We start from the raw sequence: 55,797 nt of genomic DNA on the forward strand, positions 1-55,797 counted from the left end.
CGCCCTAGTCGCCGAAGAAGGACTCTGGATCCGCTCCGGATGGGCAGGCAGGCCATGAAACACGCCCGGGTCATACACACTTTTTTGCCTATAAGCCATAAGCCACAATTCGGCTGCCGGGGCGGCGTTAAATGAAAGAACCCCGCGCTTCCGAGAAGGCGGGGATCTAGTGGTGGCTCCGACCGGCGTCGATCCGGTGACCTTTCGATTTTCAGTCGAACGCTCTACCAACTGAGCTACAGAGCCTGGGAACATCTGACGATGATCACCGTTGACTTTCTAAATCACTCTAGAAAACCAGAGCGACCCTGACGGGACTCGAACCCGCGACCTCCGCCGTGACAGGGCGGCGCGCTAACCAACTGCGCTACAGGGCCTTGCTTTTTTGCCAGCATTCATCTTACCAGTCTTTTGGAGCGGCTTTGACCACGTCCGGCTGACTGGAAATCAGCTTACTGAGTACCCCCAACGGGATTCGAACCCGTGCCGCCGCCGTGAAAGGGCGGTGTCCTAGGCCGCTAGACGATGGGGGCCTTAGGACCACTTCGGATTGTCACCCGCTGTGGACTCATAAAACTATAGAGCCTAGATCCGGATTTTCCAAAACGGGTTTTTGGCACGGGTAGAGTCGATACGTGCCGATGGAAATGTCCCTGCCGGATTTCGAGGACGCGGTCAACGACGCGATCGATCAGATTCCGGACAAGATCGCCCGCGAGATGAGCAACGTGGGCATCTTTGTCGAGGAGGAATACACCCCGCAGCCGTGGGAGGACCCCGAGACGGAACTGCTCGGCCTCTACGAAGGCACACCCCTGACGGAGCGAGACCAATGGTGGGACGCCGGCTCGCTTCCGGACCGGATCACCGTGTTCCGCGGACCGATCCTGCGGATGTGCGAGAGCCGCGACGAAGTCATCCACGAGGTCCTGGTCACCGTGATCCACGAGGTGGCACACCACTTCGGCATCGCGGACGAGCGACTGCACGAATTGGGGTGGGGCTGACCATGGGTCACGGCCACGGACACAGTCACGGTCTGCCCGCTTCCGGCACCGCGACCGCCAAGCACCGCAAGAAGCTCATCTGGGTGGTCGCCATTACCCTTTCCGTGGTGGTCATCCAGGTTATCGGCGCCTTCATCTCCGGCTCCCTGGCACTGCTGGCCGACGCCGGCCACATGCTTTCCGACGCGGCAGGTGTCTCGATTGCCCTGATGGCCGCGTGGATTGCCACGCGTCCGCCCTCGGACAAACGTACTTACGGCTACCAGCGTGCCGAGGTCCTGGCGGCACTGGCCAATGCCGTGGTGCTCATCGTCATTGCGGTCATCATTTTCCTGGAGGCCCTGCGCAGGTTCGGGCAGACGCCGGAGATCCATACCGGCGCGATGCTCCTGACTGCCGTGCTCGGCGCCGTCGCAAATCTCGTCTGCCTGCTGATCCTCCAGGGCGGACACAAGGAAAGCCTCAACGTCCGCGGCGCCTACCTGGAGGTGCTCGGGGATCTGCTGGGCTCGGTCGCGGTGATTGTCGCCGCCGTCGTTATCGCCGTGTCCGGCTTCGTCCAGGCCGACACATTCGCGTCCATCCTGATTGCGGTGATGATCCTGCCGCGGGCCTGGAGCCTGCTGCGCGACGTCGTCAATGTGCTGCTCGAGGCGACGCCCAAGAACGTGGACGTGGCCAGCATCCGCGAGCACATCATGAGCGCCGACGGCGTGGTGGACGTCCACGATATCCACATCTGGACCATTACGTCCGGCGTCCCGGTGTTCTCGGCACACGTGGTGGTGGCCGACGAGACCCTTCACGCCGAGGGGATCGACCGCGTGCTGGACCGGCTTTCCGGGTGCCTGGGCAGCCATTTCGATACCGAACACTGCACTTTCCAGATCGAGCCGGTTTCCCACGCCGATCACGAAACCCGCCACCACGACTGACGTTCCTGCCACCCCATCCACTGCGAATCTCCCCGCCAGAGTCACACCCGTTTCTGCGACACGCCCTGCTTAAATAAGGTAGAACTACACTGTTGTTACTAGTGTTTCTACTGGGACTAATGTTGCCAAAGTGACTAGGGATGCATATTCTCAAGGAGTTGTGAATGCAGCCCGGTCTCCCGTTCGGCCTTCTTTATCGGCCCGAGACCGCCTCGATCCCATGATCGGCCGTTCCTGAACGTATGCATTCACTGCGCACTTGCAGCTAGGGGACCGCAACACATGGGGATGTCACAAGGGCGCTTTGCCTGTTCAAAACGTACGACGCCGGTGCGCACCATTTCGCTGGCGGCTGCCACTGTCGCTTTGCTCGCCACAGCCGGCCTGTCTCCGGCCGTCGCGGCACCCACCGGGGAGCTGCCGCAGGTTTCGGTGTCCGCAGTGCAGATTCCCGCTAGTCCCGCTCTGTCCGACAAAGACATTGACGCGGCCAAGGGGGACGCCGAGGCGACGAAGGCGCTCGTCGAACGGATCGAAGAGCAGCTGCGCGCGGCCAGCGGGGAGCTGGAAAGCGCCCGCTACGAGACGATGCAGTCGCAGAACAACTACAGCACCGCCCTGCTCATCCAGCAGGACCGCACGGCCGAACTGGAAGACGCGCGCGGCAAGGCAAAGCAGGCCGGTGAATACTTCGAAGCGGTCCAGGACCAGGTTGGCCAGCTGGCGGGAGAGCTGTACCGCAATGGCGGCGTCAACCCTGGTTTGAGCTCCCTGCTGGCCAGCGCCGATGCGGACGAAGTGCTCTACAAGGCCTCCACCCTGAACGCGCTGTCCGACAACCGGTTCCAAACCCTGACCTCTGCCCAGCAAGCAGCCCAGCTGTGGGCGGCCTGGGAACTCCACGTTTCGGAAGCCGAAGGAGCCGCCCAGGACGCGGCGGCCGCGGCCAAGGGCGCGGAGTCCAACGCCAAAGCCGCCAGCGCGGCCCACGAACAGCTCGTCAGCAAGCAGGAGGAACAACGCCAGGTCCTGCTAGACCATCTGGCCGAACTCCGCGGCACCAGCGTGGCCGAGGAGAACCAGCGGGTCGCCGCACTGGAAGAAGCCGAGCAACAGCGCCAGTTCGAGGCTCTGGTGACCGAGTCGGAACGCCAGGCAGCCGCGCAGCCAGCAGCAGCCGGCAACCTACCGGCTTCCGGCAATTCCGGAGGCCCGGCGCAGACACCTGCGATGGTCCTTCCGGCCGCGGACGGCATCACCCCGGCTCCGGCTCCTCCAGCTCCGGCCGCCCCCAGCGCCCCGTCGGCGCCTTCCGCACCGGTGGCTCCCCCGGCCCCACCTGCTGCCGCTCCGGCACCCGCACCGGACCGCGCACCGCAACCTGCACCCGAGCCCGAACGCGCACCGGAGCCAGCCCCCGCACCGCCGCCGGCACCCGCCCCGGCGCCCAAGCCTTCGCCGAAACCCGCTCCGCCGAAGCAGGAGCCGGCTCCCGCGCCCGCACCGAATTACTCGATGGCGCAGACCGCGATCAACTACGCGACCGCCAAGGCGTCAAACAAGAAGTCCTTTTACGAATGGGCCGGAAACGGGCCGTGGGGTTTCGACTGCTCCGGCCTGACACAGCAGGCCTTCGGCACGGCGGGCAAATGGATTCCGCGCACGGCCACGGCACAGTATGACCAGGCACCACACAAGGTTTCGCTGGGCAATCTGCAGCCCGGAGACCTGGTGTTCTGGGGCACCGAAGGAAACTTCTGGCATGTGGCGCTCTACATCGGCGGCGGCCAGGTGGTCCACGCCATGAACCCGAACGACGGCTTGCGAGTCACGCCCATCGGCTACATGTACGGCAAACTGCATGGGTATGGAGCGCGCTGGACCTAACCCGGGAGGCTAGGGGCAGGGCAGGATCACTCCTCCGGCATCGGGCCGAATTTCTTGCGGTCGTCGAGCCGCGGATCATGGGCGTCCGGGACCACCATGACGGGGCCCTTGGCATGATGCAGGACTCCCTGGCTGGTGGAACCGAGCAGCATGCCGGCAAATCCGCCGCGTCCGCGCGTACCCATGACCAACAGTTCTGCCGTCCGCGTGGCTTCGATAAGCAGCTCCACGGGAGAGCCGTCCTGGACCTCGCCGCTGATCTGCAGGCCGGGAAAGTGGCTGCGCAGCCAGGCGACGCCGGCGTCCAGCTGTGACCTGAGGTCCGCGTACAGCGCTTCCCGGTCCAGCGGCGCGGGTACCCAGGCCAGCGAACCTGTGAAGGGCGGCAGTGCGCAGATGACACGCAGCGGCCGGCCCCACCGCGCGGCCTGCTCGGCAGCGACGAGCGTGGCCATGCGTGCCTGCTCCGAGCCGTCGACGCCGACCAGGACAACCTTTTCCACGTCGTCGGGCTTGACCGGGGCGTCCTTGGTCTTGGGCAGTTCGAAGTCCACCCCTTCGAGCCGCGGAGCGCAGGCCAGCGGAATGGTCACCGAGGGGCAATGTGCGTGCGCCGGGACGGCACTGCTGACCGAGCCCAGCAGCCTGCCCATGAAGCCGCCGCGTCCACGCGTACCGACAACTACCAGCTCCGCCTCTTCGGACAATTCCAGAAGCACCCCGGCGGCGTCCCCGGTTTCCACCGTGGCATGGACCTCGACGCCGTAGCCGTCCAGCTTCTCCACGGCCTGCTGGAGCACGGCTTCTGCGCCCTCGCGGATCACCGCATCGTCCAAGGTGGCGTAGCCGGCATCCATGCTCGAAGCGGCGAAGACGGGAACGGTATAGGCGGTGATGACATGCAGCGGGGTCCGGCGTTTTTGTGCCTCCTGGGCTGCCCATACCAGTGCACAATGGCTCTGGTCCGAACCGTCCACACCAACCACGATTCCGCGGGGCGTTCCGCCGTGGTTGGCATTACCGGGTGTTGCGTTTGTCATTGCTCCCGCCTCCCTCGAAGGGGCAACTGCTCCGTTGCCATCTACTCTCAGCTTACTCCCAGAGAAGCCTCTTCTCAGGGAGGGCAAATTTGGATAGGCTTCGAGAAATCGCTGTCGAGCTCTCCCTCGGCCTGTGACCTGTGCCCGATGCGGATCCCGCCGCCGTGGCACTCTCTATCCGTTCGAGGAGGCTGTACGGTGAGTGCTGTGTGCCCTGCAGACGTACCGATCGAGTCCACCACCACCGTCGTCATTGGTGCCGGCCTGCCCGGCCTCGCCGTGGCCAGTGAACTGAGCAGGCACGGTGTCGCCTCCATTGTGCTGGAGGGCATGGGCTCGGCCGGCAAGCGCCGGAGTGTCATGACGGACTCGGTCTCGCTGACGGAACGCTCGGAACTGCTGCGGCTGCTCCGCGGCTATGCCACCAGCCACTGCCTGGACGTCCGTTCCAGCACGATGGCCAGCAAACTGAGCCGGGACCCGCAGCAGAAGTGGGTCATCCACACGGAGCAGGGCATCCTGCAGGCGGAGTCGGTGGTGCTGACGGACTGCCCGCAGAACCAGGTCCGCCGGTTCCTGCGCGGCCTCGGTCTCAGCCTCGGCAAGGACCTCCGGACATCGTTGAAGTCCCTGGGCCTCTACCTGGTGGGCGTGGCCGATCTGCTCACGCCCAGCACCCGGGAGATTGTCCGGCAGGCCAAGCTGGTCGGCGATGCCATTGCCGGCGGCCGCATGCTTACCGCCTGAGCTACTCGCCGCCCTTGCCGAGACGGCGCTTAGCCGTCACGCCGATGACGACGCCAAGCACCACAAGCACGGCGACCATGCCGAGGACGCTCCACGGAACGGTCTGGCCGGCTACCGTGAGGCCCGCCGGCTCGTCGGCCGGATTTTCCTGCGTCTCGATCGGCTCGGGCGTGCCCGCGCCGGCGCTGGCGCCAGCACTGGCACCTTCTGTGCCCTCTGCGCCGGATTCCACCATAAAGGTGAAGTTCCCTTCAATCGGATGGGCGTCGGATGACACCACCCGCCACACCACCGAGTATTCGCCCGCAGGCGCATCGGCCTTGATCGGCTGGCTGACTTCGGTATCCGTGATCTGCACCTCGCCGTCGGCCCAGTTGGTGCCCGACGAATCTTGGATCTGCACTACGGAACCCAGCGCCACGGGGACGTTGCTGAAGGTCAGTGTCAGCTCCTCGGGCATGGTCTCCACCGTCGCACCGTCTTCCGGGGTGTGCGAGAGAAGTTCATCATGGGCTTGCGCCCCGGCGGCGGGGAACAGTACGAAGGCGGCGGCCATCAGCACAGCCGTGACTAACCTAACGGCTGCGGAGGCACTCAGGAGAAGCTTTTTCACTCCTCCAGCCTACGTCGAGGGTTAGGATTCATGGGAAACGCGCCATCCCAACACTTCTGCGGAGGACCTCTCCATGCCCCGACAGGGAAATGTACAGACCAAACAGGGCTTCCTGGCCAAGGTGGACACCTATTTTGAGATCACCAAAAGAGGCTCCAACTACTCGCGTGAAATCCGCGGTGGTCTAGCTACCTTTTTTGCCATGAGCTACATTGTGGTGCTCAATCCGCTGATTCTCAGCGGCGCAGACTCGAACGGCGATGAACTCGGTGGTGCCCGCGTGGCTGCCGTCACCGCGTTGGTGGCCGGCGTGCTGACCATCGTCATGGGAGCCTGGGCGAAGTATCCGTTCGCCCTCGCCACCGGTCTGGGTGTCAACGCGTTCATTGCCGTCACCGTGGCCAGCAATCCCGGCCTCACGTGGCCCGATGTCATGGGCCTGGTGGTGCTCTCCGGTGTCACCATGCTGATCCTGGTGCTGACCGGCTTCAGAACGGCCGTCTTCAGGGCTGTTCCCGCGAGCCTGAAAACAGCCATCGTGGTGGGCATCGGCATGTTCATTGCGCTGATCGGCCTGGTCAACGCCGGCTTCGTCCGCCGCGTCCCCGACGTTGCCGGCACGACCGTACCGGTGGGGCTGGGCTTCGACGGCAAGCTCATGGGCTGGCCCACCCTGGTCTTTATTTTCGGCCTGGTCCTGACCATGGCCCTGGTGGTGCGCAAGGTCAGAGGCGCCATCCTGATCGGCATCGTGGCCGCCACCGTCTTCGCCCTAATCGTGGAGGCCGTAGCCCACCCCGGTTCCCAGGGCGCCGGGGTACCCACCGGCTGGTCGCTGGTCACGCCGAGCCTGCCGGACTGGAGCGCCCCGGACCTGAGCCTGATCGGCCAGGTCAACGTCTTCGGCGCGTTCAGCGAACTCGGCGTCACGGCCGCCAGCCTCCTGGCCTTCGCCATCCTGCTCAGTATCTTCTTCGACGCGATGGGCACCATGGTGGGCCTGGCCAACGAGGCCGGCCTGACCGACAAGGAAGGCAACATCCCGCACGTGGACCGGGTGCTGCTGGTCGATGCGGCCGGCGCCATCGCCGGCGGTGGAGCCTCGGTCTCCTCCAACCAGATCTACGTTGAATCCGGCGCCGGGATCGGGGAAGGCGCCCGGACCGGACTGGCAAGCATCGTCACCGGCCTGCTCTTCGTCGTCGCAATGTTCTTCACGCCGCTGATCTACCTGGTGCCGTTCGAGGCGGTGGCCCCGGCACTCGTCGTCGTTGGTTTCATGATGGTGTCGCAGGTGGGCCGGATCGACTGGTCGGACTGGGGCGTGGCCCTTCCATCCTTCCTGACCTTCACCCTGATGCCGTTCACCTACTCGATTGCCAACGGCCTGGGCGCCGGTTTCATCGCCTACGTCATCATCCGCGCCGTGCAGGGCCGCACCAAGGACGTGCATCCGCTCATGTGGGCGGTTGCCGCGGCGTTTGTGATCTTTTTCGGGATCGGGCCGATCGAGCAGCTCCTGGGCATGGCCTGACGGATTAAAACCGAGATGCCGGGTGCTGGGCCTAACTTGGGGGGATTAGGCTTCAGCTCCCGGCATCCGGCACCGGATCAGGTCCGGTTAAGCAGACAGGGTGCTCCAGCCACCATCCATAGTGTCGAAGCCGATTTTGTCCCCGGTCTGCCTCCGAAGAGTTCACCGCAAGCGGATCCCTCCCGGGCCTTTACGGTCTCCCACGACCGTTCATTTCCTAATGTAATACAGAACCTGCTGACAAGTCACAACAATCGGTGAAACGATCCTAATTAGATGCCGGATCTTGCAGAACGGCAACCCCGATGGAAAACTTCGCCACTTCCCCACGACCCCAGAGCTGGGCCGGAACTGCGCCGCCCAGCAGGGCCCGCACGAGTTGCGGGTCGTCACCGAACGGAATATCGCTGCCGGCGATGATGACGTTGCCATAGCGCCGCCCTTTAAGCATAGGCGGGTCCGCGATGATCAAGGTATGTTCGAAGACGCTTGAGATAGTGGCGGCCTCGGCGCGGGCGAGGAGCAGTTGCGGGGTGTCCCCGCAGTTGACCAGATAGATTCCGCCCGGTGCCAGCACCCGGCGGGCGGCTTGGGTGAACTCCAGCGTGACCAGGCTGTCCGGGGTCTGGCTGCCGGCAAAGACGTCCCGGATGATCAGGTCCCGGCTGTTTTCGGACAGCGACTCGGTGACCTCGCGGGCTTCGCCGACCCGGATGCGCACCAGCGGCGCCTTGGGGATATCGAACCATTGCCGGACCAGCTCGGCCAGTTTGGCATCGATTTCGACGACGACCTGCCGCGCGTCCGGGTAGCGCGACGCGAGGTAACGCGCCATCGAGCAGGCCCCGCCGCCCAGATGCAGCGCCCGCAGGGAACCCGTTGCCGGCCAGTGCGACTCGATCAGCGCCGCCATCCAGCGCATGTACTCGAAGTCCAGCCGCTCGGGCTCGCCGATCACTACATGCGATGACTGGACCCCGTTGATTTTCAGCAGCCAGGCGTCCGTGCCGTCGGCGTCCCGGACCAGTTCGGCCACGCCGGAGGAAATCTCGTACCGGCCTTCGGCGGGCCCGGCAGTAGCAGCGGTCGGCTCGGGGTTCCGGCCGCGCTTGCGCCGTCCCATCAGCCGTTCCGGTCGGCGAAATCAGGCGCAGTCATACCGTTGATCGTAAGACGTCCGCCGCCCGGCCGGAAACCGCCTACTTCACAACCGCGAAGGCGAAGCCGTCCCAGCCCTTGGAGCCGATGGTCTGCACGGCCGTGGCATCCAGCCGGTCATCGCTGCCCAGCAGCGCCAACGCATCGCGCGTGCCACGGATGGCCGCCGCCTCCGCATCATCCCCGCCCGCCCCGGCCTGGTCCGCATCCAGTACGCTGCCGCCGCGGACTACGTTGTCCACCACGATCAGGCTGCCGGAGCGGGTCAGCTTCAGCGCCCAGTTGACGTAGTTGGCGTTGTTTTCCTTGTCGGCGTCGATGAAAACCAGGTCAAAGGGGCCCACGCCTTCAGCCTCGAGCTGCGGCAGCGTGTCCAGTGCGGCGCCCACCCGGATGCTGACCTTGGCACTGACGCCGGCCCGATCCAGATTCTCCCGCGCTACCTCGGCATGGCGCGCCTCGTACTCGCAGGTGACCACTTCGCCGTCGTCCGGTAATCCGCGCGCCAGCCACGTGGTGCTGTAGCCGCCCAGGGTGCCGATTTCCAGCACCTTCCTGGCACCGGTCAACCGGGCCAGCAGCATCAGCAGCTTTCCCTGCGGCGCGGCCACTTCGATGTGCGGCATTCCGGCGGCCGCGGTGGCGTCACGGGCCGCGGCCAGCGCCTCGTCTTCGCCGACCAGCGTGGCGGTGAGGTAGTCCTCCACCTCCACCCAGCGCTCTCCCGAGCCGGCGTTCATGTTCGGTCCTGTTCGCTGATGGCTGCTTCCAGCCGTTCCACCTTGCCGGTCAGTTCCCCGTAGTAGCCGGGCCGGATGTCCGCTTTCAGGACCAGCGACACCCGCTCGCCGAACTGTCCGACGGCTTCCGTGGCCCGCTTGATGACGTCGAAGACCTCGTCCCACTCACCCTCGATGGTGGTGAACATGGCGTCCGTCTTATTGGGCAGGCCCGATTCGCGGACAATTTTCACGGCGGCAGCGACGGCCCCGTGGACCGAAGCATCGTGTGGTGCGGGCCCTGTGGCAGGCGCCCCGGATGGAGAAACAGAGAAGGCTACAAGCATGAGCCCAGTCTTCCACAGCCACCTGCGGCGCAACAGGCTTTGCCCGGCGGTAGTCCGCGGCGGCCGGCTTTGGCAGGATGGGGGTGGACCACTCTTCCCCGGGAGGCACGTTTTATGCTGATCCTCGTCATCAACTCCGGCTCCTCGTCGCTGAAGTACCAGGTGCGCGAGGTCCCCGCGGAGGACAACGCGGTCCTGACCGACGGCAGCATTGGGCAGATCGGCGACGGCGAAGTCCGCGACCACGCCGACGCCCTTGAGGCCATGGCCAAGGAGCTGGACCGGCAGCTCGGCTCCCGCGAGATTGACGTGGTGGGCCACCGGGTGGTGCACGGCGGCGAGGACTATGATCGCCCCGTGCTGATTTCGCCCGAGGTGCTGGAGACGATCGAGCGCCTCAGCCCGCTAGCGCCGCTGCACAACCCGGCGAACGCCGAAGGCATCCGGGCGATCGGCAAGAAGTGGCCGGACATTCCGCAGGTGGCCGTTTTCGACACTGCCTTCCACCGCACGCTGCCCGAACACGCCTGGCGCTATGCCCTGCCCGATGAGCTGTACCGCGAACATGGAATCCGGCGCTACGGCTTCCACGGCAGCAGCTTTGAATACGTCACCGGAGAGGCGGCCAGGCTGCTCGGCATCCCGCCCGGTTCCTTCAACGCCGTGATTGCGCATGTGGGCAACGGCGCCTCGGCCACCGCCATCTCCGGCGGCCGAAGCGTGGACACCTCGATGGGGCTGACCCCGCTAGAGGGTCTGGTCATGGGCACCCGGCCGGGCGATCTCGATCCCGGGCTGGTGCTCTTCCTGCAGCAGACCGGCCGGACCCCGGACGACCTGCAGGAGCTGTTCAACCACGAATCCGGGCTGAAGGCCCTGGCCGGGGAGAGCGATATGCGCCGGATCGTCGAAGCCGCAAACAACGACGACGCCAGGGCGGCACTGGCGCTGGAGGTCGCGAGCTACCGGTTGGCCAAGTACGTCGGCGCGTACCATGTTGCCTGCGGCGGCGCCCAGGCCCTGGTCTTCACCGCCGGAGTTGGTGAGCACTCCGCCGCGTTCCGCGCCCTCGCCGTCGACCGCCTCGGCGTGCTGGGCATCACGCTGGACAGCGCGGCCAACTCGGCGGCCGACGATCCGCAGGAGGCGTGCGTCATCAGCGGCGCCGGATCCGCCATTCCCGTCCTGGTGGTTCCCACGGACGAAGAAAAGGTCATCGCCGAGGCGGCTGCCGCCGTCGTTAGTCAGCGCACGTAGCCAACGCCGTCCTTAATCAGCGCAGCGCGTTCGTCCCGGCTGCGCTCCTTGTCAGCCCTTGAGGTGCGCCCGCTCCTTGGTCGAATTTTCGATATCCGACGCCGTGGCTTCGATCAGCTGATGCGCCAGGTCCGACAGGGCCCGTGCAGCGGCCAGCTCATCGCCGATCTTGGGGACGTCGGAGTCGATCGGATTGAGCCGGGCCAACCCGATTCCCCGGTGATCTCCTCCGCCGTCCGCCTTCAACTTGGCCTCGGCCCGCGTTTTCCCTTCGTACTCGTCGATGACGATCTCCACCGACCAGCGCTTTTCCTCCATGGTCACCGCCTCCTCTTAACACCCCCACCTTCCGACGCCATGGCAACTGCGTCAAGGGTCCGTGGGCACAGAGTTTGCCGGTCTTGCCTAGCCCCAGCCGGCGAGGCGGAGCAGGGCCGCCGCAGCGGCGCCGGCGATGACGACGACGAGGAACGGCGCGCGCAGCACCAGGGCTACCGCGGCGGCCAGCAGTGCGCCGAACCGCGCATCGAAGGTCAGCTGCTGCCCCGAGGAGAAGGCGTTGACCACCGTCAGCGAGGCCAACAGGCCGATGGTCAGCGTGGCAGCAACGCGGGACATCCGCTCGTTCTTCATCCACTTCGCCGGCACCAGATAGCCCACGAGTTTGGTGGCGTAGCTGACCACGCAGGCGACGAGAATCCAGAACCACAGGCTCATTCGGGCCTCCTCTGGTGCGAGCCGTTCTTGCCCCGGCCGCGGCTGGCCGTGGCGTCTTCGGGCAGCACCATGTGATGGCAGTCGTGCTCGGAATACGGCTCGTCGTAGGGTTCGATGTCCGGGGCCATGCCGGTGGGAACGCGATTATGCGCGAACCAGCCGATGGCCCCGGCGACGCCCGCGGCGACCAGGATGGGAACGCCGCTCGGCAGGAAGGGGACCGCCAGCAGCGTTGCCAAACCGCAGACGACGGCGATGGCGGCCGGCTCCTTGCCCTTGAGCCGGGGCCACAGCAGTGCCAGGAACGCCGCCACGGCTGCCCCGTCCAGTCCCCACTGCTTCGGATCGCCCAAGGCGTTACCGGCGAGCGCGCCCACGGCGGTGAACAGGTTCCACAGGATGAAGATGCCCACCCCGGCGGTCCAGAAGCCGCGGCGCTGCTCGCCCGGGTCGGTCTGCCCGGACGCAGTGGCGGTCGACTCGTCAATAGTGACCTGGGCGGCCAGCAGTTTGCGCCAGTTCGGCGGCGACAGCAGGGCGTTCATCTGCATGCCGTAGATCCCGTTGCGGATGCCGAGCAGCGCCGAAGCGCTCATCGCCGCAATGCCGGTGCCGCCGCCGCTGATAACGCCAATGAAGGCGAACTGGGAGCCGCCGCTGAAGAGCAGGAAACTCAGGGCCATGGTCTGCCAGAAGTCCAGACCTGACGCCACGGACAGGGCGCCGAACGAGATCCCGTAGAGCCCGGTGGCGATGGCGATGGAAAGCCCCACCTTCACCGCGGGGGACTGCAATAACTTCACCCCACCAGACTAGTCCTCCACAGGAACTACAGAGCTTCCTGTGCGTGGCCGTTGATGGCGTCAGCGGCCCGGATGAGGGCCAGATGCGAGAAGGCCTGCGGATAGTTGCCCGCCATGCGCTTGTTCACCGGGTCGTACTCTTCGGCCATCAGCCCCAGTTCGTTGGCGTAGCCCACCAGCTGGTCCATCAGCTCGCGGGCGTCTTCGATCCGGCCGGACCGGGCGTACTGCTCCACCAGCCAGAAGGAACAGGCCAGGAACGGGTGCTCGCCCGGCTCCAGGCCATCTAAGCCGGCTTCCGTCCGGTACCGCAGGATCAAGCCGAACTCATCAACTAGCTCCTGCTCGAGGCGGGCCACAGTACCCAGCATCAGGTCGTCGTCGTACTTCACGAATCCCACCTGCGGGATCACCAGCAGGGAAGCGTCCACCTCGGTGCTCCCGTAGGTCTGGACGAACGAATTGATCTCCCTATTGAACCCCTGCTCCATGATCTCCTCGCGGAGTTCGTCACGCAGATCCGCCCAGTGCTCCGCCTCGCCGTCCAGCCCGTGGTCGCGCACGGCGCGCACCCCGCGGTCGAAGGCAGCCCACATCATCACACGCGAGTGGGTGAAATACTTCTGCTTGCCGCGCATCTCCCAAATGCCGTGGTCCTTGTTGTCGAAATGCTTCTCGATGTAGTGCAGCAGAGCCTTCTGCAAGGGCCAGGAGAAATGGTCCTCCTGACCGCCCATGTTGCGCAGTTTCTCGAGCACCACCATGACCTCGCCGATCACGTCCGCCTGGTACTGCCCGACGGCGCCATTGCCGATCCGCACCGGCTTCGAGTCCGCGTAGCCGGGGAACTGGTCCAGCTCCCGCTCGGCCAGATGTCGCTCACCGGCCAGGCCGTACATGATCTGGAGGTCCTCCGGGTCGCCGGCGACGGCGCGCAGCAGCCAGTTGCGCCATTCCAGCGCCTCTTTTTCATAGCCGTGGGTCATCATGGATTCCAGCGTCAGGGCGGCGTCCCTGAGCCAGACGTACCGGTAGTCCCAGTTGCGTTCCCCGCCGAAATGCTCGGGCAGCGACGTGGTGGGCGCGGCGACGATCCCGCCGGTCGTCTCGTGGGTCATCGCGCGCAGCACCAGCAGCGAGCGCTTGACCATCTCGTGGTATTCCCCTTGCGGAGGGAAGCGCGAGGACCAGTCCCGCCAGTACATCAGGGTGTCTTCCAGTGCCTGGTCCACGTCGATCATGGGCGGAACCGGGCGGTGCGATTGAAACCAGCACAGTTCAAAGTCAACGGTTTCGCCGGCCTTAACCACGAATTGGCCGCGGTGCCGGCGGTCCTTGGCGTGGGGCAGGTTGGACCCGTGCAGGACCACAGCGTCCGGGCCGGCGATGCCGACAATGGATTCCTCGTCGGCGTCCTCGTTTCTGACCCGGCTGACCCACGGCACCACAACACCGTAGCCGAATCGCACCACGATCTCCTGGCTGATGGTCACGGTGCCGCTGACGCCTTCTACCCGGCGGACCAGGGAGGCCCGGCGGTCGCCTACGGGCATGAACTCGGTAATGGTGGCGTCGCCGGTGTCCGTCCTCCAGCGGGTGCGGAGCACAAAGCTGGAGTCGATGTAACTGCGTTCGACGACGACGGGGGCTCCGGCACGCTTCTTGCGTTCTGCTTCATTCTGCTCGTCCGCGCCGGTGGGTTTGCCTTCCTCGCCATGAACGGATCCTTCCCGCCGGGCGTGATCTCCGCGCGGGTCTTTGGCTTGTCCGCGGACCTCGCCGCCGCGGTGCACAGCCTCCGTGGTAGCGCCACCCTCCACAGTCAGATCCTGTCCTTGGTCCTGGTCAGAGACTACTGCCGTGGCGCTCCCGCCGGCAGCGGCCTTGCCCTCCGTGGCCCCGTCCCGGTCCCGGGCTTTCGCGTCGGCGCCGCTCGCGGCGGCATCGGGGTCGATCTGCTGGCCTGCGTCGCCGGTACCCTCGGCGGGCCCGGCACCTTGACCGGCCGTTTCCCCTGCCGGCCCTGTGCCCAGCGGGACATCGGTTTGCTCACGGCTACCATCCGGAGCCAGCAGCCAGCGGCCGTGCTCTTCAGTGCCCAGCAGGGCACCGAACGTCGAATCTGAATCAAAGCGTGGGAAGCAGAGCCAGTCCATGCTGCCGTTCCGGGAGACCAGTGCCCCCGTGTGCAGATCCGATATGAGCGCGTAGTCCTCAATTGGAGATGCCATTTCTCCACTCAACCACAGGCAGGAGCAGGTGTGCCACGGTCCGCGTTATTCTGCGGCGGCTATTCGCACAGCTCAGGCACCGGCCTCCAGCTGTTCCAGCAGTTGCCGCACCTGCACGGGCCGGTTGGTGGTGATTTCGTGGATCCCCAGCTCGTGGCAAAGCCGGACGTCGTCCGGCTCATTGACGGTCCAGACCCTGAAGCGCAGGCCCGCCGCGAGCCAGCGCTCGATCAGAGGCCGGTGCGACCTGATGTAGTCAATGCCCGGTCCGGCCATCCCTACGGCACGTTGTTCGATCAGCGCCTCGCCTTCGGACAGGGCCCGGCGCAGCAGCGCCACCACGGCGCCCACTGTCAGGGAGCCCATGAAGAGGGAACTCTTGATCTCTTCGGCCTCAATGTTGTCCAGCAGTTGGCACAAGTGGTCCGTGGGCACATGGTCTTCCAGATGTTTGGCTGTGTCGGGATGGAAGCTCATGAACGAGAGCTTGAGGTTGCCCAGCCTCGACGTCTCCGGATCCCACCCCTCGGCCATCAGGTACTTCAGCAGTTCGTCCTCGAGGGTCTGGCCGAACGGGCTGGGGTGCTTGAGCTCGATCGCCAGGTCGAGCGGACGGCCGGCCTCGCGCATGAGGTCGATCAGCGCGTCCAGCGTGAGCAACTGGTCCGCCACGCCGCCGTACTCAGGCGGAATCGGCACGCCGCGCCACGACGAGAAGTCCAGCCGCAGCAGCTCTTCCAGCGTATGGTCGGCAACGTGGCCGGTTCCGGTGGACGTGCGGTCCAGGTCAAAGTCGTGGAAGCAGATGAGCTTCAGATCCGCGGTCAGGTGGATGTCGCACTCAAGCCCATCGGCGCCGTCGGCAATCGCCTGCAGGTAGGCGGCCCGGGTGTTTTCCGCGTACTGTTCGCTGGAACCGCGGTGGGCGAAGATCTTATGCTTCATGGTTTTCACCGTACGTGAATTTGCCGACCGCAACCCGCTTTCACCACGACGGACTGGTTAACTTAGCTTGACGGGTCCCAGAACTTTTTGCCGCGGAGGCCAGATGAGCACACAGCTGATGTACGACGACGGCCGCAGCGTTATCGGGGATGCCGAACGCGCCGCCGGGCTAACGAAAATGAAACGCCTGGCCACCGGAATGCTGGTGCTCATGGCGGTGATCTTCATCGTGGCGTTCGCCCTGCAGGAGCAGTATCCCTGGCTGCAGTATGTCCGTGCCGCTGCCGAAGGCGGCATGGTGGGTGCACTCGCGGACTGGTTCGCGGTCACGGCGCTGTTCAAGCACCCGATGGGCCTGAAGATCCCGCACACGGCGATCATCCCGCGCAAGAAGGACCAGATCGGTGCCAGCCTGGGCTCCTTTGTGGAGGAGAACTTCCTCTCCGAAGAGGTGGTCAAAACCAAGATCGCCTCGCTGGGGGTCTCCGCGAAAACCGGCGCCTGGCTGGCCCGGCCCGAAAATGCGGACCGGGTAGCCCGGGAAGGTGCCACCGCCATCCGCGCCGCCATGCTGGTGCTCAACGACGAGGATGTCCAGGACGTCATCGAGTCGATGGCGCGGCGGCACCTGCTGGATCCGGAATGGGGCCCGCCGCTGGGCAAGCTGGCCAAACGGCTGCTCGACGACGGCCACCACCTCAAACTGGTGGAGCTGCTGCTGGACCGTGCAGCAGACTGGGTGCTGGACAACCAGGAAACGGTGGCCCGGCTGGTGGCGGACCGCTCCCCCACCTGGGTTCCCTCCTTTGTGGACTCGCTGATGGGCGACAAGGTCCACCTCGAGCTGTACAAGTTCATTGCCGCCGTGCAGGCGGACCCGGAGCACCAGGTCCGGCAGCAGCTGGACGTCTACCTCCAGTCGCTGGCCCAGGATCTGCAGACCGACCCGGACATGATCGCCCGGGTGGAGAACCTCAAGAAGAACGCGCTGGGCGATCCGGAAGTACGCCAGCTGGCAGTCCGGACGTGGGACACCCTCAAGCGCGCCCTGCTGGAGGCAGTCGAGGATCCGCAGAGCGAGCTCAGCCGCAAGTTCACCACAGCCGTCCGCGACTTCGGCAACCGGCTGGCCTCGGACACGGAACTCGCCGCCAAGGTGGACGGCTGGATCGAGGAGGCCGCCGGTTACCTCGTCAGGACCTACCGGTCCCAGATCGCGTCCGTCATCACCGAAACCGTGGAGCGGTGGGACGCCGAGGAAACCTCCCGCAAGATCGAACTGCAGGTCGGCAGGGACCTGCAGTTCATCCGGATCAATGGCACGGTAGTCGGATCCCTGGCCGGCCTGGTCATCTTCGCCATCGCCCACGCCGTCTTCGGGTAGCTCCGCAACGCGGCCTACTCAGACGTCATCCGGCTCGGCTCCGCGGTGCTGCCCGGTCTGCGGGTCCGTCTCGGCCGGCAGATCCGGCCCCGGCGACGCCGCAAGATCCTCCGGCCGAGGCGACTGGGAGGACTCAGGTCCGGCATGCGTCGTGGAAAACGGCGTGGCACCCACCGCCGTGCCTGCAACTACACCGCCGGATGCGCCTGTAGCGCCAGCACCCGCGCCAAGCTCCTTGCGCCTGCCCGGAATCAGGTTCCTGCGGGGAATCAGGTGCTTGCGCTGGGCCAGCTCCTCCACCAGGGACATCGGCAGGGTCAGCGGCGGCTCGCCGAAGGCCTCGCGGGTGGATTCGATGACGCGGCGGCCCATCATGTGGTTGCCGGCACCGCCCACCACGGCCCCGATACCGAACGGCACAGCACGGCCGAGCAGGGCAGTACCCTGCTTGGCCAGGAACTTCTTCAGGAAGCGCCGGCGCATGCTGTCCATGATGGTGCCCATCATGCCCGCAGGCATGCTGGTCCCGATAACGTTGCCCCACGCCTGGCCCGGCTTGTTCCGCCCGTTGGTCTGGCCGGCCAGTTCGCGGATCAGGGCGCTGCCTTCCTCGCCCATCAGGATGGCCATGACCATGGTGCGGGACCGTTCCGGGTTGTCCGTGTGGATCCCGTGCAGCTCGGCGATGGACTGCGCATAGAGCGCGGTCGCCTCCAGGAACCCTACGGTCGCGGCCGCGGAAAGTCCCAGGGCGGCGATGGTGCCCACGCCCGGGATCAATGCGGATCCGCCCACGGCCGCCCCACCACCGGTGATGGCGGAAAGGTAGTACTTCTCCAGCTTCGCGGACAGCTCGGCCGGCGAGGCCTCCGGGTACTTGCTCCGCAACCGGTTCAGGTTGGCCAATACCAGCGGGCGCTGGACATCCAGGGCCTTCATGATTCCGTTGGCGACAGCCGGTTTGGGGTTGCCCTTCTCGTCAAAAGCCGCACCGGCAGCCATCTTGACCGCCGGGTTGAATTTCCTGTTCTTCGCCACGAAGTCCTCCTTGAGGTAGCGGACATGGCCTTCGCCTTAACACTAGATCACCGGCTCCGCAGCACGCCGGGAACCGGTAATTTTCCCCGGCGCGGCAACAAGATCAGTATGCTGAGGAAAGCACCGCAGTATTCCTCTATCGACGCCCGCGGCCATCGGCAGGCTGGCGTCAGGAACAAGGAGTAGTTGGTTATGAGAATCGGATCTTCGATTGCCCTGATCGCCATCGGCGCCATCCTCGCGTTCGCCGTGGCCGACGTCGTCGACTTTATCGACCTGACGCTGGTCGGTTGGATCCTGATGGGCGTGGGCGTGCTGGGCCTGATCATCTCGGTGGTCATGGCCGGCACCAGCAGGCGCCGCGTGACCGAGAGCCGGCAGCTGCACGACCCGCACACCGGGGAGACCGTCCGCCGCGACGACACCCGGGACAACGGCCTCTAGCCTAGGTAGGTCTTCAGGAAAATTCCGACGTCGCGGATCTCCTCCGGCCCGATGTTGTGCCCCATCCCGGGATACGTGCGCGCCGTGAGCCGGGTGTGGGCCTCCAGCCAGTCCGCCGCGTAGTCCACCGCATCCTGATGGATCACTACGTCCGCGGCGTCCCGCCCCCAGAAGAACGGCAGCGTGCCGTCCAGGTCATCCGTCAGGGTCAGCAGTTCGTTCTCCAACACAAAACCTGAAAGCCCGACGGCGGCACGAAAGGCTGTGGGCCGCAGCCGGATCAGCGTGGTCGCCATGGCCATGCCCTGGGAGAAGCCCAGCAGGCTGGTGCCGGTGAACTTGCCGGACGCGAGCACCGGGTCCAACCAGGCGAACACCTTGTTGGCCGAGCTGACGACGTCGGCAAAGTCCGAGGCGAGGAACGCATCCAGCAGGAACCAGCCGTAGTTGGCCCCGACGTCGAAATGGCCGCGCAGCGCCACCCCGGTCACATTCGCCGGCAGCGCCTCGAACAGCGGCAGCACCCGCTCCTCGGAGGAGCCGTAGCCGTGGATCATGACCAGCAGCTCGGTGCCGGCGCGCTCGTCCTCGGGGCGGGACCATACGGCAGTCGTCATGGACTACTTCTACCACCCGTCCGCTCAGCGCGGCTTCTTGCTGCCCAGCGCGACCAGTGAGAACACAATCCCCACCCCGCTGATCCCGGTAGCGATGAACGACGCCGCCGGATGCCCGCCCGTGAGTACGGCCGCGGCGAGGGACAGCGGCAGCCACAGCACCGCCCAGCCGAGCACACCGAACAGCGGTGCATAGCGTTCCCCCCGGGCCGTCCAACGGTAGGCGAAGATACCGAAGACCAGGGACAGCAGACCGCCGCCAAGCATCACAATGGCACCAAACCCGCCTAGCCCCGGGTCCCCGAAGGACCCCACCAGCAGCGCGGTCAGGACGTCAACGCCAATTACCACCACGCCCAGTCCGGCCGCCAGGAGCAGCACGTTGCCGGCCTGGAGGAGCATCAACCTGCGGACATCTGCCCTCATGGCACCCACTGTATAAGAGCTCCCCCTAAGGCTCCCGGGAACTCCCGGAGGCCCGCTTTTCTGTTTTTATGTTGGTTTTCATTGACAATCAGAAATAAACACAGATAAAGTCATCAAAACAAAGATCAACGTGACACCAATCACTCCCCCTCCCGGTTCAGCTTCTCGAAGGAGAAAACATGTTTGCCGCCGAACGCCACCGCAAGATCGGTGAGCTTGTGGCCGCCAAAAACCGGGCCACTGTGGGTGAACTAGCGGACCGCTTCGACATCACCAAGGAAACCGTCCGGCGTGATCTCGCCACCCTCGAACAGCAGGGCTTGCTTCGCCGAGTCCACGGCGGCGCTGTCGCTGCCGGCCGAGCCAGCACCAGCGAACAGAGCCTGGGCAGCCGCCAGCTCCAGCGGCACGAGGAGAAGCAGCGGATTGCCCGCAAGGCCCTGGAGCTCATCCCCTCCGGCCCGGCCTCGCTGGTGATCGACGCCGGCACCACCACGGAGCAGCTGGCCGAACTGCTGGCCTCCGAGTCCAACGGGCGGCACGAGGACCTGCTGGTCATCACGCACGCGGTCCCCATCGCTTTCCGGATCTCTACCGGCTCCAAGCTCCAGCTGGAAATGATCGGCGGGCGGGTCCGCGGCCTGACCAGTGCGGGCATCGGTGCGCGGACGCTGGAACAGTTCGCCACCCTGCGCCCGGACATCGCGTTCATCGGAGCCAACGGCATCGATGCCTGCTTCGGCCTCAGCACCCCGGATGCCTTGGAGGCCGCCGTGAAAACGGCAATAGTCCGCTGTGCCCGCCGCGTGGTCGCGCTGGTGGATTCGTCCAAACTCGAGGAGGAAACCTTGGTCCGCTTCGCCGGCCTTGAAGAGATCGACACCCTGATTACCGACGCCGCACCCCCGGCCGCACTGGCCGAGGCGCTCGAGGCCGCGGATGTCGAGGTGGTAGTGGCATGATCATCACCCTCACGGCCAACCCCAGCCTGGACCGCACCGTCGAACTGTCCGGCTCCCTGATCCGCGGCAGCGTGCAACGCGCGGTGGCCGCCTCCCAGCAGGCGGCCGGCAAGGGCGTCAATGTGTCCCGCACCCTGGCCGCTTCCGGCGTCGCCAATCTGGCCATTCTCCCCGGCGACCCCGAGGATCCCGTGATCACCGGGCTGCGGCAGGACGGCCTGGTGTACGTGGGCCTGCCCATCGGCCAGGCCCTGCGCAGCAACATCACGCTGACCGAGCCGGACGGCACCACCACCAAGATCAACGAACCCGGCCCGCACCTGGACAGCAGCCGGCAGGAAGAACTCGCCGAGGCCGTGCTGGCAAAGTGCGACGGCGCCGCCTGGTTGGTGCTCGCCGGTTCCCTGCCGCCGGGCGTACCAGCCGATTTCTACGCCCGGCTCACCGTCCGCGTTCGCGAAAAACTCGGCCCGGCTGCCCCACGGATCGCCGTGGATTCGTCCGGCGAACCGCTGCGCCAGGCCTTCGCCGCCGGCCCGGCCGCCGTGCCGGATCTGGTCAAGCCCAACGCGGAGGAGCTGGCCGAACTGGCCGGCGTCCACAGCGAGGCCGCGCTGGAGGCAGACCCGGAACTCACCGCGCAGACCGCCGCGCTCCTGCTGGATAAGGGCGCCGAGGCGGTGCTGGCCACGCTGGGTTCCAAGGGCGCCGTCCTCGTCACCCGGGAGGGCGCCTGGTACGCAACGCATCCGCCGGTCAGCGCGCGCAGCACCGTAGGCGCCGGGGATTCCTCCCTGGCCGGCTACCTGCTGGCGCACAGTTCGGGCGCGGCCGCCGCGGATTGCCTCCGCCAGGCCGTGGCCCACGGTGCCGCCGCGGCAGCGCTGCCCGGCACCACCTTGCCCGCCCTGTCGCAGACGACGCCGGACGCCGTCGTTATTAGTTCGCTTTCCGTTCCCGCCCCCTGACTTCGTTCCATCCCGCAAGCCCAATTTCCCGTCAGTTCCACGCCCACAAGGAAGACGCCATGTCCCACCTCATCACCGAAGAACTTGTCACCTTGGATAAGAATCTCGGCACCACCAGCCAGGATGTGATCCGGCAATTGACCCAAGTGGTGCTCGACAGCGGCCGCGCCAGCGGATTCGACGGCCTCTACGCCGACGCCGTCGCCCGTGAACAGAAGACCGCCACCGGCGTGCCCGGCGGCATTGCCATCCCGCACTGCCGCTCCTCCGCCGTGCTCGAACCCACGCTCGCGATGGCGCGGCTGGCTCCCGCCGTGGACTTCGGCGCCAAGGACGGCCCGGCCGACCTCGTCTTCTTCATCGCCGCGCCCGAGGGAGCCGACAAGGAGCACCTGAAACTCCTCTCCAAGCTGGCCCGTTCCCTGATCAAGAAGGACTTCACCGCCAGCCTGCGGGCCGCCGAGTCGCCCTCGGACATCGTGGCACTGGTCAACGGCGCGCTCTTCCCGGACGAAAGCGCCCCTGCTGCCGCGGGTGCCCCGGCCGGGGCAGGCACGGCTGCCGCGGCAGGTGCCGGTGCAGCCGCCGGTACCGCCACTGTGACCGAGCAGCACGGCCGGCACGCCGCTGCTGCCGCAGCCGATCCCAACCGCCCCAAGTCCCTGGTTGCCGTGACGGCCTGCCCCACCGGCATCGCCCACACCTACATGGCGGCCGATTCCCTGGTCGCCGCGGGCAAGGAAGCCGGCATCGAGGTGCAGGTCGAGACCCAGGGCTCGGCCGGCGCGACCCCGCTGGATCCTGCCGTCATCGACAGGGCCGACGCCGTGATCTTCGCCGTCGACGTCGATGTGCGCGAGAAGGAGCGCTTCGCGGGCAAGCCGGTCATCCAGTCCCCCGTCAAGAGGGCCATCGACGAACCCGACGTGATGCTGCGCGAGGCACTCGCCGCCGCGGACGACCCGAACGCCCGGCGCGTCAGCGGCACGGCCGACGTGGCCTCGCACCAGACCGGCCAGGCCGGCGAAAGCATCGGCGCCAAGCTCAAGCGCGCCCTGCTGACCGGCGTCAGCTACATGATTCCGTTTGTCGCCGGCGGCGGCCTGCTCATTGCGCTGGGCTTCCTGCTCGGCGGCTACGCGATCACCGATATCGCGGACACCGTGGTGCTGGAGAACAATTTCGGCAACCTGCCCGACGGCGGACTGCTCACCTATCTGGGCGCCGTCGCCTTCAAGATCGGCGCGCTCTCCATGGCCTTCCTGGTCCCCGCGCTGGCCGGCTACATTGCCTATGCCATTGCGGACCGGCCGGGTATCGCCCCGGGCTTCACCGCCGGCGCGGTTGCCGGTTTCATGGGTGCCGGCTTCCTGGGCGGCCTGGTCGGCGGCCTGCTGGCCGGCTGGATCGCGCACTTGATCGGACAATGGTCCGTCCCGCGCTGGCTGCGCGGCCTGATGCCCGTGGTGATCATCCCGCTGCTGGCCTCCATTGTGGCCTCGGGCCTGATGTTCCTGGTGCTCGGCGGCCCGATCGCCGGCCTGACCACTGCGCTGAACGGCTGGCTCTCCGGCCTGACCGGTGTTTCCGCCGCCGCCCTGGGCATCATCCTGGGCCTGATGATGTGCTTCGACCTTGGCGGACCGGTCAACAAGGTTGCCTACGCCTTCGCCGTCGCCGGCCTCGGTGCAGGCAGCGCCGACAACCAGGCTCCGTGGATGATCATGGCCACCGTGATGGCGGCCGGCATGGTGCCGCCGCTGGCGATGGCCCTGGCCACGGTACTGGACCGCAAGCGCTTCTCGCTGGCCGAACGCGAAAACGGCAAGGCCGCCTGGCTGCTGGGTGCGGCGTTCATCTCCGAGGGCGCCATTCCGTTCGCCGCGGCCGATCCGTTGCGCGTCATCCCCGCCAGCATGCTCGGCGGAGCGGTGACCGGCGCCCTGACCATGGCCACCGGTGTGACCTCGCAGGCGCCGCACGGAGGCATCTTCGTCTTCTTTGCGATGGGCAATGTGGTTATGTTTGTGGTAGCCGTGGTGGTGGGAGCTATCGTCTCGGCCCTGGCCGTCCTGGCCCTGAAACGCTACGCAACGAAGAAGACCGCTCCGGCAGAAACTGTCGCGGCCTAGGCCGCGACAGCCTACGCTGACAGACAAGCCATCGAGTAGTTGAGCAAGGGGTACGCAATGACCAGCATTACCGGAGTAGGCGTCAGCCCGGGGCGAGTGATCGGGCCGGTACTGCAGATGCCGCCGGCCGTCGCCGAGCCGGCACCCGGTGCAGGGCTGCCGGCCGGCGCCACCGCCGAGGGAGAGGCCGACCGGCTGCGTGCCGCGGCGAAGACGGTCCAGGCCGCGCTGAAGGACCGCGCCGCCGGTGCACGCAAGGAGGCGGCCGAGGTCCTCCAAGCCACCGCGCTGATGGCCGCGGATCCGATGCTGCTCAAGTCCGCGGTCAAGCTGCTGGAGGCCGGCCGCGGCACCGAACGCGCCATCTGGGAAGCCGCGGAGCAGGTCGCCGAACAGCTCAAGTCCCTCGGCGGCTACATGGCCGAACGCGCCACCGACGTGCTCGATGTCCGCGCCCGGATCGTGGCCGAGCTGCGCGGCGTACCGGCCCCGGGCATCCCCGCCTCGGACGTGCCGTTCGTGCTGGCCGCGGAGGATCTGGCGCCGGCGGACACCGCCACGCTGGACCCGGCGATGGTGCTGGCGCTGGTCACCTCCGGCGGCGGACCGCAGTCCCACACCGCCATCATCGCCCGCTCGCTCGGGCTGCCCGCCGTCGTCGCCGCCACCGGCGCCACCGAACTGGCGCCGGGAACGGAAGTCTTCGTGGACGGCGCCGCGGGCATCGTCACGCCGTCCCCCGGGGAGGCGGAGCGCGGCCTCGCCGCGGCCTACGCCTCCCGCGAACCGTTGCAGCCCTTCGACGGCACGGGTACGACGGCGGATGGCCATCTGGTCCCGCTGCTCTCCAATGTCGGCGGCGGAGCCGATGCAGTGGCGGCCGCCGCGTTAGGTGCCGAGGGCGTGGGCCTGCTGCGCACCGAATTCTGCTTCCTTAACCGCGATTCCGAACCCGCCGTCGACGAACAGGTGGCCGCGTACAAGGCCGTCTTCGACGCCTTCCCGGCCAAGAAAGTGGTGGTCCGGACGCTGGATGCCGGTGCCGACAAGCCGCTGCCGTTCCTGACCGACAGCACCGAACCCAACCCTGCGCTCGGCGTGCGCGGCTACCGGACGGACCTGGCCACCCCCGGCGTGCTGGAGCGCCAGCTGCAGGCCATCGCCACGGCGGCCGGCCAGAGCGAGGCCGAGGTCTGGGTGATGGCGCCGATGATCGCCACCGCCGAGGAGGCCGGCCGTTTCGCCGGACTCTGCCAGGCCGCGGGGCTGGAAACACCCGGCGTCATGGTGGAGGTTCCCTCCGCCGCGGTGACCGCCGGCTCGGTCCTCAAGCGCGTGGACTTCGCCTCGATCGGCACCAACGACCTGACGCAGTACACCATGGCGGCGGACCGGCAGCTCGGCCCGCTGGCGGCGCTGAACGATCCCTGGCAGCCCGCCGTCCTGCACCTGGTTAAGGCCACGGTGGACGGCGCGGCGAGCCTGCAGGAAGCACCCAAACCGGTGGGAGTCTGCGGCGAGGCGGCCGCGGACCCGGCCCTCGCCGTCGTCCTTGTTGGCCTGGGCATCAACTCGCTGTCCATGAGCGCCCGCTCGCTGGCCGCCGTGGCCGCGGTCCTCAAATCCGTTCCGCTGGAGCGGGCCCAGCAGCTGGCTGCGCTGGCGCTGGGATCCGACACCGCTGCCGAAGCCCGCGCCGCCGTGCGCGCCGAACTGCCCTTGCTCGAAACCCTCGGACTCTAAGCACGTCCCGTCACAAAGGAGAAATCATGCCCGAACGTATCGCAACCGTAGCCAGCCGCGTTGGCTTGCACGCCCGCCCCGCCGCCATTTTCGCCGAGGCCGCCGGCGACCAGCCGGTGGAAGTGACCATCGCGCTGGAAGGCGCCCCCGCCGACGAGGCCATGGACGCCTCCAGCATCCTGTCCCTGATGAGCCTGGGCGCCGAACACGGCTCAAAGGTAGTGCTGCGGGCCGAGGGCGACGGCGCCGATGCGGCCCTCGATGCCCTGGTGCAGGTGCTCGAAACAGACCACGACGCCGAATAGCGCCCACCGCTGGCAGCGTCGCCGCGGCCGGTCCACCGGTCCCGGCAACGGCACAGGCTCCGGTCCAGTCCTGCGACTGAACCGGAGCCTGCGGTGTTAGCGGCCAGCGGCGGGACCCGCTGCTACCAGCGGACCTTCTTCTCCGCCGGCCCGCGCCTGTTGCTGGCATGCGTGGGCTTGTGGCTGTTGCCGATGCTGTGCCAGCCGGGCAGATCCCCCGGGCTCTTGGCACCCTTGGCGTCCGCGAGCCGCTTCTGCTGCTCTTTGCTCAGTTTCTCGGCGGCAGCGGGGGCAAGATGCACGTTGAGTTCGGCCTTGGCCGCGTCAGGGTTGTTGTCGATGGTGGTCATGGTTCCTCCGTTTCTTACGATGTACGCCTGAGAGGGTGCGCCAGAAGCCGGAAGGAAGCCCGGCAAAACGGGTCTTTTCATCAAGAGTTAGGGGAAAAGAACTCGGAGGCACAACCTCAACAAGCAGGATTTTCTTTTGGGCAGCTTTGGAGCCGGCCGGTACAGCGGAGACCGTCTCTACTCGAAAATCAGTGTTCCCATGCGTGCAAGCCTAACAGCGCGGCCTAAGTTCGGGTAGATTTTTCTGCAACAGATTTGGGGGACGCCATGACGCAGTTCGATGACCGGTACGACCCGATCTACCAGCGGGGGCACCGGATACCGGCCGACGGCCGGCCGCAGGACCTTTCCGCAGAGACCACGGACCGGGCAGCGGGTAACGGGTCCAGGGCGGCTAGCGCTGGCATTGAGCGAACTGAGGCCGGATTTGCGGCAGCAGCGGCGCCCCGTCCCACCCCGGCGGCCCATCCCGCTTCCACCGACCTGACCGGCGCGGCGGGCATCTCCGAGGTCGTTCCGCCCGAGCTGGCCGGGCGGGAAGAAGGGCAGGATGCCGCTCCGGCCCCGCGGTCGAAGTTCAATCCGTTCCTGCTGGCCCTCTGGCTGCTGGGGGCGGGCGCCATTGCCTTGGGATTCTGGGCCGCGCTAGGACCGGTAACGACCATGAACGATCCGTTCGGCGTCAACTCGGGCTTCGGCCCACCAGAGTGGATATACCTCCTCAGCATGCTCTCGCCGGGGCTCATTGCCGGCGGGCTGACTGCCTTCGCCGCCGCACTCGTCCTACACAGCCTGGCTTGGCAGCGCCGCAGGGGTTAGCACACGCGCCTGGCCGCCCGGCTCAAGCTGGACCTCTCGGAAGCTTCAGATCCACCCAGACCAGCCTGTGGTCGCTGGTCTGAAACGGAAATTCGCCGGTCAGGTCTGCTCCCGGCTCCCCCAGCTCGGGCCAGAAGACCCCGGCTCCGCTGACGGTGAGGTTCTTCGAGGGCAACACGTAGTCGACGCGCAGGTTCCCGGGCGCCGGATGGTCCTGGAAGTCGGCCGTGTCCAGCCGCGGATCGCCCAGATGCCTGATGTTGCTGGCTCCCTGGCTTCTCGCCGCGTCCACTGCTCCCCTTGAAGCCGGCTCCGGATCCTGGACCCGCGGGTGCTTCAGCAGCTGGTCGATGGAGCCCGGCCAGGAGTCGCCGTCGCGCGGGTCCGAGTTCTGGTCGCCCATAATCACGAACCGTTCGCCGGGCTTCAGGCCGCCGTGCAGTCCGGCGTCGTCGTAAATATAATCGGCCTGCTTGCCGCCGGAGACGTAGTCCGCCCAGAAACGGATCTCGTCATTGTTCCGCCGCCCGTTGCGGTCCTCGTCCCCGTCGAAGGACGGCGGCGTCGGATGGCTGGCGAGCATGTGGACCGTCCTGCCGCCCACCCGCACCGGCACATCCCAGTGGGACTTGCTGGAGAGCCGCAGCGCTTCCTGCGCCTCGGCGGAGTAGTAGTCCGCGGGCATCAGGTTGCCCGGCATGTCCTGCCAACGGAAGGTCTGAAAAGTGCGGATGCCCGGCGTTTCGATCGGGAATTTGGACAGCAGCACCATGCCGTACTGCCCCTCGAATTCGCCGAAGCCGAACGCATCATCGGCGGTGCCCAATTCGCCGTCGTTATTCAGATCCAGTCCCGAGTCGACGCCGGTGTTGGACGGGGCGGTGTAGGCGTACGGGTAGCTCACGGGCGCCTGGCCGTGCTGGCTGACTTCCAGGTAGTTCATCCGGAACAGATCCACCGCCGCATGGTCCTGGTCGTAGTCGAACTCGTTGAGCAGCAGGATGTCCGGGTTGTTCCGCTGGATTACCTCGGCAATGTTCCGGGCCTGCGCATTGCCCGGCGTGGTCAGGTCCGCCGCCAGCTGGCCTTCGGCGGCACGGTTGAGGCTGGCGTTGTAGGTGGCGATCCTGACGGTGTCCTGCTGCATGTTCCCAGTATCCGGCTTCCCCGATCGGGGTTCCGGTACTGCATGGGCGGCAGGAACAACGACGGCGGACAGCAGCACCGCTGCCAGCGCGGCAACCAGCGGCTTCAGGATCGGTGGCAAGACAGGCATAAAGGCAACATAGCTGCCCCGGGAAAACGCCAGGTGAACGCTACGTCAGGTGTGGGTCTTGTGGCGGCCGTGGCGCGGGCTTTCCGGGTTCATCAGCGAGTGCCGGCGGCTGTAGAAGAAGTAGATGACCAGGCCGATTAGCAGCCAGACGCCGAACCTCATCCAGGTCTCCCAGTGCAGTTGCAGCATCAGGAATCCCGAGGCCAGCACGCCGAACGCGGGCACCACCGGCATCCACGGCAGCTTGAACGTGCGGTGCACGTCCGGCCGGGTGCGGCGCAGCACGATCACGGCCACGCAGACCACCACGAAGGCGGCGAGAATGCCGATGTTGGTCAGGTCCGCCACGGCCCGGATGGGGAACACGCCGGCCAGCAGTGCCGAGGCGATGCCGGCGATCCAGGTGACCCGCTGCGGGGTGCCGTGCCGGTCCGTTGCCGCGAACCAGGTGGGCAGCAGGCCGTCGCGGCTCATCGAGAACCAGACGCGCGTGACGCCTAGCAGGAAGGTCAGCATCACGGTCAGGATAGAGATGACCGCGAAAGCCGAGATGATGGTGGCGATAACCGGCAGACCGACATTCTGGAAGGCGGACGCGAAACCTGCGGTGGGGCTGATGTCGGTGTAGTTCTGCATGCCCGTCAGCACCAGCGTCGCCAGCACGTAGAGCGTCATGGCGATCGCCAGCGAGAGCAGGATGGCCTTGGGCATGTGTTTCTTGCCGTCGGTAGCTTCTTCCGCGGCCGTGCTCATGGCGTCATAGCCGAAGACCGCGAAGAACACCGTGGCCGCACCGGCGAACACCGCGCCGAAGCCCGAGGGCATGAACGGTGTGTAGTTGTCGACGTCGACAAAGAAGAATCCCAGCCCGATGATGAACAGGATGAGCAGGACCTTGAGCCCCACGGCAACGAGTTCGAACCGGCCGAAAGTCTTGGTACCCCGGCTCAGGATCCAGGTGATGAACAGGCAGACCACGATGGCCGGCAGGTTGATCACGCCGCCCTCGATGGTGTCCGCCGTGCCCTGCATCCAGACGGGAACGTCGACGCCGATTCCGGACATAAACTCGGCGAAGTATCCCGAGATGCCGATGGCGACAACCGCCACAATGGCCGTGTACTCCAGCAGCAGGTCCCAGCCGATAAACCAGCCGATGATTTCGCCCAAGGCAACGTAGCCATAGGTGTAGGCCGAGCCTGCACGCGGGATCATGCCGGCGAATTCGGCATAGGACAGGGCCGCGGCGGCGCTGGCCAGGCCGGCGACCAGGAATGCAATCATGACCGCCGGGCCGACCGGGTCCGCATCGGCGCCGCCGTTGGCGACCAGCCCGGCCAGGGTGAAAATTCCGATACCGATAATGCCGCCGACGCCGATGGCGGTCAGCTGCCACAGACCCAGGCTCTTGAACAGCCCGCTGTCGATGTTCTCGTCTTCAACCAAGTCGATCGGCTTGCGCCGGAGGACTGACCGGCTACTATCTGGGTTGCTCATGGCACACCTCGAGTCGCGGGCGGATCGTGCCCGAGGCTTCCCCCAGCGCCCACAGGCAACTCTAATGTGAACTGATCCTAGTCCTCCACAAGCCGCAGAACTAGTCTCCTGCCCGGTCGGATCCGTTCATCCACCAAAATCGCCCAACACTGCCGGGGGCTGACTTCAGTTATGCCGCTGCTGGCCGGTGCCGCCAGCCCAGGGAAGCGGCACCCCATACGGCCAGGAAGACACCAACCAGCAACAGTCCGGCATGACCCAGATCCACGCTGCCCAGCAGGATGGTCAGCGGGTCCCGGAGGCCGAAGACCTCAAGCAGAATGCCGGCGATGGTAATGACGGCCACGAACAGGGCAGATACCGCCGACAGCCCGGTGACCACCATGTTGAAGCCAATGCGCCGCGCTGGGTCCTGCACTGCAGTCCGGTACATCTTCATCATTGCCAAGCCGTTGGCCGTGTCGCAGAGCGTCATCGCCGCGGCGAAGCCCAGCGGCAATGCCATCAGTGCCAGCGGCGAGATGCCCGCGAGCGCCGCGGAGGCTGTCAGCAGCAGGAAGGCAATCGTCGTCGCGGTGTCGAAGCCCAGGCCGAAGAGGAAACCCAGAACGTAGATGTCGCGGGGGCGTTTCACGCGGGAGAGCGGCTTGTCCAGCAACCGGGCGACGAGGCCCTGCGGTTGCAGGTCCTGGCCGGAGACCGGGCGACCGACACGCGCCCGCCGGTACAGCTGCATGGTGCGCCGGAAGGCGGCGCCATTGAAGATGCCGATGGCCAGCAAGAATAAAGCTGAGACGCCCGCCCCGATCAGCCCCAGCATGGTGTTCGCCGTGGAGCCTTCCTCCAGCGCTGTTGCCATCACGCTGGCGCCGCTGACCACCAGGATGCCCGCCAGCAGCACAACGCTGCTGTGGCCGAAGCTGAACGCGAAACCGACGCTGACCGGCGCTCTGCCCTGGGCCGCAAATTTCCGGCTGGAATTATCGATGGCTGCGATATGGTCCCAGTCGTAGCTGTGCTTGATGCCGGCCAGGTACGCGGTGAGCAACAGGCCCAAGGCCAGCGGGTGGGAATCCGTCAGCAGCGAGTAGGCCAGCAGCCCGACGGTTGCCAGGTGCAGCGCGCCCACCGCAGCGAAGGTCACTCCGATCCGGAGGGCCTGCGGCAGTTTCTCCCGCTCCAGGTAACTCGAACCGGTCAATCCCGTCAGTCGGGCGTTCATTGTCTCTCCTTTCCGGCCATCCTGGGGAGGGCCGGCTTAAGTTGGGTGGCGCAACCAGGCGCAGCCAGGCGCCCGGTCAGCAGTTTTCAGTGTCAGTATTTGCGCAGGTCCAGCCTTCCCTGGCCGAACCAGCGGCCGCGCAGCAGATCGACGGCGGCCAGCAGCAGGGAGTTCAGCGCATCGGTGGAGCCCGATAGTGCCCGCAGCACCAGGCCCGGTCCATTCAGCAGGGAGATGCCCAGCTGTCCCTCGGGATCCAGGGGGCCGAGCACCTCGTAAAGTTCATCGACGAGGGCGGCGTTGACCCGCCGGTCCACCACCATCAGCGAACCGAGGTGCGTGTAATCCTCCAGGAACACCATGCCGGTTACTGGGGAGCCGGTCTGGGCCGGACGGATGAGCAGGTTGTCCAGCGCCAGCAGGGCGCCGTCCACATAAATGTCGCTGCGGAGCCGCACTTCGTCGTATCTGAACAGGGTCCCGTCCGGAGACCAGCCGGGCGTGACGATCTCGGCCATCACCAAGGATGCCTGGGCATCGAGTTCCACCACAGTGTGCTGGCGGTAGGACGCCTCCCGGTAGGCGATCAGCTGGTCAGGGAGGTACTCCAGGCTGGCCCCCGGTCCCAACCTGATGCGGGTCTGCTGGAAGGCGTGGCTGCCGGGCGTGCGGTAGACCTTCGTTGCCGACTGGGTGGTCAGCAGCAGCCGGGCGTCGGCCGCGACGTCGATGTCCAGTTCATAGACATCCCCGCCCAGATAACCGCCGCCGGGATTGACGACGACGTAACAGACCTGCCCGGACTCATCCAAATAGTGGGGCCGGATGACGCGCAGGGCCCCTTGATGGAACTGGCTGGTCGCGATTCCCCGGCCGCCGCGCAGTCCGATCTCTAGCCGCAGTTCGCCGGTTGGTCTGGCGGAGGCAGCAGCCAAGGACCCGGCGGTACGCGGTTCAGCCTCGGTGCTCATCGGATCAGATCGAGCATCAGGACATCGCGCTTCAGCCAGCCGATGACCTGGTCCAGGCCCTCGTCCGTTTTCAGGTTCGTGAAGCAGAAGGGCCGTTCGCCGCGGAATTCCTTCGAGTCCGCTTCCATCACGGACAGGTCCGCACCCACGTGCGGGGCCAGATCGGTCTTATTGATAATGAACAGGTCGGATTTGATCATGCCCTGCCCGGCTTTGCGCGGGATCTTCTCGCCCTGGGCCACGTCGATGATGTAGATGGAGAAATCCACCAGCTCCGGGCTGAACGTTGCGGAGAGGTTGTCGCCGCCGCTCTCGATGAAGACCACCTGCAGGTCCGGGTGGCGCTCTTTGAGCTCCTCCACTGCGGCGGAATTCATCGAGGTATCCTCGCGGATGGCTGTATGCGGGCAACCGCCGGTTTCGATCCCGACAATCCGGTCCAGCGGCAGGATCCCATTGGCCGCTAGGATCTTCGCGTCTTCAATGGTGTAGATGTCGTTGGTGATGGCCGCCATCGATATTTCCGTGCTCAGGTGCCGGGTGAGGCGCTCAACCAGTTGCGTTTTACCGGCGCCCACGGGGCCGCCGATGCCGATCTTGATGGGTTCCATAATGTTCTCCTTGCGTTCTGCGTCCCGGCCGCCGGTGGTGTACCCGGTTCCGGGGTCGGATGGATGTCAGTTGGGGGTGTCCGGATCAGGACATGAACATGCGTGCACGCTGGCGCTCGTGCCGCATCTGCGCGATTTCCAGCCCCGGCGCCGCGGCGCCGAAGTCCTCCGTGTCCAGGTGCGGAATCCGCGCGACGGCGGCCAGGACGTCGTCGTGCGCCCGGCGCAGCACCCGCTGCCCGGCGTTCTGGCCGATCGGGATGGCGCGGATGGCGTTCTGCGTCAGCGAGGTCACGGTGGAAAACAGGTAGGTAGCCAGCAGCTCCGGCAGCGGCGCGCCGAGGTTGCGTCCGGCCAGCGCGAAAGCTACCGCCGGGTGACCGCTGCACACTCCCTGGCCGACGTCCTCGCGGTACTCGTCCAGGGCGTGGCTGCCGAATGTCTCTGCCGCGATCTGCAACATCCGGGCGCCCATTTTGATGCCGGCCAGGCGGATCTGCCGGGGCAGCGCCTGTGCCGCGAGCATACGGTCCAATCGCCGGATTTCCGTTCGCGAGCCGGCCTCCATCACCAGCCGGATGGCCATTCCGTCGCTGTAGGTCAGCTGGATGTGGATGAACTGCCCCAGCCATTGGCCGAAGCTGGTTTCATCATGGACCAGTCCCCGGGCCAGATAGCTTTCCAACCCGAACGAATGGCTGAAGGCGCCGGTAGGCAGTGCGGAATCCGAGAGCTGGAGCAACGGCAGCAAGAACGACGGCGGACACCCGGCTGAGGCGTCCGTTTCCGCGCGCGCTGTTGCTGGCAAAGCATACCCGCCGGTCGTATTAGTCATTCCGCCGCCGCCTCAGTGCGTGTGTTCGGCATGCCGGAAAGGCACCGGCATCACGCGTTCCTGACGGGAATAGGGAACCTGTGCGTGCCGGAGGAAGTCTTCGATGGTGTGGTCGTACTGGACCACCATGACCTCGGCCCGGTAGTCGCTATCGGCGTCGAAGAACTGGGCCTGCATATGCCGGTTGCCCAGATTGTGCGCCACCGTTCCCATCTCCTGGATACTCCGTGGCGCAATGACCAGCACGTCGGTGGGAAGCACGGAGATGACAATGAGGTTCTGCTCGTCCCGGTGCAGGATGTCCCCGTCGCGCAGGTCACCGGGCGTGCTGAGCCGGATGCCGACGTCCCTGCCGTGGTCGGTGGTGACACGCTGGATGCGTTTTACCAGTTCGGCGCTGGGCAGGATTACTTTTTCTTCGTGCAGTCCGGCCAGTTCGGCGGCCGGAAGTTCGTGTCTGTTGCCGATGACGCGGTCAACAATCATGGATGCGTCCTTTCAATTCAATTCAAGCTGTTGAGGATCCGTACTTCCTAAAAGAGGAAATAGCGCTGCGCCATCGGCAGTACATCCGAGGGCTCGCAGGTCGCTTCCACGCCGTCCACTGTGACGGTGTAGGTTTCGGGGTCCACCTGGATGTCCGGCGTTTCACCATTGTGCTTTAGATCTGCCTTGGTCAGGTCCCGAATACCGCTCACGGGCCGGATCACCCGGCGCAGACCCAGCCGCTCCGGAACGCCGTCCTCAATAGCTGCCTTGGACAAGAAGGTGATGGAGGAGGAATGGACCGCGGTGCCCAACGCCCCGAAGTTTCCGCGCAGCGTCCGTGGCTGCGGCGTCGGGATCGAGCCGTTCGAATCACCCATGATGGACTGCACGATCAGGCCACCCTTGATGACCATGTCGGGTTTGACGCCGAAGAACGCGGGGTCCCAGAGCACCAGGTCGGCGAACTTGCCCACTTCCACACTGCCGACGGAATCTGCGATGCCCTGGGCGATGGCCGGGTTGATGGTGTATTTGGCGACATAGCGCTTGATCCGGAAGTTGTCCCCGACCTCCGGGTCCTGTTCCATCCGTCCGCGCTGGCGTTTCATGGCGTCCGCAACTTGCCAGGTGCGCAGCACCATTTCGCCCACGCGGCCCATGGCTTGGGAATCCGAGCTGGTGATGGAGAAGATGCCCAGGTCGTGCAGGACGTCTTCGGCGGCGATGGTTTCCTTCCGGATCCGGGAGTCTGCGAACGCCACGTCCTCCGGAATGTCCGGGTTCAGGTGGTGGCAGACCATCATCATGTCCAGATGCTCGTCCACCGTATTAACCGTGTACGGCAGGGTCGGATTGGTGGAGGCCGGAAGCACGTTCGGCTGTCCGGCCATCCGGATGATGTCCGGGGCGTGGCCGCCGCCCGCCCCCTCGGTGTGGAAGGTGTGGATGACGCGGCCGTCGATGGCCCTGATGGTGTCTTCCACGAAGCCGCATTCGTTCAGCGTGTCCGCGTGGATGGCGACCTGCACGTCGTACTCGTCCGCCACCTTGAGCGACATATCGATTGACGACGTCGTTGCGCCCCAGTCCTCGTGCACCTTCAATCCGATGGCGCCGGCGCGGATCTGCTCGGCCAGCGGTGCAATGGCGCTGGCGTGCCCCTTGCCCAGCAGCCCGATGTTGATCGGGAGGTTTTCCACCGCCTGAAGCATGCGGGAAATGTGCCAAGGACCGGGAGTCACGGTAGTTGCCTTGGATGCGTCCGAAGGTCCGGCGCCGCCGCCAATCAACGTGGTGACGCCAGAGGCCAGCGCCACCGGAACCTGGTCCGGGCTGACGAAGTGCACGTGGGTGTCGATGCCGCCGGCGGTGAGGATCTTGTGCTCGCCAGCAATAACGTCCGTCGCCGCACCGATGATGATGTTCACGCCATCGGAGATCTGCGGGTTACCTGCCTTGCCGATCTTGAAGATATGCCCGTCGCGCAGGGCGACGTCGGCCTTGTAGATACCGGTGTAGTCCAGCACCACCACGTTGGTGATGACCGTGTCCGGGATATCCTCGTCCCGGACCAGCCGACCGTTCTGGCCCATGCCGTCGCGAATCACCTTGCCGCCGCCGAACACCACCTCTTCGCCGTAGCGGGTGTGGTCATTTTCGATTTCCAACAGCAGTTCAGTATCTGCCAGCCGAATGGCGTCGCCGGTGGTCGGTCCGTACATTTCCGCATAATGCTTGCGGGTCATCTTGAAGCTCATCGGGTACCTTCCTCGCTGGCGCCGTCGCCGGAGACGTGCTCTGCCTTTTCGGCTGACCGGACCGCTTCCTTCGCCAGCACCTTTTCTTTGGGGTTCACAGATTCGTCGACCGGGTCGAGGCCGAAGTCGGTGTGGAACCCCTTTGCCGGCTCGCCGCTGTTGGGCAGGTCAATGTCGTACTCGGCCGCGATCTCGGGATCGGCCGCGGCATCAATGCCGGCTGTGCCGCCGATCGCCTCGGTCTCCAGCATCGGTGCGATCTTGCCCAGCGATCCGTTAACCCGGTCCTGCAGGCCGTAGACCTCGCGGGTGCCGGCCAGCTCAACCAGATGCACGCTGCGTGCGTCGCCGGGTTCGAACCGCACTGCCGTTCCGGCGGGGATATCGAGCCGGAACCCCCATCCGGCCTCGCGGTCGAATTCCAGGGCGTTATTGACTTCGGCAAAGTGGTAGTGGGATCCGACCTGGACGGGCCGGTCCCCGCGGTTAGTGACGTTCACGATCCGGATTTCAGTGCCCTCGTTGCACATGATCTCTTCGGTACGGAGGATGTATTCACCGGGTTTCATCGGCTCTCCTCCTCTCAGCGGATCGGATTGTGGACGGTGACGAGCTTGGTACCGTCGGGGAACGTTGCCTCGACCTGGACGTCCGCGATCATGTCCGCGACACCGTCCATGACGTCTTCCCTGGTCAAAACCGTGGTCCCGTAGCTCATCAGCTCAGCGACGGTTTTCCCGTCGCGGGCTCCTTCGAGAAGTTCGGCGGTAATAAGCGCGACAGACTCGGGATGGTTGAGTTTCAGGCCTCGTGCCTGGCGGCGGCGGGCAAGGTCACCGGCAACGACAATCATGAGTTTTTCGTGCTCACGGGGCGACAAATGCATAGAGAACTCCTAGTTCATCAAAACAAATAGGTGTCCACCCGTTATCTACAACCGGCCAGAGAATAGGCCGGGAGGTCCGTGGATAAGGCAAGAGTAGCAGAGCTGGCACACCCCGATGACCGCTGGTGAGGGACCTCACCATATCTGTCCGGGCACAAAAAACGACCGGCGGAATCCGCAAGGATTCCGCCGGTCGTTTGCCGGTTGGGAGCCGGAGTGTGGGCTCCCGCATGGGTGCTACCTAGATCAATTGGTCCGAGAGGTGGTTCGGGGTGCCGAAGCGGTGGGCGGTGATGCTGACGGCCTGCTCGTGCAGGAAAGGCAGCATTTCCACCCGCCCGGCCTCGGTGACGGGATGAGAGTAGACCGCCAGGTCCACCCGTCCCCCGGTTGCCTCGGAGAGCGCCTTGGCGTTACCGCCGATCAGCCGGATGCGTCCGGCGGTGAACCGGCCCGCACGAGCCAGCCACTCGGCGTCGTTCTCTGTGGTTACCTCGATGTTCCGATCGATCGCCACGGCGCGCAGGGCGGCCGGAAGCTCGACGGCGGTGGACACCTTGACCTCGGAACCGGCCAACACTCCGGCGGCGAGCACGCGGACCAGCTTGGCCAAAGGTTCACCCTCGGCCAGGCGGACGGTCACCGGCAGCGGCAGGTAGCGGAAGACGTTGCGCTCGGCGCTCAGCCCGGTAACGTCCTTGGCCGCGCCGAACTCGGCGGCCCAGGCCTCGGCATCGGAGGACAGCGAACGTTCCAGGAACGCCGCTTCCTCGGCGGACACCGCAGTGTGGGAAAGCCGGGCCGCGTCGAGCAGGTGGCGGGCGCCGTCGTGGGAGACGGCCGCGGCGGCGTGGCTGCGGGCAGGTTCCCAGTCACCCAGGCCGGCCAGATAGTTGGGGCCACCGGCCTTGGTGCCGGCACCCACCGAGGACTTCTTCCACCCGCCGAACGGCTGCCGCTGCACGATGGCGCCGGTGATGCCGCGGTTGACGTAGAGGTTGCCGGCCTGGATGTTCTCCAGCCAGTAGTCCAGCTCGGCCGGGTCCAGCGAGTGCAGCCCGGAGGTGAGTCCGTACTCGATCTCGTTCTGGATGGCCACGGCCTCCTTTAGGGTTTCGGCCGTCATAACGCCGAGGATCGGGCCGAAGAACTCGGTCAGGTGGTAGTGCGAGCCGCGCTTGACGCCGGTGCGCACGCCCGGGCTCCAGAGCTTGCCGGATTCATCCAGCTTCTCCGGCTTGAGCAGCCAGATTTCGCCCTCGCCGAGGTTGGTCAGGCCGTCCAGCAGCTTGCCGTTGGCCGGTTCGATCACCGGACCCATCTGGGTGGCCGGATCCACCGGGTAGCCCACTTTGAGCGAGGTGACGGCGTCCACCAGCTGGTTGCGGAACCGCGGCGACTGCGCCACCGAGCCCACCAGGATCACCAGCGAGGCGGCCGAGCACTTCTGGCCGGCGTGGCCGAAGGCGGACTGCACCACGTCCTTGGCGGCCAGGTCGAAGTCCGCGCTGGGGGTGACGATGATGGCGTTCTTGCCGGACGTCTCGGCCAGCAGCGGCAGGTCCGGGCGGAAGGAGCGGAACAGCTCGGCGGTCTCGTAGCCGCCGGTAAGGATGACGCGGTCCACGGCCGGATGCGAGATCAGCTGCCGGCCCAGATCGCGTTCCTCCAGCTGCACCAGCTGCAGCACATCGCGCGGGATGCCGGCCTCATCGAACGCCTCCCAGATCGCTTCGACCATGACCGCGCCGGTGCGGCGGGCCTGCTTGGCCGGCTTGATGACGACGGCGGAGCCCGCGGCGAGCGCTGCCAGCGTGGACCCCGCGGGGATGGCCACCGGGAAGTTCCACGGCGGCGTCACCACGGTCAGCCGCGACGGGACGAAGGTGGCCCCGTCCACCGAGTCCAGCTTGCGCGCCAGTTCGGCGTAGTAGTGCGCGAAGTCGATCGCCTCGGAGACCTCCGGGTCGGACTGGTCCAGCGTCTTGCCGGCTTCGGCGGCGGCAACTTCCATGAGCTTTGCGCGGTTGGCGGCGAGCTTGTCGCCGGCCAGGTGGAGGACCTCGGCGCGTTCGGCACCGGTCATGTCGCCCCAGGCCTTCGAACGCTCGACGGCGGCGGAAACAACCTTTTCGAGCTGGTCCGGGGTCCTGAGGGTAGCGGCTTCGACGGCCTCGATGCCCAAGGTAGATCCGGGCACGCGATCCAGGATGGCGCGGCCCCAGGCGAGGTTGGCAGGCAGGGACGGATCCGTGTCCGGGGTGTTGCGGAAGCTGTCCCGGGGAGCAGGGGCTTCCGCCACATTACGGTCCTGCCGCCGGTTGGGCAGCGGAACGGCGTTGTCCAGGTTCTCCAGCGAGGCGAGGAAGCGCTGCTTCTCGCGTTCGAAGAGCGCCTCGTTTTCGCTCAGTTCGAAAACGGCGGACATGAAGTTTTCCTGGCTCGCACCCTCCTCGAGGCGGCGAATCAGGTAGGCGATAGCGACGTCGAATTCCTGCGGCTGCACCACCGGCGTGTAGAGCAGCAGCGAACCGACGTCGCGCTTGACTGCTTCCGCCTGCCCCTGCGCCATGCCGAGCAGCATCTCGAACTCGATTGCCTTCTGCTCGGCGGGAATGCCGCGCTGCTTGGCCAGGAGCCAGGCGAAGGCGACGTCGAACAGATTGTGGCCTGCCACGCCGATGCGGACGGCGTCCACGCGGTCCGGCTGCAGCGAGTAGTTGATGATCCGTTTGTAGTTGGTGTCCGAATCCTGCTTGGTGTTCCAGGTGGCCAGCGGCCAGTCATGCAGCGAGGCCTCAACATGCTCCATGGGCAGGTTGGCGCCCTTGACCACGCGGACCTTGATCGGGGCACCGCCGGCGGCGCGCCGGGCCTGCGCCCACTGGGTCAGGCGCATCATCGCGGACAGCGCGTCGGGCAGGTAGGCCTGCAGGACGATGCCGCCGGAGAGGTTCTTGAACTCGGGCTTGTCCAGAATCCGGGTGAAGACCGCGATGGTCATCTCGAGGTCCTTGTACTCCTCCATGTCCAGGTTGATGAACTTGGGCGTGGCTGCCTCCGCGGCCTGCCGGTACAGCGGCGTCAGGCTTTCGACGACGTGCTCGACCGCCTCGTCGAACGCCCACGGCGAGTGCGGGGCCACGGTGGAGGACACCTTGATGGAGACATAGTCGACGTCGTCCCGCGCCAGCAGTTTGTGGGTTCCCTCGAGCCGGCGGGATGCCTCGTGCCGGCCCAGCACTGCCTCGCCGAGCAGATTAACGTTCAGGCCGACGTCGTGCTTCTTGATCTTGGCGATCGCGGGACCGAGCTTGGCATCGGTGGCATCCACGATCAGGTGGCCCACCATTTCGCGCAGTACCCGGCGGGCAATCGGGATGACCACCTGGGGCATGGCCGGCGCCATAGCGCCGCCGAGGCGGACCGCGCTGCGCATGTACCAGGGCAGGAAGGACGGGACCTTGGGCGCGAGCGCCGCGAGGTTCCGTGCCGCGACGTTGAGGTCCTCGGGGCGGATCACGCCGTCGACGAAACCGACGGTGAAGTCCAGGCCGTTGGGATCCTTGAGGACGCCGGCCAGCTGCTGGGCGGAGGTGTCGACAGGGATCTTGGATGCCTCGGTCAGCCAGTGGCGGACCAGCTTGATGGCATCCTCGGCCAGGTCGTGGACCTGTGCGTCGGCCAGCGCTTGGGGCTGTGCGGCGGGCTCTTTCAGGACATCTGTCATGGCGTTTCGGCTCCTTGTCGAACGGGGCAGTTAGTACCTTCTTCCCCCAGTATGCGTCCCTGGTTCGATTAGATAAAGTGATGTTTTCCGATCATTATCCGTTGGTTAGTACGAATAATAGGAGCGCCATGCTGGACGTACGCAGGCTACGCCTCTTGCGCGAGCTGAAGATCCGCGGCACCCTCGCCGAAGTCGCCGCGGCGCTAAACTTCAGCCCGTCTTCGGTATCCCAGCAGCTCGCGCTGCTGGAGAAGGAGGCCGGGGTGGAGCTGCTGCGCAAGACCGGGCGCAAGGTGCAGCTGACCCCACAGGCCGAAGTCCTGGTGGCCCATACAGCCGAGCTGCTCCAGACGCTGGAGCGGGCAGAGACGGATCTGGCCGCGTCGCTGACCACCGTTACCGGCACCGTGCGCGTGGCCGTGTTCCAATCCGCCGCGCTGGCGCTGATGCCCGATGCCCTGAGCGCCATGAACGCCGGTTATCCGGAGGTGCGGATCGAAATGGTGCAGCGGGAACCGGAAACCGCGCTGTATGAGACCTGGGCCCGGGACTTCGACCTGGTGGTCGCGGAGCAATACCCCGGGCATGCGGCCCCGCACCACCCGGAGCTGGACCGCACGCGCCTCACCACGGACGCCATCCGGCTGGCCGCCCCGCCGCTGGAGAGCAGCCGCCGCCCCGTCACCTCAGTGGACGATGCCCGGAACCTGCCGTGGGTGATGGAGCCGCGCGGCGCAGCCTCCCGGCATTGGGCGGAACAGGCCTGCCGCACCGCCGGCTTCGAACCGGACGTGCGCTACGAGACCGCGGACCTGCAGGCCCAGATCCGCCTGATCGAATCCGGCAACGCCGTGGCCTTCATGCCCGACCTGGTCTGGACCGGCCGGAGCACCAGTTGCGAGCTGCTGGAGCTTCCGGGCCAGCCGCGGCGCACTGTCTTCACCTCCGTCCGCCACGCCAGCGCGCACCGGCCGGCCATCCTGGCATTCCGCCGGGTGCTGGAGCAGACCGCCGAGCAGGTTGCGGGCACGTAACCGAAGCTGGCCGCTTGGCTCTAGCATTAAACAGCTGCGGCCCGCCTTTGCCAGACGGGCCGCAGCTGTAGGTGGACGGGCTATGGAATATCAGCCCGCCGGCGTGAAGTCCGTTGCCCCGACGAACTCCGGACGCGGTGCGCCGGCGGAGTACGGTTTTTCACAGGTGTTCTCCACGCTGTTGAAGACGATGAACACGTTGGAGCGCGAGAACGGCGTGACGTTTCCGTTCGAGGCGTGCATGCAGTTGCAGTCGAACATGATCGCGCCGCCGGCCTTGCCTTCGAGCACGTCGATGCCGAAGCGGTCGGCGAATTCGGTCAGGATCATCTTGTCCGGGACGCCGGCGCCCTGCATCACCAGGGACTTCTTATAGTTGTCCTCCGGCGTGTTGCCGTCGCAGGAGATGTACTCCTTGTGCGAACCGGGCATGATCATCAGCGGCCCGTTGAAGGAGTAGTTGTCCGTCAGCGAGATCGAGATGCTCACGGCGCGCATCCGCGGCATGCCGTCCTCGGCGTGCCAGGTCTCGAAATCGGAGTGCCACATGAAATCCTTGCCCTCGAAGCCGGGCTTGAAGTTCACGCGGGACTGGTGAATGTACACGTCCGAGCCGAGCAGTTGCTTGGCCCGGCCGACCACCCGCGGGTCATTGGCAATCCGCTTGAAGACCTCGCTGATCTTGTGCACCTCGAAGATCGAGCGGACTTCCTGCGACTTGGCCTCCACGATGGTGCGCTCGTCCGCGCGGACCACCGGATCTTCGGAAAGCCGCTTCAGTTCCGCCCGGAAGGCCTCGAGTTCCTCCGGCGTGATGAGCTGCTCGACGGTGAGGTAGCCCTTTGCCTCGTAACCGGCGAGCGTGGCCTCATCCATGGGTCCCTCAGCCGCAGTTCCCCAGACAACCTTGTCTTCACGGGCTTGGACGCTGGGCTTTTCTGCCACACGTGTCGGATAAACATCAATGCGTGGTTCTGCTGTTGCAGTCATTCCTATCCTCCTCGTTTTCCTTTTTTGCTACCGATAAGGAAAAAGCCCGGCCAGCTTTGGGCTGATCGGACTTTTTACCTGACCGGGGGTCTTAGTGGGCTGGTTCTTCAACCACCAGCGGGTAGACGCCGTTTTCGTCGTGGACTTCGCGTCCAGTGACCGGCGGGTTGAACACGCAGGCCATGCGCAGCTCGGTGGTGGCGCGCACGGTGTGCTTCTCGTTGCCGTCCAGCAGATACATCGTGCCGTCCCGCAGGTCGTGGACTTCACCGGTGACCTCGTTGGTCAGCGTGCCTTCACCCTGTACGCAGTAGACGGCCTCGATGTGGTTCGCGTAGTGGAACGTCGACGTCGTACCGGCGTAGATCACGGTGTCGTGGAACGAGAAGCCCACGCCCTCCTTGGCCAGCACCATACGGCGGCTGCGCCAGGTTTCGGACTTCACGTCGCGGTCGGTGTCGTTCAGATCGTTCAGGTTCACAACAAGCATGGATGCTCCTTAAGTCTTGGGGTAAATCTTCGGGCAGCGGCGCTGGTTAGAGCGCGCCGACCAATTCGCGTGCACCGGTGACGGTCTTGGCAGCCTCGATCAGGATCTCGAGACCGCGCTCCAGCTCCTCAGCGGTGATGGTCAGTGCCGGCATAAGCTTGACAACTTCGCTCTCGGGGCCGGAGGTTTCCACCAGCAGGCCCTGCTCGTAGGCAGCGGCTGCGATCTTGCCGGCGGTTTCGGTGTCCGGGAAGAACACCCCGGCCAGCAGGCCGCGGCCGCGGACGCTGGCGCCCTCAACCGTAGCGGCGAGGCGCTCAAGACCGTCGTGCAGCTGGCCGATGCGGGCAGCAACCTGCTGCTGGAAGGCGTCATCGCGCCAGTACGTGTTCAGTGCAGCGGTGCCGGTCACGAAGGCCGGGTTGTGGCCGCGGAACGTTCCGTTGTGCTCGCCCGGCTCCCAGACATCGAGTTCCGGACGGAACAAGGTCAGCGCCAGCGGCAGGCCGAAGCCGGAGATGGACTTGGACAGGCAGATGATGTCCGGGGTGAAGCCGGCGTCCTCGAAACTGAAGAACGTGCCAGTGCGGCCGCAGCCGGCCTGGACGTCGTCGACGATCAGCAAAATGTCGTGCTTCTTGCACAGCTCGGACAGGCCCTTGAGCCAACTCAGGCGCGCGGCGTTGAGGCCGCCTTCGCCCTGGACGGTCTCCACGATGACGGCGGCGGGCTTATCCACGCCGGAACCGCTGTCTTCGAGCACGCGCTCCAGCCACAGGAAGTCCGCGGTCTCGCCGTCGAAATAGTCGTCGTAGGGGATCTTGGAGCTGTTGGTCAGCGGGATGCCGGCGCCCTTGCGCTTCATCGAGTTGCCCGTGACGGACAGCGAACCCAGCGTCATGCCGTGGAACGCGTTCGTGAAGCTAAGGATGTGCTGGCGGCCGGTGACCTTACGGGCCAGCTTCAGGGCGGCCTCGACCGAGTTGGTGCCGGTGGGGCCGGGGAACATGACCTTGTGGTCCATGCCGCGCGGCTTGAGGATGACCTCCTGGAAGGTTTCCAGGAAGCGGCGCTTAGCCGGGGTCTTCATGTCCAGCGAGTGCACCACGGCACCGCTGCGCAGGTAGTCCAGCAGCGGCTCGAGCAGCAGCGGGTTGTTGTGGCCGTAGTTCAGCGCGCCGGCGCCGGAGAAGAAGTCAAGGTATTCCTTGCCGTCTTCGGCGTACATGGTGCTGCCCTGCGAGCGTTCGAAAACGGCGGGCCAGCTGCGGCAATATCCACGGACCTCTGATTCAAGCGTTTCAAAAATATCTGTCATGAGAAAGAACTTCCTTCATGTGGTGCGGCCGCTTCGACCTCTTGGGAGGTACGCGAAATGCAGCCGCGGATTAACAAACTGAGAACTGGAGCAAAACTGCGGAGAAAAAGCAGGACAAGCAGGCAATAAATACCTAGTTCAGTGGGCCGATTCGGAATAGGAATTCCGTGTCATGGCCGTCGGGGTACATGCTCCGGGTAAACAGGGGGTCGCGCTCCAACGGAACATTCCGGCGTTCGGCAAAGCTGGAGAACAGCCGCATGGATGCAGCATTGTCGTCGGTGATCGTCGTTTCAACGAAGTCGGAATCCAGCCGTGCGGCCAGCTCGTCGAGCATGGAGGCGGCGAGTTTCTGACCTCGGAACGCTTGGTTCACCGCAACCTGCCACACCATCAAGGTGCCGGGCTCATCGGGGCGCACGAAGCCGGTAACAAAACCGGCCGGTTCATCATCAATGGTGGCGACGACTGACGTCTCCGCAAAGTCGCGGCACCACAGCAAATAGGAATAGGACGAATTCAAATCGAGGACCTGGGAGTCCTTCGCCATGCGCCACAATGCAGCGCCATCATTCAGGGTTGGTTTACGGAATTTTGCTTCTAGCCTCGGACGTGTCTGGGTTTCTGCGAGTTCTTGAACCATCTATTCGACCGTAACGAGATCTGGATGATAATCAACCCGAGATTGGCGGATTTGACACGTTTTCGGCACTCAAGGGTCTCCGCACCCTCTACGATGCATTCCGGCTTTGGCCTTATTTTGATTGGCAATCGGCGAAATGACGGCGGCGGAGATCGCCGGGATAATTATCGTTACCATTCTGTGACATTTGGGATGTGACAAAATCGACATCTCGGCGTAAAAGGTCGGCTGCCGGGGAGCGCCAGCCACCCCAAGCGGCCGATTCAGGCATCCGGAGGCTCCGGTTAAACGGCAGTACCCCTGCCCGACATAGCGTCTGGCAGGGGTACTGCAGCGGTGGGCCCTGCGGGGATCGAACCCGCGACCCGCGGATTAAAAGTCCGATGCTCTACCAACTGAGCTAAAGGCCCGCCAGCCATCCGGCCGGATACAAGACCCGGACCAAATCGACCGCTACTTACTTTATCGCACCCATGCCCCTACGTATGAATCGCCGGTCCTCGACCGATATGAGCCGTAGGAGTATCGTCATGGCATGGACGGAAACAACGGAATTGACGCACCGCGGCCGCATAAGCCAAAGCCATTTGCTCCGTTGGACTTCGAAGGATTCACCGGCGGGGCGGACCCGGCACGGGTTTCCGAAGCAGCCCATCTGGCGGCGCAGGCACTGGTCCACCATGGCCGGGAATCGGATGACCCGGAGATCACCAAGCGACTGGTCAAGCTAGCGGACCAGCAGGGCCTCGAAGCCATTGCTGAGATGTGGGCCGAAAGTCCCGCACGGTCGCTGCCCGGCGCGCTCTGGCGCCTCTATGCCCTGCGCACCGCCACCCAGCAGAACCCCGAGCGCATGTCCGCCTTCTTCAAGGCCGGCAAGGACGTCGCCGAAGTTTCCAAGGTGGTAGCAGGTGTTGCCGAGCCTCCCGGAGCGGACGAAGTTACCAGAATGGCGGACACCATTCTGTCCGGAGCCTTCGACGGCGATTTCGACGTCGCACTGGACCGTTCGGCTGCGTTCTGCCGGGTTGTGGCCCTCGGCCAGACGCACCATGCGGACGCCGCCGAACCCGCCAATGAGAACCATGCGGCAAAACTCACACAGAGTTCCCACCGCCTGATCAAGACGGCGGAGGACCTCGAAGCGGCGGCGGTTGCCTGGCGCCGCGGCGAGCTGGACTAGGCCTGCAGACAGTCCCTTAGAGCCCCGCAGCACGGCCGAGCAAGGCCGTTGAATGCGGGGCATGTTAGCCCTGTCCGGCCTGATTTTCCAGCAGATTTAGCGTTTTTTCCCCGTTATTCCGCGGTGGTTGACATCGATGCTCAGGCGTAGAAAACTGAAGGTGGTGTCGAACTGTGGCAGCCCCGGGCTCCAACTTTTAGCCGCTTTGAGCGGCCATCCGCCGAGAGGCGCTCCCAGTTCGGCACCATTATTTTTGTTCACTTTCAGACGATACTCTTAGCCTTGCGGACGCCCTCAGCTCCGCAGTTTTCTTCCACAGCTAGAGACCTTCGGTGAAACAGTGAAGCTAAGCCTTTTCCCCCAGGAGAACAAGAGCCTGGATCTGCTGACCGAGATGGCGGGTCAAATCCCCCACGGCGTCACCACGCTCTCCGAGATCCTCGGTGCGTCGGCAGATGACTACGATCGGCTTGCCGAAGAGCTGCACCAGCATGATGCCAAGGTTTTCGAACTTCACTTCGCGCTGATGACACACGTGCGCACCAGCTTCATCACGCCGCTGCCCCGCGAGGACCTGTTCCAGATCTCCCGGTACATCGTGGAGGCCTACGAAAAGCTCGACGGCGCCGCCGAGCTGATCGCCCTGAACCGGGTCAAACGGCTTTCCACCAGGGCGTCGGAGCAACTGGAGGTCATCGCCCGCATGTCGGAGCTGACCCGGGACGCGATGGGGCGGCTGAGTTCCCTGCTGGATCTGGATGAGTACTACGTGGAAATGCTGCGGCTGGCCAAGCGTGCGGAGCGGACCCACCGGAACTGGACCGCGGAGGCGCAGAAGGAGCTGAAGACTCCGAACTACCTGCGCCACCGGGACGTCGCCAACCAACTCGTGGAAGTCACCAAGGACTTGCGGCGCGTTTCGAACCACGTGGGCCAGATTCTGATCAAGGAATCGTAGGTGGAGCTGTTCCTGTTCGCAGCAGTCGTCGTCTTCGCCGGATCCTTCGCCTTCATCAACGGTTTCCATGACGTCTCCAATGCCGTCGCCGCTGCTGTCCGCACCCGCGCACTCACGCCGAGCATCGCCGTCGTTCTCGTGGCTTTTTTCAACTTTGCCGGCGCGATGATCTCCACCGGCCTGGCCCTGCTGGTCAGCGAGGCCTGGATCGGCCTGCCGGAAGGGCCTGAGGGCCTCGGGATCCTCATAGCCGGCCTCCTGAGCGCCTGCGGCTGGGGAATCTACACCTGGTGGCGGCGGATGCCTTCCTCGTCCACGCACGCACTGGTGGGCGGGCTGGTGGGCTCCGGCGCGGCTTCGGCCTTCCTGGGCGGGCACAACATCATCGCCGGGGACAATTTCATCGGCACGCAGATAGTCCTGCCGCTGCTGCTCTCCCCCGTCATCGCCTTCGCCATTTCCTACGTTGTGGTGTTTCCCCTGACCTGGATTTCCCGCTACACCGCGCCGAAACGGGCCAACGAAAACAACCGGATGCTCCAATCCATCCTCGCCGGTGCTTTTGCCTTGGGGCACGGGCTCCAGGACGGGCAGCGGACCATGGCCGTGCTGCTGTTGGCGCTGGTCGCTGCGGGAGTGGATGCCGGGGACCGGATGCCGCTGTGGGTCCAGCTGTTCGCGGCGACCCTGCTGGCCGCCGGCAGCCTGTTCGGCGGCTGGCGCCTCTCGCACACGCTGGGCTACCGGCTGGTGCGGATGGATCCGTTGCGCGGCGCCGTGGCGCAGGGCGTGAGTTCGGCGATGTTGTTTTTCGGCGGGATGGCGCTGCACATCCCGCTTTCCAGCACGCACACTATGACCTCGTCCATCCTGGGCGCCGGCGCCAACCAGCGTTTCGACGCCGTCCGCTGGCGTGTGGCAAACCGCGTTTTCCTCACCTGGGTCATGACCGCCGTCGCGACAGCAACCATGGGCGCGGTCCTCTACCTCGCGCTGGATCCGCTGCTGTAGGTTCAGCCAAAGCACGACGGCGGCACCCGGATGGCGTGTAAACCGCCGGGTGCCGCCGTGGGCAGCTGTGCAGACCCGGATGAGTACCGGGGCGCTGTTGGTTAGCCGAAGCGGCCGGAGACGTAGTCTTCGGTGGACTTTTCGCTCGGGTTATTGAAGATGGTGGGCGTGTCGTTGTATTCGATCAGCTTGCCGGGCTTGCCGGTGCCGGCGATGTTGAAGAACGCCGTCTTGTCCGAGACACGGGCGGCCTGCTGCATATTATGCGTCACGATCACCACGGTGTATTCGGTCTTCAGTTCCTCGATCAGGTCCTCGATGGCAAGCGTCGAGATCGGATCAAGGGCCGAGCACGGCTCGTCCATCAGGATCACCTGCGGGGAGACGGCAATGGCGCGGGCAATGCACAGACGCTGCTGCTGGCCGCCGGAGAGACCGGAGCCCGGCTTGTCCAGACGGTCCTTGACCTCGTTCCACAGGTTGGCGCCGGTCAGCGACTTCTCCACCAACGCGTCCGCATCCGATTTGCTGATGCGCTTGTTGTTCAGCTTCACGCCCGCCAGGACGTTGTCCCGGATGGACATGGTGGGGAACGGGTTCGGGCGCTGGAAGACCATGCCGATCTGGCTGCGCACGGTGACCGGATCGACGCCGGGCCCGTAGAGGTTTTCCCCATCCAGGAGCACTTCGCCCTCGACCCGGGCGCCCGGAAGCACCTCGTGCATACGGTTCAGGGTCCGCAGGAAGGTGGATTTGCCGCAGCCGGAGGGCCCGATGAACGCGGTGACGGACCGAGCCTCAATGTTGATGTTCACGCCTTCAACGGCCCGGAAATTTCCGTAATAGACGTTCAGATCATTGACGTCGATACGCTTGGACATAGTGTTCCTTCTCTTGGACGCAGGTGGAGGCTTAGCGGCCGGTCTTGGGGGCGAAGAGGCGGGCAATAACCCGGGCGATCAGGTTGAGTAGCATGACGATCAGGATCAGCAGCAGTGCCGCCGCCCAGGCCCGCTGGGCGCTCGGATCGATGCTCGTCGGCGAGGTGGGGTTCATCAGCTGCCGGTAGATGAACGTCGGCAGGGTGGTCATCCAGCCCGCAAACGCGTTGAAGTTGATGCTGTTGACGAAGCCGGCGGTGACCAGCAGCGGAGCGGTCTCGCCGATGACCCGGGCGATGGCCAGGGTGACGCCGGAAGCAATACCCGAGATCGCCGTCGGCACCACGACCTTGACGATCGTGCGCCATTTGCGCACGCCGAGGGCGTAGGACGCTTCGCGCAGCTCGTTGGGCACGATCTTGAGCATTTCCTCGGTGGAACGCACCACCACGGGGATCATCAGCACGGACAGCGCCACGGCGGCCACAAAGCCGGTACGCGTGGACGGGCCGAAGATCAGGCCGAAGAGCGCCGCCGCGAACAGGCCGGCCACGATCGACGGGATGCCGGTCATGACGTCGACAAAGAAGGTGATGCCGCGGGAGAGCGAGCCGCCCTTGCTGTATTCAACGAGGTAGACGGCGGTCAGCAGGCCCACCGGCACCGATATGACGGTCGCCCAGAAGGTGATCAGGACCGTGCCGACGATGCCGTGGTAGGCGCCGCCGAGCACCGGGGTGCCGTTCTCGACGGTCTCGTTGTCCACCACGCCGGTCATGCCGTTCATGGAGGTGAACAGGAAGTTGGAGGTCATGCCGGGAAGGCCCTTTTCCAGGACTGTCCAGATGACGGAGAACAGCGGCACCAGCGCCACGATGAACGCCGCGTAGATCAGGTTGGACGCGAAGCGGTCCTTTGCCTTGCGCTCTCCCTCAACGGACAGCGTGACCAGGAACCCGGCGATCACGAAGATGACGGCGGAGAACAGCGCCCAGCCGACCACGTGGAAGCCGATCAGCGAGGAAATTGCAGCGCCGAGCACCAACGAGCCGGCCAGCACGGCCCAGATGGCCCACTTCGGCAACTGGTTCTTGGTCAGCGTGTTCTTGCGCAGCGGCGAAGGCGTGCGCGTAGCGGTTTGTGACATTAGTTTGCCCCCGAGAATTCTTTGTGACGGCTAACGATCCAGCGGGCGACCATGTTCACGGCCAGGGTGATGACGAACAGGACCAGGCCGGCGGCAATCAGCTCCGCGAGGCGCAGCCCGAAAGCCTCCGGGAAGTTCAGCGCGATTTCGGCCGCGATGGTCTGGTTTCCGCTCTGGATCAGGCTGGCGATCAGGCCGCCGCCGGAGAGCACCATGGCCACCGCCATCGTTTCGCCCAGGGCGCGGCCCAGGCCCAGCATGACGGCACTGATGATGCCGGCGCGGGCGAAGGGGAAGACGGTCATCCGGATCATTTCCCAGCGGGTGGCACCCATCGCCAGCGCGGCTTCCTCGTGCAGCTTGGGCGTCTGCAGGAAGATCTCCCGGCTGAGCGAGGTGATGATCGGCAGCACCATGACGGAGAGCACGATGCCGGCGGTCAGCATGGTCTTGCCGGTCTGGCTCGCCGGGCCCGCAAAGATCGGGATCCAGCCGGCGTTCTCCGCCAGCCAGACGTAGGGGCCCACCAGGGCGGGCGCAAGCACGGTCATGCCCCACGCGCCGTAAACCACCGAGGGGATGGCGGCAAGCAGGTCGATGACGTAGCCGAGGCCCTGGGACAGCTTCCGCGGGGCGTAGTGCGAGATGAATAGAGCCACGCCAATGGAGATCGGGGTAGCAATCAGCAGCGCGATCGCGGCGGCGATGAGCGTGCCGATCACGATAGGCCAGATGTAGCTCCAGAAGCCGTTCCCGCCGGTGATCTGGGCCGGATCCGCGGCAAAGGTCGGAAGGGCCTGCCACAGCAGGAATACCGCCACGCAGAAAAGGACGAAGAGAATCAGGCAGCCGGCGAACAATGCAATGCCGGAGAAAACCTTATCTCCGGCACGGCCTCTGCTGCCGCTTTCTGTCAATGTGTTGGACACTTCACAACCCTTCGGGCTCCTGTTTTCTAGCGGTCTGGCTTTTGTCAGTTTTCACTGTTTTGTCCACGGGAGCAACGTCGGCTCCCTGACACGGGGATGCCCCGCTCGTCATTTTCGACGGCGGGGCTCCCCTGCGTGCGTTGCTACGAAGCCACCGAGATGGATTCGAGAGCGGTTCCGGCCTGCTCGCGCAGGTTCTCGGAGAGCGGTGCGCTACCGGCGGAGTCGGCAGCAGCCTGCTGGCCTTCTTCACTGATCACGTAGTTGCCGAAGGCCTTGACCAGGTCAACGGTCTCCTGGTCAGAGTACGTGCTGCAGTAGATGTGGTAGGAAACCAGCACGATCGGGTAGGCCCCGGATTCGGTGGTGTCGCGCTTGAGATCCAGGGACATATCGACGTCGCTGCGGCCCTCAACAGGCGTGGCAACCTCAACGGCCTTCGCTGCAGCCTCGGGGCTGTAGCCCACGAACTCTTCGCCGACCTGGACCTTGACGGTACCCAGATCCCCGACGGCGGACGCGTCGGCGTATGTGATGGCGCCATCGGTGGCGCTGGCGGCAGAGACGACGCCGGAGGTGCCCTGGGCGTTCTCGGCCACGATGTCTGCAGGCCAGGCGTCGGAGGGCTCGTCGGTCCAGACGTCGGGAGCGGCGGCAGAGAGGTACTCCACGAAGTTCTCAGTGGTACCGGAGTCGTCAGCGCGGTGGACAACGGTAACGGGGGTATCCGGCAGTTCCACGCCCTCGTTCAGAGCGGCGATGGCCTCGTCGTTCCAGTTCTTGATCTCGCCGCGGAAGATCTTGGCGATGGTCTCGGCGTCGAGGTTCAGCTCCTCGACACCCTCAAGGTTGAAGGCAACAGCGATCGGGGAAACGTAGCCCGGGATGTGGAAGGCACCCTCGGGTCCGCAGACCTCTTTGGACTTCTCCAGCTCTTCTTCGTCCATGTACGCATCCGAACCGGCGAACTGCACGCCGCCGGCCAGGAAGTTGTCGCGGCCGGCGCCGGAGCCGTCCGGGGAGTACTGGACGTTCGCTTCGGGGTTCTGCGCCTGGAAACCGGCGATCCAAGCCTGCATGGCCGAGTCCTGGGAAGAGGCGCCGGCGCCGGACAGCGTGCCGGAGACGCCTTCGGCTGCCGCGGCGCTGCCGCCGGCCTCCGCCTGCGAGCCGGTGGCGTTGTCGGAGCCGCAGGCGGTCAGGGCCAGTGCTGCTACGGAAAGTACTGCGGCCGCGCGGCCGAAGCGGAATGCCTTCACTTTGGGTCCCTTTCAGGGTTAGCAAACGAGATGGACGAAATGCGCGGTGATGGCCGTGCGGTTTCGTACTTCTACGAAGCTATTCGTGTCAGGTAACGAGATTGGCGGGTGAAAATGAACGGAAAGTGAACAGATGCGGGCCATTCGCTAACATCGCCTTCGGTGCTGTTGCTTTTGTGATGGAAATCGTATTAGAGGACCAGCCACCCAGAGCCTTTCCTGGCACTCGTACGACGCACAGCGGCACAGTTCCGAAGGCCCCCGGCTTCCCGCCTAGACTGAACCCATGAGTACCGGCGGCCCTCTCTCCCGAGCCCGTACTTTCCTGCGCAACCGCACCCGCGTGGGTTTCAGCCGGAGCAAGGCTTCTCTGTTTCCGGCTGCACGGATGACACTCTGTGCCGTCGCCGCCTACGTGATCGCCGAGCAGCTCCTGGGCCACGAGGGTCCGCTGTTCGCTGCAACGGCGTCGCTGGTGGCACTGGGCTTCGCCACCGGTCCGCGGTTCCGCAAGGTCATGGAAGTGGCCATCGGCTGCACCTTGGGCATCGCCGTCGGTGATCTGCTCCTGCATTTCCTCGGCTCCGGAATCTGGCAGGCCGCCGCCGTCCTCTTGATCTCCATCCTGCTGGCGCGTTTTCTCGACAGCGGATCCATCTTCTCGACCCAGATGGGCCTCCAGTCCGTGCTGGTGGTGCTGTTGCCGGCTCCCGACGGCGGACCGTTCACCCGGAGCCTGGATGCGGTGGTCGGCGGTGCAATGGCGCTGATCGTGACCATGCTGATCCCGGGCGACCCGCGGTCCGCCCCGAAAACCAACCTGCAGAAGCTGCTCAACGAGCTGGCGTCGGTGCTGCGCGAATGCTCCAATGCGCTCAGCCGCAGCGACTCCACGCTGGCCTGGCACGCCCTGGTCCGGGCTCGCGCCTCGCAGAAGCTGATCGACGAGGTCCGCACGTCCTTTTCGGGCGCGCAGGAAGTGGCCCGGATTTCCCCCGCGTACCGCCGCCACCGCGAAGAAGTGGGCGACCTGCAGAAGTCTGCGGAGATGATCGATCTGGCCATGCGCAACAGCCGGGTCTTCTCCCGGCGCCTGACTTCGGCCATCAACCACGCGGCGATGACCGACGACGCCATCGAGTCCTTCGCCGAGGTGCTGCTGGAAGCCGCCGACGCCGTCGAGGTCCTCTCCGCGGGCCTGTCGGACCCGGACGGCGGTGCTCGCGAACGCCGGCTCAGCTCTGCCCGGAACGAACTGGCCGCCGTGGCCACTCGCCTGCATCCGAAGACCCTGGGCATCCAGAGGCTGGAAGGTGAAGGCCTGGTCCTCGTCTTTCGCCCGCTCATGGTCGACCTCCTCGAGGCGACCGGGCTGACCCATGACGAAGCGGCCGCGTACCTGCCCAAACTGTGACTGGCCGGGATTGTCACACCGTTCCGTTAGCCTGATTCCATGAGTTCGAAGACCGCACGCGCCAAAGCGCCCGCCTACCGATGTGCCGAATGTGGCTGGAGCACCGTCAAGTGGGTAGGCCGTTGCGGCGAGTGCCAGGCCTGGGGCACTGTGGAGGAGGCCGGGGCCGTCATTTCAAGAACGACGCCGGCCGCCGCCGTAGCGAATCCTGCGCAGCGCATCGCGGACGTGGACGCCTCGACAGCGGCTTTTCAGGCCACCGGTATCGGCGAACTGGACCGGGTGCTGGGCGGCGGACTGGTGCCCGGCGCCGTCATCCTGCTGGCGGGCGAGCCGGGCGTGGGTAAGTCCACCCTGTTGCTCGACGTGGCCGCGCGGGTCGCCGGACTAGCCAAGGATGTCCTGTACATCACCGGCGAGGAATCAGCCGCGCAGGTCAAGCTGCGCGCCGAACGCATTTCCGCCATCGCTGACTCGCTGTACCTGACCGCAGAATCGGATCTGGGCATCGCGCTGGGTCAGATCGAAAAGACGGACCCTTCGCTGCTCATCGTGGATTCGGTCCAGACCCTGAGCAGTTCCGCGGTCGAAGGGAGCGCCGGCGGCGTCACCCAGGTCCGCGAAGTGGCTGCCTCGCTGATTAACGCGGCGAAAACCAGGAACATGACCACCATCCTGGTTGGCCATGTCACCAAGGACGGTTCCATTGCCGGGCCCCGCCTGCTGGAACACCTCGTGGATGTGGTCTGCCAGTTCGAGGGAGACCGGCACTCCAGGCTGCGGCTGCTTCGCGCCATCAAGAACCGCTACGGCCCCACCGACGAAGTGGGCTGCTTCGACCTGACCGAAGAGGGGATCGAAGGACTGGCTGATCCGAGTGGGCTGTTCATGTCGACGGCGGCGGAGCCGGTTTCCGGTACCTGCATCACGGTGACCCTGGAGGGCCGCCGGCCCCTGCTGGCCGAGGTGCAGGCGCTGCTCGCGGAGACCTCCAATGCGCAGCCGCGCCGGGCCACGAGCGGCCTTGATTCCTCCCGGGTGGCCATGATGATGGCCGTGCTGCAGCGCCGTGCAGCCATGTCGCTGCACAAGGATGACAGCTACGTAGCCACCGTCGGCGGCGTGAAGCTGACGGAACCGGCCACTGATCTGGCCACGGCGCTGGCCATCGCCTCGGCCAAAAGCAACAAGCCGCTGCCCAAGGGCTTGATCGCTTTCGGCGAGGTGGGACTGGCCGGCGAGGTCCGGCCCGTGCCCGGAATCGGCCGGCGCATCCAGGAAGCGGAACGGCTCGGCTTCACCCATGCCGTCGTCCCTTCTTCCCACGGCGGGCCCGGGCAGGTGCCCAAGGGCTTTCGCGTCAAGGAGGTCGGCACCGTGGCCGAGGCGCTGGATCTGCTCTTCGGCGCGGGCACTGCCAGCCCCATTTAGGCGGGCTGTACCTGGCGCACGGCTCCCGCCATAGCAGCAGTCCTGTGCAACCGCGGCGGCGACGCGCGCCTCGTCGGCATATTATGGTGCCTAATGGCTGTTTCCCGCAGCGTTTCCGGAACCGGAGGCCGCGGGCTCCCGCCCGACTGCACTGCGACCGACTGATCAAAGGAAACTTCATGGCTAAGAGCCCCGAGGACGCCTTGAAGGCTACCTTGGCACGTGTCGCTCCGGGCACTCAGCTGCGCGACGGACTGGAACGGATTCTCCGCGGTCGCACGGGCGCCCTGATCGTCCTCGGCTATGACAAGCAGGTGGAGTCGATCAGCAGCGGCGGGTTCGACATCGGCATCGGCTTCTCGCCCACAGGTCTGCGGGAGCTGGCCAAAATGGACGGGGCGATTGTCTGCGACCAGGACGCTACGAACATCATCAAAGCCGCCGTCCAGCTGGTTCCGGACCCGTCCATCCCCACGCAGGAATCGGGCACCCGGCACCGAACGGCCGAGCGGGTGGCCATCCAGACCGGGCTGCCGGTGATTTCGGTCAGCCAGTCCATGCAGATCATTGCCCTGTATGTCGACGGAATCCGGCATGTGCTCGAAGGTTCGGAGCCGGTGCTGGCCCGGGCCAACCAAGCCCTCGCCACGCTGGAACGCTACCGCGCCCGTCTGGACCAGGTGACCAGCTCGCTTTCGGCCCTGGAG

Annotated in this window: 53 protein-coding genes, 4 tRNA genes and 1 pseudogene (1 of these 58 only partly in view); 21 read left to right on the top strand and 37 right to left on the bottom strand. The window is 65.6% G+C overall.

The window, feature by feature from the left end; translation table 11 throughout:
- Positions 1-170: 170 nt before the first annotated feature.
- The 3 genes from AC5RWO_RS17335 to AC5RWO_RS17345 all read right to left on the bottom strand — a co-directional run bounded on the left by AC5RWO_RS17335 (position 171) and on the right by AC5RWO_RS17345 (position 533).
- Positions 171-246, bottom strand: a tRNA-Phe gene (locus tag AC5RWO_RS17335).
- Positions 247-303: 57 nt separating this feature from the next.
- Positions 304-377: transfer RNA gene (locus AC5RWO_RS17340), tRNA-Asp, on the bottom strand.
- Positions 378-460: 83 nt separating this feature from the next.
- A tRNA-Glu gene (locus tag AC5RWO_RS17345) sits at positions 461-533 on the bottom strand.
- A 108-nt stretch (positions 534-641) separates the two neighbouring features.
- Between AC5RWO_RS17345 and AC5RWO_RS17350 the strand changes: the two genes are divergently transcribed.
- The 3 genes from AC5RWO_RS17350 (at position 642) to AC5RWO_RS17360 (ending at position 3,829) form a co-directional block, all read left to right on the top strand.
- Positions 642-1,007 (top strand): metallopeptidase family protein, encoded by a 366-nt coding sequence (locus tag AC5RWO_RS17350; RefSeq protein ID WP_498638104.1) that lies wholly within the window; start codon positions 642-644, stop codon positions 1,005-1,007.
- Positions 1,008-1,009: 2 nt separating this feature from the next.
- On the top strand, positions 1,010-1,942 hold the full coding sequence (locus tag AC5RWO_RS17355) for a cation diffusion facilitator family transporter (protein WP_498732767.1): 933 nt from the start codon (positions 1,010-1,012) through the stop codon (positions 1,940-1,942).
- 282 nt (positions 1,943-2,224) lie between these two features.
- Positions 2,225-3,829 carry a C40 family peptidase gene (locus AC5RWO_RS17360; RefSeq protein ID WP_498732768.1) on the top strand — a complete coding sequence of 535 codons (1,605 nt, stop codon included), beginning with the start codon at positions 2,225-2,227 and terminating at the stop codon, positions 3,827-3,829.
- A gap of 26 nt (positions 3,830-3,855) precedes the next feature.
- Here the strand turns inward: AC5RWO_RS17360 and AC5RWO_RS17365 are convergent, their stop codons facing one another.
- Complete coding sequence (locus AC5RWO_RS17365; protein ID WP_498732769.1) at positions 3,856-4,869, bottom strand: universal stress protein; 1,014 nt, start codon at positions 4,867-4,869, stop codon at positions 3,856-3,858.
- A 198-nt stretch (positions 4,870-5,067) separates the two neighbouring features.
- Between AC5RWO_RS17365 and AC5RWO_RS17370 the strand changes: the two genes are divergently transcribed.
- A complete protein-coding gene (locus AC5RWO_RS17370) occupies positions 5,068-5,616 on the top strand; it encodes an FAD-dependent monooxygenase (protein ID WP_498732770.1) in 549 nt (182 codons plus the stop codon).
- 1 nt (position 5,617) lies between these two features.
- On the opposite strand, the gene AC5RWO_RS17375 is transcribed toward AC5RWO_RS17370, so the two are convergent.
- Positions 5,618-6,229, bottom strand: a complete 612-nt coding sequence (locus AC5RWO_RS17375) for a copper resistance CopC family protein (protein WP_498732771.1) — start codon at positions 6,227-6,229, stop codon at positions 5,618-5,620.
- 73 nt (positions 6,230-6,302) lie between these two features.
- Here AC5RWO_RS17375 and AC5RWO_RS17380 point away from each other — a divergent pair, with 73 nt between their 5' ends.
- Positions 6,303-7,763, top strand: a complete 1,461-nt coding sequence (locus tag AC5RWO_RS17380) for an NCS2 family permease (protein WP_498732772.1) — start codon at positions 6,303-6,305, stop codon at positions 7,761-7,763.
- Between the two features lie 268 nt (positions 7,764-8,031).
- Here the strand turns inward: AC5RWO_RS17380 and AC5RWO_RS17385 are convergent, their stop codons facing one another.
- The 3 genes from AC5RWO_RS17385 to AC5RWO_RS17395 form a co-directional block, all read right to left on the bottom strand.
- Positions 8,032-8,886, bottom strand: coding sequence for a spermidine synthase (locus tag AC5RWO_RS17385; protein WP_498732773.1), 855 nt, complete (start codon positions 8,884-8,886; stop codon positions 8,032-8,034).
- Positions 8,887-8,962: 76 nt separating this feature from the next.
- Positions 8,963-9,661 (bottom strand): O-methyltransferase, encoded by a 699-nt coding sequence (locus tag AC5RWO_RS17390; RefSeq protein ID WP_498732774.1) that lies wholly within the window; start codon positions 9,659-9,661, stop codon positions 8,963-8,965.
- The gene (locus tag AC5RWO_RS17395) at positions 9,658-9,987 is read right to left on the bottom strand and encodes a thiamine-binding protein (protein WP_498732775.1); all 330 of its coding nucleotides are present in this window, start codon (positions 9,985-9,987) and stop codon (positions 9,658-9,660) included. Before AC5RWO_RS17395 ends, AC5RWO_RS17390 begins: the two co-directional genes overlap by 4 nt.
- Before the next feature lie 114 nt (positions 9,988-10,101).
- Here AC5RWO_RS17395 and AC5RWO_RS17400 point away from each other — a divergent pair, with 114 nt between their 5' ends.
- Positions 10,102-11,244 (top strand): acetate/propionate family kinase, encoded by a 1,143-nt coding sequence (locus tag AC5RWO_RS17400; protein ID WP_498732776.1) that lies wholly within the window; start codon positions 10,102-10,104, stop codon positions 11,242-11,244.
- Between the two features lie 51 nt (positions 11,245-11,295).
- Here AC5RWO_RS17400 and AC5RWO_RS17405 read toward each other — a convergent pair whose 3' ends face one another.
- The 5 genes from AC5RWO_RS17405 to AC5RWO_RS17425 form a co-directional block, all read right to left on the bottom strand.
- Positions 11,296-11,562, bottom strand: coding sequence for a DUF1876 domain-containing protein (locus AC5RWO_RS17405; RefSeq protein WP_074700163.1), 267 nt, complete (start codon positions 11,560-11,562; stop codon positions 11,296-11,298).
- An 87-nt stretch (positions 11,563-11,649) separates the two neighbouring features.
- Positions 11,650-11,961, bottom strand: a complete 312-nt coding sequence (locus AC5RWO_RS17410; RefSeq protein ID WP_139003900.1) for an AzlD domain-containing protein — start codon at positions 11,959-11,961, stop codon at positions 11,650-11,652.
- The gene (locus tag AC5RWO_RS17415; protein WP_498732777.1) at positions 11,958-12,764 is read right to left on the bottom strand and encodes an AzlC family ABC transporter permease; all 807 of its coding nucleotides are present in this window, start codon (positions 12,762-12,764) and stop codon (positions 11,958-11,960) included. The genes AC5RWO_RS17410 and AC5RWO_RS17415 overlap by 4 nt, the downstream gene beginning before the upstream one ends.
- A gap of 26 nt (positions 12,765-12,790) precedes the next feature.
- Positions 12,791-15,013: a glycoside hydrolase family 15 protein gene (locus AC5RWO_RS17420; protein WP_498732924.1), complete on the bottom strand. Its 2,223-nt coding sequence runs from the start codon at positions 15,011-15,013 to the stop codon at positions 12,791-12,793.
- A gap of 54 nt (positions 15,014-15,067) precedes the next feature.
- Entirely contained in the window at positions 15,068-15,940 is an 873-nt protein-coding gene (locus AC5RWO_RS17425; RefSeq protein WP_498732778.1) for a glycerophosphodiester phosphodiesterase, read from the bottom strand.
- Between the two features lie 103 nt (positions 15,941-16,043).
- On the opposite strand from AC5RWO_RS17425, the gene AC5RWO_RS17430 reads away from it, so the two are divergent.
- The gene (locus tag AC5RWO_RS17430; protein WP_498732779.1) at positions 16,044-17,324 is read left to right on the top strand and encodes a DUF445 domain-containing protein; all 1,281 of its coding nucleotides are present in this window, start codon (positions 16,044-16,046) and stop codon (positions 17,322-17,324) included.
- Between the two features lie 18 nt (positions 17,325-17,342).
- On the opposite strand, the gene AC5RWO_RS17435 is transcribed toward AC5RWO_RS17430, so the two are convergent.
- Positions 17,343-18,362: a hypothetical protein gene (locus AC5RWO_RS17435; RefSeq protein ID WP_498732780.1), complete on the bottom strand. Its 1,020-nt coding sequence runs from the start codon at positions 18,360-18,362 to the stop codon at positions 17,343-17,345.
- Positions 18,363-18,554: 192 nt separating this feature from the next.
- Here AC5RWO_RS17435 and AC5RWO_RS17440 point away from each other — a divergent pair, with 192 nt between their 5' ends.
- The gene (locus AC5RWO_RS17440) at positions 18,555-18,806 is read left to right on the top strand and encodes a DUF6458 family protein (RefSeq protein WP_264667687.1); all 252 of its coding nucleotides are present in this window, start codon (positions 18,555-18,557) and stop codon (positions 18,804-18,806) included.
- Here AC5RWO_RS17440 and AC5RWO_RS17445 read toward each other — a convergent pair.
- Complete coding sequence (locus AC5RWO_RS17445) at positions 18,803-19,423, bottom strand: alpha/beta hydrolase (RefSeq protein ID WP_498732781.1); 621 nt, start codon at positions 19,421-19,423, stop codon at positions 18,803-18,805. The two genes, AC5RWO_RS17440 and AC5RWO_RS17445, sit on opposite strands and share 4 nt — an antisense overlap.
- Positions 19,424-19,447: 24 nt before the next feature.
- Entirely contained in the window at positions 19,448-19,849 is a 402-nt protein-coding gene (locus AC5RWO_RS17450; RefSeq protein ID WP_498732782.1) for a hypothetical protein, read from the bottom strand.
- 179 nt (positions 19,850-20,028) lie between these two features.
- On the opposite strand from AC5RWO_RS17450, the gene AC5RWO_RS17455 reads away from it, so the two are divergent.
- From AC5RWO_RS17455 to AC5RWO_RS17475, 5 genes are read left to right on the top strand one after another with little or no spacing between them, the layout of a single operon-like run.
- Positions 20,029-20,811, top strand: a complete 783-nt coding sequence (locus tag AC5RWO_RS17455; protein ID WP_498732783.1) for a DeoR/GlpR family DNA-binding transcription regulator — start codon at positions 20,029-20,031, stop codon at positions 20,809-20,811.
- Positions 20,808-21,779 (top strand): 1-phosphofructokinase family hexose kinase, encoded by a 972-nt coding sequence (locus AC5RWO_RS17460; RefSeq protein WP_498732784.1) that lies wholly within the window; start codon positions 20,808-20,810, stop codon positions 21,777-21,779. Before AC5RWO_RS17455 ends, AC5RWO_RS17460 begins: the two co-directional genes overlap by 4 nt.
- A 59-nt stretch (positions 21,780-21,838) precedes the next feature.
- A complete protein-coding gene (locus AC5RWO_RS17465) occupies positions 21,839-23,911 on the top strand; it encodes a PTS fructose transporter subunit IIABC (protein ID WP_498732785.1) in 2,073 nt (690 codons plus the stop codon).
- Between the two features lie 57 nt (positions 23,912-23,968).
- Positions 23,969-25,654, top strand: coding sequence for a phosphoenolpyruvate--protein phosphotransferase (gene ptsP, locus AC5RWO_RS17470; protein ID WP_498732786.1), 1,686 nt, complete (start codon positions 23,969-23,971; stop codon positions 25,652-25,654).
- 26 nt (positions 25,655-25,680) lie between these two features.
- Positions 25,681-25,959, top strand: coding sequence for an HPr family phosphocarrier protein (locus tag AC5RWO_RS17475; RefSeq protein ID WP_169992307.1), 279 nt, complete (start codon positions 25,681-25,683; stop codon positions 25,957-25,959).
- Between the two features lie 122 nt (positions 25,960-26,081).
- On the opposite strand, the gene AC5RWO_RS17480 is transcribed toward AC5RWO_RS17475, so the two are convergent.
- Positions 26,082-26,309: a hypothetical protein gene (locus AC5RWO_RS17480; RefSeq protein WP_139003888.1), complete on the bottom strand. Its 228-nt coding sequence runs from the start codon at positions 26,307-26,309 to the stop codon at positions 26,082-26,084.
- A gap of 267 nt (positions 26,310-26,576) precedes the next feature.
- Between AC5RWO_RS17480 and AC5RWO_RS17485 the strand changes: the two genes are divergently transcribed.
- Positions 26,577-27,128 carry a hypothetical protein gene (locus AC5RWO_RS17485; protein WP_498732787.1) on the top strand — a complete coding sequence of 184 codons (552 nt, stop codon included), beginning with the start codon at positions 26,577-26,579 and terminating at the stop codon, positions 27,126-27,128.
- Between the two features lie 22 nt (positions 27,129-27,150).
- Here AC5RWO_RS17485 and AC5RWO_RS17490 read toward each other — a convergent pair whose 3' ends face one another.
- From AC5RWO_RS17490 to AC5RWO_RS17540, 11 genes and pseudogenes are all read right to left on the bottom strand, one after another.
- Positions 27,151-28,404, bottom strand: a complete 1,254-nt coding sequence (locus AC5RWO_RS17490; protein WP_498732788.1) for an endonuclease/exonuclease/phosphatase family protein — start codon at positions 28,402-28,404, stop codon at positions 27,151-27,153.
- 45 nt (positions 28,405-28,449) lie between these two features.
- Complete coding sequence (locus AC5RWO_RS17495; protein WP_498732789.1) at positions 28,450-29,901, bottom strand: amino acid permease; 1,452 nt, start codon at positions 29,899-29,901, stop codon at positions 28,450-28,452.
- Positions 29,902-30,070: 169 nt separating this feature from the next.
- A complete protein-coding gene (locus tag AC5RWO_RS17500) occupies positions 30,071-31,111 on the bottom strand; it encodes a HoxN/HupN/NixA family nickel/cobalt transporter (protein WP_498732925.1) in 1,041 nt (346 codons plus the stop codon).
- A gap of 104 nt (positions 31,112-31,215) precedes the next feature.
- Positions 31,216-32,094: an urease accessory protein UreD gene (locus AC5RWO_RS17505; protein ID WP_498732790.1), complete on the bottom strand. Its 879-nt coding sequence runs from the start codon at positions 32,092-32,094 to the stop codon at positions 31,216-31,218.
- Positions 32,091-32,708: an urease accessory protein UreG gene (gene ureG / locus AC5RWO_RS17510; protein ID WP_498732926.1), complete on the bottom strand. Its 618-nt coding sequence runs from the start codon at positions 32,706-32,708 to the stop codon at positions 32,091-32,093. The genes AC5RWO_RS17505 and ureG overlap by 4 nt, the downstream gene beginning before the upstream one ends.
- Positions 32,709-32,790: 82 nt before the next feature.
- Entirely contained in the window at positions 32,791-33,540 is a 750-nt protein-coding gene (locus tag AC5RWO_RS17515; protein WP_498732791.1) for an urease accessory protein UreF, read from the bottom strand.
- A 12-nt stretch (positions 33,541-33,552) separates the two neighbouring features.
- Positions 33,553-34,026: an urease accessory protein UreE gene (ureE, locus tag AC5RWO_RS17520; protein WP_498732792.1), complete on the bottom strand. Its 474-nt coding sequence runs from the start codon at positions 34,024-34,026 to the stop codon at positions 33,553-33,555.
- A 47-nt stretch (positions 34,027-34,073) separates the two neighbouring features.
- The gene (gene ureC / locus AC5RWO_RS17525) at positions 34,074-35,786 is read right to left on the bottom strand and encodes an urease subunit alpha (RefSeq protein ID WP_498732793.1); all 1,713 of its coding nucleotides are present in this window, start codon (positions 35,784-35,786) and stop codon (positions 34,074-34,076) included.
- Between the two features lie 140 nt (positions 35,787-35,926).
- A pseudogene (locus tag AC5RWO_RS17530) lies at positions 35,927-36,355 on the bottom strand (urease subunit beta); the annotation flags it as partial.
- Positions 36,356-36,369: 14 nt separating this feature from the next.
- Entirely contained in the window at positions 36,370-36,672 is a 303-nt protein-coding gene (locus AC5RWO_RS17535; RefSeq protein WP_139003877.1) for an urease subunit gamma, read from the bottom strand.
- 241 nt (positions 36,673-36,913) lie between these two features.
- Positions 36,914-40,402: a bifunctional proline dehydrogenase/L-glutamate gamma-semialdehyde dehydrogenase gene (locus tag AC5RWO_RS17540; protein WP_498732794.1), complete on the bottom strand. Its 3,489-nt coding sequence runs from the start codon at positions 40,400-40,402 to the stop codon at positions 36,914-36,916.
- 128 nt (positions 40,403-40,530) lie between these two features.
- On the opposite strand from AC5RWO_RS17540, the gene AC5RWO_RS17545 reads away from it, so the two are divergent.
- On the top strand, positions 40,531-41,436 hold the full coding sequence (locus tag AC5RWO_RS17545) for a LysR family transcriptional regulator (RefSeq protein ID WP_498732795.1): 906 nt from the start codon (positions 40,531-40,533) through the stop codon (positions 41,434-41,436).
- 90 nt (positions 41,437-41,526) lie between these two features.
- On the opposite strand, the gene thpD is transcribed toward AC5RWO_RS17545, so the two are convergent.
- The 5 genes from thpD to AC5RWO_RS17570 form a co-directional block, all read right to left on the bottom strand.
- Positions 41,527-42,426: an ectoine hydroxylase gene (gene thpD, locus AC5RWO_RS17550; protein ID WP_498732796.1), complete on the bottom strand. Its 900-nt coding sequence runs from the start codon at positions 42,424-42,426 to the stop codon at positions 41,527-41,529.
- A gap of 91 nt (positions 42,427-42,517) precedes the next feature.
- Complete coding sequence (locus tag AC5RWO_RS17555; protein ID WP_074700189.1) at positions 42,518-42,916, bottom strand: ectoine synthase; 399 nt, start codon at positions 42,914-42,916, stop codon at positions 42,518-42,520.
- Positions 42,917-42,962: 46 nt separating this feature from the next.
- A complete protein-coding gene (ectB, locus tag AC5RWO_RS17560; RefSeq protein ID WP_498732797.1) occupies positions 42,963-44,234 on the bottom strand; it encodes a diaminobutyrate--2-oxoglutarate transaminase in 1,272 nt (423 codons plus the stop codon).
- Positions 44,235-44,367: 133 nt separating this feature from the next.
- On the bottom strand, positions 44,368-44,877 hold the full coding sequence (gene ectA / locus AC5RWO_RS17565) for a diaminobutyrate acetyltransferase (RefSeq protein ID WP_498732798.1): 510 nt from the start codon (positions 44,875-44,877) through the stop codon (positions 44,368-44,370).
- Between the two features lie 337 nt (positions 44,878-45,214).
- Positions 45,215-45,287, bottom strand: a tRNA-Lys gene (locus tag AC5RWO_RS17570).
- 125 nt (positions 45,288-45,412) lie between these two features.
- Between AC5RWO_RS17570 and AC5RWO_RS17575 the strand changes: the two genes are divergently transcribed.
- From AC5RWO_RS17575 to AC5RWO_RS17585, 3 genes are all read left to right on the top strand, one after another.
- Positions 45,413-46,060, top strand: coding sequence for a hypothetical protein (locus AC5RWO_RS17575; protein WP_074700192.1), 648 nt, complete (start codon positions 45,413-45,415; stop codon positions 46,058-46,060).
- Positions 46,061-46,400: 340 nt separating this feature from the next.
- A complete protein-coding gene (locus AC5RWO_RS17580) occupies positions 46,401-47,018 on the top strand; it encodes a DUF47 domain-containing protein (RefSeq protein WP_074700193.1) in 618 nt (205 codons plus the stop codon).
- The gene (locus tag AC5RWO_RS17585) at positions 47,019-48,029 is read left to right on the top strand and encodes an inorganic phosphate transporter (protein ID WP_498732799.1); all 1,011 of its coding nucleotides are present in this window, start codon (positions 47,019-47,021) and stop codon (positions 48,027-48,029) included. It begins immediately after the preceding gene.
- Positions 48,030-48,130: 101 nt separating this feature from the next.
- Here AC5RWO_RS17585 and pstB read toward each other — a convergent pair whose 3' ends face one another.
- From pstB to pstS, 4 genes are all read right to left on the bottom strand, one after another.
- Positions 48,131-48,910 carry a phosphate ABC transporter ATP-binding protein PstB gene (pstB, locus tag AC5RWO_RS17590; RefSeq protein WP_074700195.1) on the bottom strand — a complete coding sequence of 260 codons (780 nt, stop codon included), beginning with the start codon at positions 48,908-48,910 and terminating at the stop codon, positions 48,131-48,133.
- A gap of 31 nt (positions 48,911-48,941) precedes the next feature.
- Complete coding sequence (pstA, locus tag AC5RWO_RS17595) at positions 48,942-50,057, bottom strand: phosphate ABC transporter permease PstA (RefSeq protein WP_498732800.1); 1,116 nt, start codon at positions 50,055-50,057, stop codon at positions 48,942-48,944.
- Entirely contained in the window at positions 50,057-50,986 is a 930-nt protein-coding gene (pstC, locus tag AC5RWO_RS17600) for a phosphate ABC transporter permease subunit PstC (protein WP_498732801.1), read from the bottom strand. Before pstC ends, pstA begins: the two co-directional genes overlap by 1 nt.
- A gap of 143 nt (positions 50,987-51,129) precedes the next feature.
- Complete coding sequence (gene pstS, locus AC5RWO_RS17605; protein WP_498732802.1) at positions 51,130-52,245, bottom strand: phosphate ABC transporter substrate-binding protein PstS; 1,116 nt, start codon at positions 52,243-52,245, stop codon at positions 51,130-51,132.
- Positions 52,246-52,531: 286 nt separating this feature from the next.
- On the opposite strand from pstS, the gene AC5RWO_RS17610 reads away from it, so the two are divergent.
- The 3 genes from AC5RWO_RS17610 to disA form a co-directional block, all read left to right on the top strand.
- Positions 52,532-53,659 (top strand): FUSC family protein, encoded by a 1,128-nt coding sequence (locus tag AC5RWO_RS17610; RefSeq protein WP_498732803.1) that lies wholly within the window; start codon positions 52,532-52,534, stop codon positions 53,657-53,659.
- A 39-nt stretch (positions 53,660-53,698) separates the two neighbouring features.
- A complete protein-coding gene (radA, locus tag AC5RWO_RS17615; protein WP_498732804.1) occupies positions 53,699-55,090 on the top strand; it encodes a DNA repair protein RadA in 1,392 nt (463 codons plus the stop codon).
- 179 nt (positions 55,091-55,269) lie between these two features.
- On the top strand, positions 55,270-55,797 hold the beginning of the coding sequence (gene disA / locus AC5RWO_RS17620; protein WP_498732805.1) for a DNA integrity scanning diadenylate cyclase DisA. The gene runs 546 nt beyond the window's last position; 528 of the gene's 1,074 nt are visible here — the first part of the coding sequence; it begins with the start codon at positions 55,270-55,272; its stop codon lies off the right edge, out of view.

It is taken from the genome of Arthrobacter sp. B055-34, from assembly GCF_059090425.1.

Bases quoted from the DNA above. Each gene is read 5' to 3' on its own strand.
- AC5RWO_RS17350 (WP_498638104.1), top strand. From the start codon at position 642: ATGGAAATGTCCCTGCCGGATTTCGAGGACGCGGTCAACGACGCGATC.
- AC5RWO_RS17355 (WP_498732767.1), top strand. From the start codon at position 1,010: ATGGGTCACGGCCACGGACACAGTCACGGTCTGCCCGCTTCCGGCACC.
- AC5RWO_RS17360 (WP_498732768.1), top strand. From the start codon at position 2,225: ATGGGGATGTCACAAGGGCGCTTTGCCTGTTCAAAACGTACGACGCCG.
- AC5RWO_RS17365 (WP_498732769.1), bottom strand. From the start codon at position 4,869: ATGACAAACGCAACACCCGGTAATGCCAACCACGGCGGAACGCCCCGC.
- AC5RWO_RS17380 (WP_498732772.1), top strand. From the start codon at position 6,303: ATGCCCCGACAGGGAAATGTACAGACCAAACAGGGCTTCCTGGCCAAG.
- AC5RWO_RS17385 (WP_498732773.1), bottom strand. From the start codon at position 8,886: ATGGGACGGCGCAAGCGCGGCCGGAACCCCGAGCCGACCGCTGCTACT.
- AC5RWO_RS17390 (WP_498732774.1), bottom strand. From the start codon at position 9,661: ATGAACGCCGGCTCGGGAGAGCGCTGGGTGGAGGTGGAGGACTACCTC.
- AC5RWO_RS17395 (WP_498732775.1), bottom strand. From the start codon at position 9,987: ATGCTTGTAGCCTTCTCTGTTTCTCCATCCGGGGCGCCTGCCACAGGG.
- AC5RWO_RS17400 (WP_498732776.1), top strand. From the start codon at position 10,102: ATGCTGATCCTCGTCATCAACTCCGGCTCCTCGTCGCTGAAGTACCAG.
- AC5RWO_RS17405 (WP_074700163.1), bottom strand. From the start codon at position 11,562: ATGGAGGAAAAGCGCTGGTCGGTGGAGATCGTCATCGACGAGTACGAA.
- AC5RWO_RS17410 (WP_139003900.1), bottom strand. From the start codon at position 11,961: ATGAGCCTGTGGTTCTGGATTCTCGTCGCCTGCGTGGTCAGCTACGCC.
- AC5RWO_RS17425 (WP_498732778.1), bottom strand. From the start codon at position 15,940: ATGAAGCATAAGATCTTCGCCCACCGCGGTTCCAGCGAACAGTACGCG.
- AC5RWO_RS17430 (WP_498732779.1), top strand. From the start codon at position 16,044: ATGAGCACACAGCTGATGTACGACGACGGCCGCAGCGTTATCGGGGAT.
- AC5RWO_RS17440 (WP_264667687.1), top strand. From the start codon at position 18,555: ATGAGAATCGGATCTTCGATTGCCCTGATCGCCATCGGCGCCATCCTC.
- AC5RWO_RS17445 (WP_498732781.1), bottom strand. From the start codon at position 19,423: ATGACGACTGCCGTATGGTCCCGCCCCGAGGACGAGCGCGCCGGCACC.
- AC5RWO_RS17450 (WP_498732782.1), bottom strand. From the start codon at position 19,849: ATGAGGGCAGATGTCCGCAGGTTGATGCTCCTCCAGGCCGGCAACGTG.
- AC5RWO_RS17455 (WP_498732783.1), top strand. From the start codon at position 20,029: ATGTTTGCCGCCGAACGCCACCGCAAGATCGGTGAGCTTGTGGCCGCC.
- AC5RWO_RS17460 (WP_498732784.1), top strand. From the start codon at position 20,808: ATGATCATCACCCTCACGGCCAACCCCAGCCTGGACCGCACCGTCGAA.
- AC5RWO_RS17465 (WP_498732785.1), top strand. From the start codon at position 21,839: ATGTCCCACCTCATCACCGAAGAACTTGTCACCTTGGATAAGAATCTC.
- ptsP (WP_498732786.1), top strand. From the start codon at position 23,969: ATGACCAGCATTACCGGAGTAGGCGTCAGCCCGGGGCGAGTGATCGGG.
- AC5RWO_RS17475 (WP_169992307.1), top strand. From the start codon at position 25,681: ATGCCCGAACGTATCGCAACCGTAGCCAGCCGCGTTGGCTTGCACGCC.
- AC5RWO_RS17480 (WP_139003888.1), bottom strand. From the start codon at position 26,309: ATGACCACCATCGACAACAACCCTGACGCGGCCAAGGCCGAACTCAAC.
- AC5RWO_RS17485 (WP_498732787.1), top strand. From the start codon at position 26,577: ATGACGCAGTTCGATGACCGGTACGACCCGATCTACCAGCGGGGGCAC.
- AC5RWO_RS17490 (WP_498732788.1), bottom strand. From the start codon at position 28,404: ATGCCTGTCTTGCCACCGATCCTGAAGCCGCTGGTTGCCGCGCTGGCA.
- AC5RWO_RS17495 (WP_498732789.1), bottom strand. From the start codon at position 29,901: ATGAGCAACCCAGATAGTAGCCGGTCAGTCCTCCGGCGCAAGCCGATC.
- AC5RWO_RS17505 (WP_498732790.1), bottom strand. From the start codon at position 32,094: ATGAGCACCGAGGCTGAACCGCGTACCGCCGGGTCCTTGGCTGCTGCC.
- AC5RWO_RS17515 (WP_498732791.1), bottom strand. From the start codon at position 33,540: ATGACTAATACGACCGGCGGGTATGCTTTGCCAGCAACAGCGCGCGCG.
- ureE (WP_498732792.1), bottom strand. From the start codon at position 34,026: ATGATTGTTGACCGCGTCATCGGCAACAGACACGAACTTCCGGCCGCC.
- ureC (WP_498732793.1), bottom strand. From the start codon at position 35,786: ATGAGCTTCAAGATGACCCGCAAGCATTATGCGGAAATGTACGGACCG.
- AC5RWO_RS17535 (WP_139003877.1), bottom strand. From the start codon at position 36,672: ATGCATTTGTCGCCCCGTGAGCACGAAAAACTCATGATTGTCGTTGCC.
- AC5RWO_RS17540 (WP_498732794.1), bottom strand. From the start codon at position 40,402: ATGACAGATGTCCTGAAAGAGCCCGCCGCACAGCCCCAAGCGCTGGCC.
- AC5RWO_RS17545 (WP_498732795.1), top strand. From the start codon at position 40,531: ATGCTGGACGTACGCAGGCTACGCCTCTTGCGCGAGCTGAAGATCCGC.
- thpD (WP_498732796.1), bottom strand. From the start codon at position 42,426: ATGACTGCAACAGCAGAACCACGCATTGATGTTTATCCGACACGTGTG.
- AC5RWO_RS17555 (WP_074700189.1), bottom strand. From the start codon at position 42,916: ATGCTTGTTGTGAACCTGAACGATCTGAACGACACCGACCGCGACGTG.
- ectB (WP_498732797.1), bottom strand. From the start codon at position 44,234: ATGACAGATATTTTTGAAACGCTTGAATCAGAGGTCCGTGGATATTGC.
- ectA (WP_498732798.1), bottom strand. From the start codon at position 44,877: ATGGTTCAAGAACTCGCAGAAACCCAGACACGTCCGAGGCTAGAAGCA.
- AC5RWO_RS17575 (WP_074700192.1), top strand. From the start codon at position 45,413: ATGGACGGAAACAACGGAATTGACGCACCGCGGCCGCATAAGCCAAAG.
- pstB (WP_074700195.1), bottom strand. From the start codon at position 48,910: ATGTCCAAGCGTATCGACGTCAATGATCTGAACGTCTATTACGGAAAT.
- pstA (WP_498732800.1), bottom strand. From the start codon at position 50,057: ATGTCACAAACCGCTACGCGCACGCCTTCGCCGCTGCGCAAGAACACG.
- AC5RWO_RS17610 (WP_498732803.1), top strand. From the start codon at position 52,532: ATGAGTACCGGCGGCCCTCTCTCCCGAGCCCGTACTTTCCTGCGCAAC.
- radA (WP_498732804.1), top strand. From the start codon at position 53,699: ATGAGTTCGAAGACCGCACGCGCCAAAGCGCCCGCCTACCGATGTGCC.